The following is a 53,006-nucleotide window of genomic DNA, read 5'->3' on the forward strand; positions in this document are numbered from 1 at the left end:
ATTTTGACTAGCTAAGTTCTTAAAATCATTCTTACGTCCTGAAATAACCCAATCGTCAACGCCTAAAACATTATCGGTCAATTGAACGTAGAGTTTACTTTTGACCTCTTTTTGATATGTGCGCCGGGCACTTTCAATCGAGACAGAAGCTAACGGTACTAAAAAGACTTCGATGAATAGTAATAAGAAGACAAAGAATCCAAATGAGGGATTGAAGACGCCTAAAGCGATAGAACCGAGAATCGTAAGTAAATAAGAAATGACTGAAGGAAAAATAGTTCTTAAATATAAGTTTTGAAGATGGCTGATATCTTCGGATAGGAGTCCCATGATATCGCCTGTCTTATGATGTTCAGTAAAAAATGAAGCGTCGCTTTCCAGTGTTTTGTAGAGTCTCGTGCGCAAATCAGAAGTAACTCGCAAGACCCAATTGTGACTCTTTAAACGTTCGATATATTTGAAAACAGGTCGACCGATACCAAAGGCTCTAGTTAAAAGGATCGGTACATAGATCAGCAAGATGTTGACCGGATGAGTCGCCGCTTTGTCGATCGTATAGCCAGAGGTAAACATCAAGGCGGCAGCACAAAATGAAGTCAAAAAACCCAGAGTCAAAGCAGTGATCAACAAGCCTTTATATTGCTTGATATAAGGTTTGACCCAAGTATCGTGTTTGAAGGTTTTAAAGAAATTCATAGTTGATCACCTCGCATATTTTCAATTAGTTGAGAATAGGCACCGTTATGCTGTTTAAGTTGGTCAGGGGTACCTTGTTCAGCAATTTGACCATTGTCCATAACGATGACGTAGTCCATCTCTTTGATCCAATGCAAACGATGGGTGGCAAAGATGACCAAATGATTTTCGAATAATTTTTCCATTGGCTTCTTGAGGGCGTACTCGGTTTCGATATCTAGATGAGCCGTTGGTTCATCGAAAATTAGAACGTGACGGTCGTCGGCTAGAAAGGCTCTTGCCAACATAATACGCTGTTGTTGACCACCGGATATTCCCCGTCCTCCTTCACCAATCTTTGTTTGATAACCATCAGTGAGAGTGCTAATAAACTCCTCTAAGCCAGCTTTTTGTGCTGCTAGTTTAATCTCATCAAGCGAAGCTTTAGGACGGTAGAAAGCAATATTTTCAGCGATAGAGCCAGAGAACAAGTAAGGTGACTGCGGTAAGAAAGTCAATTGTTGTTGCCAAGGTGCTTGTTTGAAATTAGGGACAGTTTGCTGTTTAATTTCAATCTGGGCCTTGTCTGGTATCAAAAAGCCTCCAATCGTGCGAATCAGAGTAGTTTTACCAGAACCAGATTTGCCGATGACACCGATGCGCTGATAACCAGAGAGTTTCAATTGGTCAATATCAAGGCTGACAGTTTGATTAGAGCCCTTATAAGTGAACTCTAAATTTTGGACTGTGATAGAACTATCTTTGTTCCAGTCGAGTTTGGAGAGTGTTTCTGTGTCTGGAGCAGTAGGACGTTCTAGAATTTCAAAAATTGAATTTAGAGCATTTTTCCCATTTAGAGTAGCGTGGTAGTCATTGGAGAAATCACGCAAAGGTAAGAAGTATTCTGGGGCCAAAATCAGTGTTACTAGAGCGGGAAACAATGGAAAGCTATTGTTGATCAGCCCTAGGCCTAAGAAGACGGCTAAAATAGCGATGCCTAGCGTTGTTAACCAGTCGAGGGCAAATGTTGAAAGGATCGCAATGCGCAAAGTATTCATCGTTCGACGACGATACTCATCGCTAACTGTGTAAATGTTTTTAGCATAGCGCTTACTTAGACCCAGCATTTTTAGAGTTGGTAATCCTCGAAGTGCGTCTAAGAAGTGATTCGATAGGATCGTGTATTGAGCATATTGTGCATCAGCTTTCGACTGCGCTGCCAAGCCTAAGATGATCATAAAGAGGATAACTAAAGGCACGATAATAGTTAGGGTTATTCCTGAGGCGATGTTTTGTGTATAGATATAAATCAGTAGGACTGGAGGAATAATCATCATGTTCATCATTTTGGTGAAGATCAATTTAAAGTAGTTCTCAACTAGATCGATTCCGTCCAAAGAAGACGTCACTAAATTACCAGTACCTTCTTCAGAGATCATTTCAGGACCAGCATCATAAACTTTTTCAAGTAGTTTTGCCCGAATCGTTTCTGAAGTTCTACCGGCATAACTTTCGACGATCTTAGTATTGATCAAGTTAAAGAGATGTCGCAGAATGAAGGCCACTGCAAAGAGGATCATCGGGTAAATGATCGTGTGTAAGGACTTTTGATTCCACGAATTTACTAATGCTTCTGCTAAATACTTACCTTGGAATAAAACAACAAATGCTTGCAAGAGAGTTAATCCTGCAAGCATTAGAAGTAGTTTTTTTGTTCCTGGTAAGCGAAATAAACGCTTATCAATCATTAATATTTCACCGTATTCTCTCTTGGATTTATTCTCTTTGTAAATAGAGAGTATGACCAAATGAAGTAAATGGCCACGATTGGGACTAATATACATGCGACAATTGTCATGATCGTCAAAGTATATTGCGAATTAGCAGCATTTTTAATCAAAATACTGTGGGCAGGGTTTGTAGCAATCATAACTCTTGGGAATAGACCATTGAATAAGAGAACAATGACCATACTGAGTGATAAACCACTACCAACGAAGCTCCAACCTTCTCTATTCTTTAGAACTCCATAGTAGCCCAATAGTGAGAATAAAACAATTAAAGCTGTGATGATTAAAGATGATGCAAATCTCTTAGTAAAGAAGTCAGTTTGCAAAAAGACTAGAACTGCAAAGACTACTTCACCTAAGAAAAGAATTGGATAAAGGATTTTATTCAATTTACGAGCACGGTCGCGCAGTGGACCTTCAACTCTGAGTCTGATGAAGTTTAAGCCGTGTACCAATGAAAGAAGTACGCCAGCAACGCCACCAACGATCGATAGTAAGTTAACAACATCGAAGAACTTAGGGAAGGCATCACCATTAGCATTCATAGGAATACCTTGAACCATACTTAAGAGGATCATGCATAGGAAGAATGGTGGGATGATGCTTCCGGCAAAGAAAGCCCACATCCAAAGATTCTTACCAGATTTTGTTTCTGCATGTTTATGAAATTCAAATGAAACACCACGTAAAATTAAACCAACTAAGACGAGCAAGAAAAGAATGTAATAAGCTGAGAACAATGATGCATACCACATTGGTAACGATGCAAACATTGCACCACCAGCTGTAACTAACCAAGTTTCATTACCGTCCCAATGAGGTCCGATAGTCGACATGATAGCATCTCTTTCTTCTTCATCTTTAGCTAGGAAGCGAGTCGACATGCCGACTCCGAAATCAAATCCTTCCAAGAAAAGGAAGATAGCAAATAGAAGTCCGATTACGATGAACCAAAGTGTACTGAGTGTCATTTTCCAAAGGCCTCCTTTGCAAATGGATCGACGTTTTGCTTGGAGTCAGCCTCTTCATAATAAGGTCCGTGATGAAGAGTTTGTCTGCTGTACCAAACCATAACGCCACCAAGTAAGGTAAAGAGCAATAAGTATACGATATTACTGAATAACAGACTTGCTACAGTTGAAGTTGGAGAAACCGCTTGGGCAATTGTGAATAGTCCGTAAACGATCCATGGGTAACGGCCAAATTCAGTAATGAACCAACCAGCAGAATTACCAATAAATGGAACCCAAATACAAATTCCTAGAACAAGTAGCATCCATCTGTGATTTTCAATCGTATCTTTCTTCTTACGTGAGAAGATCAATCCGACAATTGATACCAACAAGATTAAAGCATCAATACCAGTCATCACTCTGAAACTCCAAAATAGGGTCTTAGGTGGGACGTAGTAATTCATATCTTTGCCGAATTTCTTATCGTATTTAGCATGAAGTTCTTTGTTAATGGTATTCATACCTTTAACAGAACCACTGAGCTTGTGATATGCCAAGATACTTAAGACTCCAGGTACTTCTAGTTGGCCACTAGCTTTATGATCTTTAGCATCGATCAATTCAACTACTGTCCAAGGAGCGGGATCTTTAGTATCTTCATAGATACCTTCAGTAGCAGCAAATTTCATCGGTTGATCCTTGATGATCTGTTGTGTCTGAAAATCTCCGGCAACAGCGGAACAAATAGCAAAGATCAAACTAGCCCAAAGGCCAAAACGTAATGATTTCTTGAAAAATAGATTTTCATTTTTCTTCTTACGAAGTAAACCGTAAGCACTCATTCCCGTTATAACGACCGCAGCAGTCATAAAGGCAGCCAAGATAACGTGTGGAAAGACTCTCCACAATTGAGGATTAGCAACAACGGATCCGAAGTCAGTCAATTGAATACGACCAGTTGTATTGTTGATTTTAAAGCCAGTAGGATGTTGCATAAAACTGTTAGCAGCCAGGATCCAAATTGCTGATAACATAGTACCAATTGAAGTCATCCAAATCATAAAGGCGTGAACACCTGGTTTGAAACGATCCCAAGTGAACATCCAAATACCAATAAAGACAGATTCAATGAAGAATGCAAGTAAGGCTTCAATAGCTAGTGGAGCACCGAATACGTCACCCATAAAACGTGAATATTCGGACCAATTCATACCGAATTGGAATTCTTGAATAATACCAGTAACGATACCAACAGCAAAACTTAGTAGGAAAATTTTCCCCCAGAATTTTGCCATATCTAAGTAAACTTTGTCTTTCTTAACGGCATAGATTGTTTCCATGATAGCAACGAGAAAACCCATTCCGATTGAAAATGGAACAAAGAAGAAGTGGAAGACGGTTGTCATTGCAAATTGAAAACGTGCCAAAGAGACAATGCTTAAACCAACACCTAGCATGGTAATAACCTCCTTAAAACATTAATTTAAACCCATATATACAGATTTATCATATGATTAATTAACTTATTTCGCAACATATTATGCTTGTGAAAATTTTTTAGTAAACAGGAATGTTTTTGAGACCATTTAATCATAAAAATAAATCAGCATTTAACTTCACACTTACAATATAGTCGATTTAAAAAGTTGTGCTTATCAATATTAATAAGAATATTTTACGACAATGTAATCGTATTCAATTAGTGGAAAAATTATTTTATTACGAGGAAAAAAGGGCATACCAGAGAATGGAAATTTCTGGTATGCCCTTTTGGTTATCTAAACGATTTAAAAGTTTACTTTTCTTTAGTGACGACCACGACTTCTTGTCCGACTCAATCCATTTTGGTTTGGTTGTTGATTAGGATTTTGTGGTTGATTGAAGTTTTGATTGTTTTGGTTGAAATTAGGATTATATTGATTTTGATTATTGCCGTTGAATTGATTATTCGCTTGAGGACGAGGGAAGTTATTGTTGTTTTGTCCTCGATTTTGATTCATCGGTTGTTGCATATTTGGATATTGATTCTGATTGTTGTAGCCATTGTAATTTTGGTTATTGAAATTACGATTCATTTGACCGTTATTTGGCATTGGCTGATTGCGGTTATTATTATTGTTGAAATTACCGTTTTGGTTCATTGGTTGACGATTATTGTTGAGCGGTTGATTAAAGTTATTTGGCTGACCAAATTGATTGTACTGATTATTTTGGAATTGATTAGGATTTTGACCTTGGTTAGGATTAAATCCTTGGTTACCATTTTGGTAAGGATTTGGATTGCCATAATTTTGTTGATTAAAGTTATTTGGTTGATTGAATTGAGCTTGTTGGTTGAATCCTTGATTATTTGCCGGATTAGCAAATTGATCTTCTTGAGTTGGTGTTTGATCTTCATCACTGACAGGGTTGATAATCATGTCGATGATTACGATAACTAAGTCGATTGCCCCAATAACTATACCGACCCAAGCCCAAATAGTTAAAAATCCCGCACCAGGCAGGTTGGCATTGAAAATTCCCATCAAACCACCGAGGATGAGAATGATGAAACTAACAATATCAGGGACGATGCTGTAAGTACGATTGGTTAAAATATAAATTGCTGCAGCGATGATGTAAGTGATTGCCATCAAGATTCCCGCAGCACCACCAATAGCACCGGTACCAACTAAGGCCGCAATAAAGCCCTCAAAACCTGATTTAATCATTAAAACAATTGATAGTATAAGTAATAAAATTCCGGCAGAAATTTTTGTTATTCTTACCATAATTAACCTCCAGTTTTACTAACCAATACTATTGTATATCATCCTTTATAAAATGGTTAATAGGACCATATTTATGTCCTACCGCAATTTCATTTTTAATAGCATTGTAAGTAAATGTCTTTGCAATTTTAATAGCCTCAGCCATACTTTTACCCTTAGCCACTTCAGCAACGATACATGATGAGAGTGTGTCACCAGTTCCGTTGATGTGATCAGTCTTGATATAAGGCTTCGAGATCCAGAATGATTGGCCATCTTCTAAGAGAACGTAGTCTTCAACGTTACTAATTGAATCGTCACTATGTTCACCCTTTATCATAATATTTTTTGGACCTAAATTGCGTAATTTATTTGCAGCCTTAACAATTTCTTCTTTATTTTTTAATTCAAGTCCTGATAATTTTTGAGCTTCATAAAAATTAGGAGTAATCAAATCAGCTAATGGGAACAACTTATCAAGCAAAGTTTGGTAGGCTTCCTTCTCAAGCAACATAGCTCCATGCTTTGTAATGATAACTGGGTCGAGAATAAATTTTCCAAAAGGCTTATCTTTTATTTCTTCAGCAACGGTATTAATGATACTGGAATCAGATAACATACCAGTTTTAAAAGCCGAAACTTTAAAGTCATCTTTAATATCTTTAAACTCACTTTTGATAAAACTGATTGGCATGTTAGTACTGTCATGGATCCCGTATGAGTTACCAGCAACAGCGGCGGTCAAAATTGACATTCCATATACGCCACGAGCCATGAAAGTCTTTAGATCGGCTTGTGCACCAGCACTTCCATCCGAATCAGAACCTGCAATTGTTAATACTTGAGTAAATTCGTTCAAAATAGTCACCCACTTAATTAATTATTAATTCCTATCTTAACAGGGATTATGAAAAAAGTGGTTAATTTTTGCAAGCTTTACTTGACCTTGACGCGACGTTAACCTTTAAAATGCACTTTGTTAGGAGAGATATTTATGAATTATACAATTAAAAAATTGGCTAGTTTAGCTGGTATTAGTACACGGACATTACGATATTACGATCAGATCGGCTTGTTGAAACCACAAAAAGTGAATGAAAATAATTATCGTATTTATGATGAAAAAAATGTAAATAAATTACAGCAGATCATGTTTTATCGTGCTTTAGGAATGCCCCTAAAAACCATCAAGCAAATTATGGAAGATCCGGATTTTTCACAATTAACGGCATTGAAAAAGCAACGAGAAATGCTACAGGCTAAACAAACTGAAATCAATAATCTCCTGACAAATATTGATCAAACAATCCAAAATTATCAAGGAGGACCAAAGATGACTGATGAAGAGAAATTTCAGGCCTTTAAAACTCAACAATTGGCCGATAACGAGGCCAAGTATGGTTCAGAAATTAGAGCTAAATATGGAGAAGCAGTCGTGAAACAAAGCAATCAAAAATTTACGGAGATGACTCCAGATGATTTTCAAAAGATGCAACAAACTGAAGCCAAGTTGATCAGTGACTTAATTGAATTGAAGAAGCACCCTAATTTAGATTCAAATCTAGCGAAAGAAGTTTATCAGCTTCATAAACGTTGGCTGGAATTCTCCTGGACCAAATATACGGTCAGTGCACATCGAGGATTAGTTGATATGTATTTAGCTGATAAACGGTTCAGTGATTATTACGATGATAAAGCTCAGACCCCAGTTGCTAAATTATTAAGAGATGTGGTATACCAGTACACAAAATAATTACTGGAGTGATTTTAATGGAGCAGTGGCAAGTTTTAGAAAATGTATCGTTAAGATTAGTTGAACCAGACGATGCGAAAAGTTTGTATTCACAAATAGAAAAGACCCGTCCACAATTGGCTGAGTTTCTGCCATGGGGCGAGGCGATGAAGTCAGTTGGTGATGAAGAAAAATTTCTAATCTATTCTCAAGAGCGGATGAATGAAAAGAAATTTTGGAATGCTAGTATCTTAATTGGTGGCAAAGCTGTCGGAATGATTGACTTGCATAATATAGATTTCGATAATCAGCGAGCAGAAGTCGGCTATTGGTTGGGTAAAGACTATCAAGGTAACGGCGTTATGACGGCGTGCTTAAAGAAGTTGTTAGAGATTGGCTTTTTAGAACTGAAATTGCATAAAATTAAACTGTTGGCTGAGGTTGAAAATACAGCTAGCAATGCAGTTGCCAAGAAGGTTGGTTTTAACTTGGAAGGTTTACTGAAAGATGAAATATTTTCCAATGGCAAATTTCATGATGCAAATCTTTATGCCATCGTGCATTAAAAGTGCTTAGTTCAAAAACCGCACTTAATTCTGAAATAATTAAAAATCCCAGTGGATCAGCTACCGTTAAAGGTCGATCCACTGGGATTTTTTTATCGAAGCAACTACGGGATTTTAGTTAATATTTGAAATAGATTTCTTTTCGACTAAGTCACGATAAAAATTAGCTAACGTGATTTTGTAGTATGGTAAGATCCAAATATAACCGATTCCAAAAGTGATGGCACCAACTATAAGCCAACCTAGAAAACTTAATTGGAGGACGAAGAAGCGCCATTTGTTACCAATCATTAGTTCCTGACTCTTATTGATGTAGTCGGTTAGAGAATAATTATCTGCCAAGCCGCGATCATTGAAGTCTTTGTAAACAAAGTAAGTCTGTGAGTAAGCTAAGCCTTTAACGATTCCCGGTATAATAAGTAATAAACTCCAGAGGAAAGTAAAAATACTGATCAATATGTAGAGTAATGTTAATTTCCACCAGTCAGGATTTCTGAAATAAGTGAAATTACTTTTCAGAGGATCAAATGTAAGTTGTGGATCTTCTAGCCAATCTAACGATCTGAAATTAGCTGAAAGGTTAATTATTAAGAATACTAATGTCACGATGAAGCCGATGATACCTGGCTTTATGACCGAGTCTGTAACAGTTTCAAAGAAATAATTACTACCGTTGAAAAAGTTAGTCCGTACTTGGGAACGGGAAGAGTACATGTTTCCTAAGTAGATGATCAGTGGGATCAAATAAAGCAGGATAGCCTGTTTCCAATGGCCTTTTAGCAGATTTTTGACTTCAAATTTCAATTCAGCTCTAGTTTTATATGTTTTCATGACAACCTCCTCTTTGATATTTTACATTTAGGATACCGTAATGAATTTAAGATAGATATAGATTTTTTTAAATTATAATTGAATTATTATATAATCTGATTAATAACCTGTATTAAAGGAGAGGATCTCATGATTGGATTTATTGGTGCCGGTAGTATTGGTGGAGCCGTTATAACGGGTCTAGTAAAGAATGGCTATAACGCTGACGAAATTATTGTTAAAGGTGGTCGTTCTAATCGAACAGAACTGTTGTATGACCAATTGGGCTTTCAAATGGTCAAGAAGGTCAAACAACTAGCAGATACGGATATTATCTTTATCGCAGTCGGTGCAGACGCTTTGGATAGTGTCTTAAGAGAACTAAAGGAAATTGCTGAAAATAAATTGGTGGTGGCCTTCACAGGCAGTGCGTCAGTAACTCATTTGAAACAAGTTTTAGGCGCAGTAAAAGTTGCCCATGCAATTCCTAATACTCCTGTGAAAGTAGGGGCTGGATTTACAGGAATTACTTATTCAGACGATTTTACTGACGACGACAAGAAGAAAGTTGCTTCGGTACTTGGTTATACGGGACAATTAGTTGAAGTTCCGGAAGATCAACTTGGTATTTTGGGCACAGTTGCTGGTTGTTCACCTGCATTTTTAGATGTCTTCATTGAAGCTTTGAGTGATGCGGGTGTAAAGCATGGCTTGAATCGAAAATTAGCCTATGAAGCTGCAATCGGTATGGCTATCGGTGCTAGTAAGTTAGCTAAACAATCCGATCTCAATGTCTCAGCTTTGAAGGATGAAGTTACTTCTCCAGGTGGTTCAACTATTCGTGGTGTCGCAGCACTCGAAGAATACGGCTTTAGAAACGCTGTAATCAAAGCAGTTGATGCGGCCGAAAATGAATAAAATGCTACAACCTTACATTGCATGATCAAAAAATAAATCAGCTCTGTCCCAAATTCCTTTTTCCGTTATAACTGCTATAAAAAATAGTCATAGTTAATTTGTGGTTATTTTTGTCCACGATTAGAAAATCGGTTAAAATTAAGGAAAATTCAAAAACGTGGGGTATGTGTATTTTGCAAAAGCGAAACGCTTATAAGACGGCAATTTTGGGCATTTTGATTGCCATAATTTTTGTCCAGTCAATGGTGCCATTTTTAGGTTTTATCCCAACCGGTTTCATCAACATAACTATCATTCATATTACAGTTATTGTAGCGGCAATCGTTTTAGGACCAAGGGATGGCGCAATCGTAGGATTGGTCTGGGGTATTGGAACGATGGTTCGTGCGTTCACCAGTCCCACTTCGATTATCGATACAACTGTTTTCACTAATCCAATCGTCGCGGTTTTACCCCGAATTATGGTGGGACTATTAGCGGGATTAATTTACTTGTGGTTTAAGAAGCATACGACCAAAAAGGTTTTGGGAATGGCAGTCGCCTCTGCCGTAGGTTCCTTGACGAATACCATCCTTGTTTTGGGACTGATGCGAGTAATGTATGCCAGTGCGATGGCCCAAGCTTATGCCACTCAAACAGATCTTTTGAATAAAGTTCTGCTCGTAATCGTTGGTACTAATGGAATACCAGAAATGGTCGTTGCTATTATTTTAGCTCCGGCAATTTCAACTGCTATTTTGAAATCTAACAAATTTTTAGACAATTAAGTAGATTTATAGCAAATAAAGTAAAAGTAACAGCATATTTTCAGAAAATTCGGTATTCTATTATGTAGGAGTGTGATTTCAATGCAAAAAACATTAGTCATCAATGCCGGAAGTTCTTCGTTAAAATGGCAGTTGTTTGAAATGCCTGCGGAGACTGTTTTGGCAAGCGGTTTAGTAGAACGGATCAGTATGCCAGGTTCAATTTTTACAATAAAGTATGGCGATCATCAAAAGTATCAAACGACGGTCGATAATTTAGGCCAAGAACAAGCGGCTCAGATGGTATTTGACGAGCTACAACGTTTAGAAATAATCCAAGATTTAGATGAGATCACAGCGGTGGCACATCGTGTGGTAGCTGGTGGACAAGTCTTCAAATCGGCGGTAGAAGTAACGCCAGAAGTTTTGAAACAAATAAAGGCTCTAAGTAATTTCGCTCCCTTGCACAATCCAATGGAGGCTAAGGGAATTGAGACGATGGCCAAGACTTTGCCAAACGTAAAGCAGTATGCCGTTTTTGACAGTCAGTTTTTCACTGATTTACCTGAAAAGAATGCTATCTACAGTTTGCCTTATGAAATTACGCAGAAATATCAGATTCGGCGCTATGGTGAGCATGGAATTTCTCATGGCTATCTCACAGGTAGAGCTTCTGAACTGTTGAAAAAAGATAAGAATCAATTGGATTTAGTAACTATGCATTTAGGTAGTGGAGCCTCACTCGCAGCGGTTAAGAATGGCAAGGCTTTTGATACTTCAATGGGCTTTACACCATTGACTGGCGTGACGATGGGAACACGGGCTGGAGATCTTGATCCAGCTTTAGTTCCATATTTAATGCAGGAATTAAAAGTAACTGATCCTAATGAAATTATGATGTTATTGAATCAAAAGTCAGGATTGTTAGGCGTTTCAGGGATTTCACCTGATATGCGTGAGATAAAAGCTCAAGAAAAAACGAATCCACAGGCCAGACTTGCAATCGAAATCTTTATCAACCGTATCGTTAAGTATGCTGGAAGCTATTTAACCGAATTGCATGGTGCTGATGCGTTAGTCTTTGCCGGTGGTATCGGTGAGCACAATTTAGAATTGCGTCAACAAATTATTGATGAATTATCAATCTTCAATATCAAGCTAGACCCTGAGCTAAATGAAGCTGGTAATGAAGGCTTGATTAGCGGTCCTGACTCAGCAATCAAAGTATTATTGATTCCGACTGATGAAGAATTAGCAATGGTTCGCCAAGTGGCAGCCTTACAATAATTAGATTAAAAGTTTATTTTTAAAAAATTTAATTTTAAATTTGGGTTTAAACACTACTGGATAATTTTGGTGGTGTTTTTTTTATAGATATTTTATGGGCCAAAACATAAATAGGAGTAAGCACATTTAAAATATTGTGAGAAATATATAGAGAAAAAAATCACAAAATAATAGACAAAATTAATATGAGGTTATATAGTAGTCACAGATGGTAGCTACTATCCTTGAGAGGTACAAAAATGGATCGAGAAATTAACTTACTAAATAATTTTGGAATAACAAATAACGAAGCCAAGGTCTATATAACACTGTTACAGATGGACGCATCGACAGGTTATAAGATTAGTAAATTATCAGGGATTCCACGTTCTAAAATTTATAACTTGTTATCTTCATTAGAGGATAAAGGTTTAGTTTTGAAATCTGCTGATGAAACACCACTCTATAAGTCTTTACCTGTGAAAGAATTAATTAGTAAATTGAAGAATGATAGTAAAGAACATATAGATGATATCGAGGTCTCATTAAAAGATTTAGGAACTGTCACAAAACCAGAGTCAATTTGGTTAATTGATTCATATGCGCAGGTGTTTGAAAAAGTTCTTTACCAAATAAACAATGCTGAGAAATCATTATTTGTCCAAATTTATTCAGAGGACTTATCTCCTGAGATTATCAGTGCATTGTCAAATGCGGAAAAGCGGTTACATAAATTTGTGGTTATATTGTTTAGTAATCACAATAGTTATTCATTACCATTTAATCGATTTTATAAGCATCTTTTTGAATCGGATAAAACTTTGGATTATGGCGGCAGGTGGATCAATATTGTAAGTGATGGAAATGAAGTTACTTACGGGAAACTACCTAATAAGGCAACTAATACAGGTGTAGTAACGACAAAAAATAGCTCAATGGTTTTTTTAGCTCAGGAATATGTATTACATGATGCTTATAATTTAAGAACGTTGTCACTTTTGGATGCAGAAGCTAAAAAAGTGTTTGGTAAAGATTTAGAAGGAGTTCGCAATATCTATTTTGATGAAAAATGAGGTAAAACAAGATGCTCTATTTTCTATTAGGTGCGATTATTGTAGTGAATTTTACATATATTTTTATGCTTGGTAAAGATTTATGGAAACATAAAAGTGAAGTTTTAGCCGAACCGGCCAATAATATTTGGACACCAATTTCACAGATATTTATTTATTTTCTTTCAACATTTGGAATTTCAGATTTTGCAATTTCCACTGCTCTATATCCTAAAGCAAAATGGGTTACAATGAAAAAATTGCCAGGAACCTTGAATACACAGTGTGTTATTCCAGTATTTGTTATGTCTTTAGCGTATATTACTAACATATCTGTTGGTATTAAGACATTACTAGTTTGTATTATCTGCCAAGTGATTGGTGCTTATATTGGACCTCGATTTGTTGTTAAGCTTTCTGAAAGAATTATTCGAAATTTTGTTATAGTGGGTCTACTGGTAGCCACTGCTTTAATTCTTGGTGGTAAGTTTGGTTTAATTCCTTCAAATGGAACTGCAACAGAGTTATATGGTTGGAAACTCATTGTGACAGGTGTTCTGATGTTTATTTTCGGAGCATTAAATAATATCGGTATTGGATCATATGCATTAACTATGGCAACTGTATATGCCATGGGGATGAATCCAGTTGCTGCCTTCCCAATAATGATGGGTGGTTGTACTTTCTCAGTATCTATTGGTAGTATGCAATTTATTAAATTAAATGACTATTCAAGAAAAATTACAATGTTTTCTGTTTTTGGTATTATTGGTGTTCTAATTGCCGTCTTTCTAGTTAAGAGTTTAAATACGGCTATTATTCAGTGGGTTGTTGTAGCCGTTTTATTATACTCAGCAATTTCACTTTATTTAGGGAACAAAAATGAGAAGGAAAATGTTGAGGAGGTAAAAGAATGATTTATTTATCAGCAGCAGATATTAAGAAAGTATTCACAATGAGAGACGCAATTGATGCAGATAAAGAAGCATTGAGTTTATATTCATTGGGAAAAGCAAATATTCCTTTGCGAACCAACATTGACATTGCTGAACATAGTGGTCAAAGTTTGTACATGCCTGGTTATGTTAGTGGTGATAAACCAGCTTTAGGTCAAAAAATTGTTTCTGTATATCCCGAAAATATTAGCAAGAAGTTACCAAGTGTTCCAGCAACTATGATTGTATTAGATGCAACAACTGGAATTGTAAATGCTGTTTTGGATGGAACATATTTAACTCAATTAAGAACAGGAGCGGTGCAAGGTCTTGCAACAGAGCTTCTTTCGAATGAGGATTCTAAAACTGCCTTGCTGATAGGTACAGGCGGTCAAGGAATGTCACAACTAGAGGCAATGTTAACTGTAAGAAATCTTACAAGGGTTTATGTTTTTGATATTGATAAGAAGCGATCGGAGTCTTTCTGTGATGAAGCAACAGAAAAGTTTTCAGGGAAATTTACAACAACATTTGAAAGCATTGTCGAAATAAACAGTGTTCTAAAAGAAGTCGATATTATTACTACTGTCACAACTTCTCGTAAGGCAACATTTAACGGTGATATGATCAAAGATGGAGCTCATATTAATGGAGTAGGTGCTTATACCAAAGAAATGCATGAAATTCCAGAAGCTGCCTTAATAAGAGCTAAAGAAATCTTTGTGGATACAAATGATGGTGTATTGGCTGAAGCTGGTGATATTATTACGCCATTAAAAACTGGTGTAATTTCAAAAAATGATATTACTGGGGAACTTGGTCAACTTATAAATGGTGAGGTAACCGGACGTCAAAATAAGAAGGATATTACAATTTTTAAGACCGTTGGAACAGCAGCTCTGGACGTGGTTGTGGCAGATAGGATAGTTCGCTTAGCCTTACAAAAACAAATTGGAATACAGTTAAATTAGCGATTCATTTTTATTAAAATTGTGTTGTGTTATTAGATGTTATAAAATTTCACTTTTTAATTAATAAATGGAATATGGAAGTGTTTGATTTATTAGTTATTAAATTATAAAAGCCTCACTGTTCTGGTATATTCACCAGACTAGTGAGGCTTTTTCATAAAGTAAAAATCTTTTTCAACCGTTATATTAATTTGTAACGCCAACGCGTTCCTTATGAGCAACGATAATTTTGTCGGCAATTGCTCGAGCAACGTTTTCATTTTTAAGAATAGGACCATGCGAATAGCTTCCTATAACGTTTCTGTAACGCATACCTTCTTGCTTTTCATCAGGGTTATTACCATAACCTTCGATCATTTGACCGAATGGCTTGAGCATCTTCTTATCGTCAAAATAAGTCCGACCGCTGTGGTTTTCAAAAGCACGTACAGTTCCCCATTCAGTCTTATATTCGGTATCACCGATCATGCGGCTATCAGCTTTGAAGACCGTATGTAACGGTAATATGTTTAAGCATTGGATAGTTTGACCGCTGCTAGTTTCGTAATATTTGCCAAGAAATTGATAACCGCCGCAGATGCAAAGCATAGGTTTATCTGCTTCGATGTAGTCCTTAATGGTTTGGCGATGTCTTTGAATATCAGTGGCGACTACTGATTGTTCAAAATCTTGACCACCACCGAAGAAGAGAAAGTCATAATCGAAAGCATTAAATTCCATATTCAAGCTAATATTGTCAACTTGGGTTTCGTAACCTTGTTCTTTGAGAAGGAAGCTTAAGATTTTAACATCGCCGCTATCTCCATAGGTATTCATTAAATCTTCATACAAATAAGCAATTTTAATAACTTCAGACATAATTTTTCTCCAATATAATTAGAAATGTTGTAATATAGTTTAACAACGAGGTGATTGAATTGACAAAAGAAATCAATAAAGAGATTTTAGCAGATTTTCGACAGAACTTAAATCAAGATGTAACGAATAATGCTTTGAAAAATTCTGTTGCCCAGGTAGGTATCTACGCTGCGACAGAGAATCCTGAAGCAAAGACGATTTTGAATCCGTCTTTTAATATCACGGTTGACACTGGAAAGGTCTCGAATCAGAAGCATTCGGGACGCTGCTGGTTATTCGCAGCTTTGAATACTTTGCGGACAGAATTTGCCACTAAAAATAATTTAAAAGACTTTGAATTGTCTCAAAACTATCTTTCATTTTGGGATCGATTGGAAAAGAGCAATTATTTTTATCAAGAGATTATTGAGACGGCAAACTTGCCAATTGAAGACCGTAAGGTAAATTCATTATTGACTAGTCCTAATGGTGATGGTGGATTATGGCAAAATGCTGCTAATTTAATTCAAAAGTATGGCGTCGTTCCTAATTATGTGATGCCGGAAACGACAGTTTCTAATAATACGACTGAATTTGATGATACAATAGGCAGATTGTTGCGTAAAAATGCGATTGAATTGCGAAAATTAGTCCAAGATAAAGTCACCGAGTCCAAACTCGATCAGAGGGTTCAGGAAATGTTAGCCGAAGTATACAAGTTATGCGTCTATTCTTTTGGCGTTCCCCCAACTGACTTTGAATTGTCCTTACAAACAGATGATGGCAAGTTGATTGCTGAAGATAAGATTACGCCACTCGAATTTCTCAAACGTTATTTCACTATGAACTTAAATGATTACGCGGACGTAGTTAATTCTCCACAATCCAACAAAAAATACCATCAAGTTTATTCGATCGATACCGAGGACAACATGGTTGGAGGTTTTCAACAGCGCTTTTTGAATTTGCCAATGGAACGTTTGCAAGAGCTTGCAATAGAACAATTAAAGGGCAATAATCCAATTTGGTTCGGCAATGATGTGCTGGCTGATTCTGACCGCAAGAAAGGTTATCTGTTAGGCGATTTGTATCAATATGACCAAGTCTTTGGAATTGACTCTGCAATGACTAAGGCCCAAAGACTAGATTATTTTGAAGGCGAAGTCTCACATGCAATGACGATCACCGGCGTCAATCTCATCAAGGGACAGCCTAACCGCTGGAAGGTTGAAAATTCTTGGGGCGAAGAAAATGGTGTTAAAGGATACTTTGTGATGGATCAAAAATGGTTTGACGAATATGTCTATGACCTTGTGATCAATAAAAAGTATCTGACTAAAGAAGAAGTGGCTGAATATGAACAAGAACCTGTTGTTTTGCCAGCTTGGGATGCTTTAGCTTAGAAAAACAATAAAAATGATATTTATGTATGAAATACCCTCTGATTCAAAAATCAGAGGGTATTTTTAGAAGTTACTTTGAAATTACACTGGCATAGCTGGTTTTCCGTAGAGATATCCTTGTTGGATATTGATGTGGTATCTCTGAGCCAACAGTTGATCTTTGACATCTTCAACGCCTTCCAAGACGGTATCCAGGCAATATTTCTTGGCTTGGGCGGCCCAAAAGGCTAGATAATCTGGAATTTGATCGGCTTGGTTTAAACTGCGCAAGTTTTGCATTGCCAATTTGATTTTATCGACATAGGGCAAGGCAGCTTGAATATTCTCAAAGGTGTTAGAACCAGTTCCTACGTCGTCAATAACTAAAGGTATGTGATTTTGATGCAATTGACGACTGATCTCTTGAAGATGTTCTAAGGAGATAGCTTCGGTCAGTTCAATGTTCAAACCGATTGGAGCAATCTTTTTCTTCAGATGGATTAGTTCTTTGATTGTAGCAGGATCGTCTGCTTGTTGTTGATTTAAATTAAAAGATAGGGTTTTATGATCAGTGAACTTTCTTTTGAGAATTTCAGCAGTCTGTTCAACTAATTTTACTTGCTGTGCAATTGATAACTCCGTAAAATTTTGAGGGAGAGTCCAATTACCATTAGTTTCTTTACGTAGAAGGACTTCATAGCCAAAAATAGAGTTATTTTGATTAATCTGTGGTTGTACAAAAAAGCTATATTTCATAATTTTCCCCTAGTTTAATTAATTATCATGTGTCATTTTAAGACAATTGAAGCCGTATCGCAAAGATACTGCTCTCAAAAATTTTAAAATATAACGGCGTTATGTGAAAGAAAAACTTGCTTGTGACCTAAGGTAATATTGTATAAGAAAATCAAGGAGGTGAATTCTATGTCAGAATATACGACCGGTCAATTGGCAAAAGTAGCTCAAATCTCTGTCAGGACGATTCAATATTATGATAAAAAAGGCCTGTTGAAGCCTAGTCAGCTGAATGACAATGGCAATAGGATTTATAACGATACCGACTTGAATAAATTGAAATTGATTCTGCTTTTAAAAAGTTTAGGGCTACCATTGAAAGCTATTGGCGAAATTTTGAGTGGCGAACATTCGATGACAGTATTGAATCTTTTACTAGAGCAACAATTGAAGTACTTACATGCTCAGACGAAGACCACCAAAAAACAGATCAGAATGATAGAAAAGATTCGGCGTAATTTACCACGAGTCGATCAAATCAAAATTAATGACCTTAATGACGTAGAAAAAGCTATGAATAATAAGAAATCCTTGCGTAGAGTACATATCAACATGGTGGCAATTGGATTATTGATGGATGTAATAGAAATCAGTACTTTGATCTGGGCTATTTTGAAGGGAAATTGGCTACCTTTTATCATTGCGATAGTTATTGCAATTGGCTTGGCTGTTTGGATCACTAGGTATTATTTCCAAAAGGTGAATTATGTCTGTCCTAACTGTAATACCGAATTTAAACCCAAATTTTGGGCAGCCTTTTGGGGAAGACATAATATACGAGCTCGTTATCTGGTCTGTCCCGCTTGTGGTCAAAAGAACTACTGTGTCGAAGTTTATGACGACAATAGTAAATAATGTTATATAATGTTGTCATAGATGAAAGGGAGAGTTGAATGGATACAGTAAAAAGTGAACCAAAAAAGGTTGAGATATCTGCTGCGGAATGGCAAATCATGCGTATAGTTTGGACGTTAGGTAACGTGACCTCCTCGGAAATAATTGCCTTAATGCAAAAGAAACAAACCTGGTCCGATTCAACTATCAAGACTCTGATTACACGTTTGACCAAGAAAAAGTTTCTTAATCGTCAAAAAGAACAGGGCCGTTATATTTATCACGCAACTGTGGAAGAACAAGCAACTATGGATGAATATGCTAATGGATTGTTTGAAAGCTTCTGCGCTCATAAGACCGGCTTTGTTTTGAACGAATTGATTCAAAATTTACAGCTCAGTCGTGACGATATAGAATCGTTACAACAAACTTTGAAGCAAAAACAAACTTCGGCTCCAGAGCATGTAAAATGCGATTGTTTGCCAGATGGTTGTAACGAAATGTGTTAAAATATAGTTCCTTGGCAGGGGCGACATGGCGTTTGATTAATTAATGATCAAACGCTTTTTTTGTTCGGTCTAAGAGTAATTAAAGCAGCCAACTCACTAGTGATTTAAAAAAATATCCTCTGATTCTGTGCAGAGAATCAGAGGATACGCAGTCTTATCAGAAGGTCATCAACATATCAAGATGAGGGATTTCGTCTTCTAAATAAACTTTAGAGATCGGTTTGAAGCCAAAGCTTTCGTAGAAGTTTTGTAAATAAGCTTGAGCTTGAATTTGGATAGGTTGATTTGGGAAACGTTGCTTTATTTCATCGATCGTAGCTTGAACTATCTTTTTACCAAGGCCAGCTTGACGATATTTTTTGACCACTAGAACACGGCCAAAAGTAATGTGGTCAGCTTTAACAATTATTCGAGTGTAAGCTTTCAGTTCATTATTCTCAATTAGACAAACATGCAGATCGTTGTAATCGTCGGCGTCAACTTCTTGATAAGGACAATTTTGTTCGACCACGAAGACGGCCACACGGGCTTTAAGGATGTCGATTAATTCCTTAGGACTAAGTTCATTAGTTTCTTTAACAGTTATCATAGCTGACCTCCAAATTAAGAATTGCTTTTGTTTATCATAGAACTTAGTTGTTGCAAATACAACAATAAATAACGAATACTTCACTAACCAAGCATTGAATTAAGACGCACAATAATATAGGATAAAAGAGTGTGAAACAAGTGTTTCACGAGTGGAGGTATGTCAATGAAACCGGAAGAATTTTATGCAGCCCTAGCCAAACAGGGTATTGAATTAAGTACAACTCAAAAAGAACAGTTTGCTACTTATTTTAATGAATTGGTTGAGACAAATAAGGTGATGAATTTGACTTCGATCACCGATGAAGATCAGGTCTATTTAAAACATTTTTATGATTCGATTGTATTAGGATTCGTTGACGAAAAAATTTTAACCGAGGAGTTAACTCTGTGTGATGTTGGCTCAGGCGCTGGATTTCCTTCGTTGCCTTTGAAGATCATCAATCCGAAGTTGAAAGTTACAATCGTTGATTCTTTGAATAAGCGAATCAAGTTTTTAGATGGTTTAGTGGCTAAACTACACATGGATCAGGTGACCTTGGTTCATGGTCGTGCCGAAGAAGTCGGTAAGAATGCACAATATCGAGAAACTTTCGACGTTGTAACGGCTCGGGCAGTCGCAGCTATGAATGTCTTAACCGAATTTTGTTTACCACTAGTTAAAGTTGGTGGACAATTTGTCGCCATGAAATCGGAAAAAGCTCCGGAAGAATTGCTCACGGCCAAGTTTGCCATCAAGACTTTGGGCGGACAGATCCGACAACAAGAATCGATTGAGTTACCAAATGATGCTGGTTTACGTAATTTTATCTTTGTAGATAAAGTTGAAAAGACACCAAAGAAGTATCCACGCAAACCAGGAACACCTGCTAAAAAACCACTCGTGAATTAATCACTAAGTATAAATTAGTAGTATAAAAATGATAAGATTATAGAGTTATGGCAAAAGCGCCAAGAAGTGATTACCATAGATAAATATTTTGTGAAGTTGTTTTGCAATTTCTAGAGATAGGGGAATAAAATGGCACGAAAAATATCTGTCGCAAATCAAAAAGGTGGTGTCGGAAAAACCACAACCACCATCAATTTGGGAGCATGTTTAACGGACCTGGGTCAAAAAGTCTTGATCATTGATACTGATCCCCAAGGGAATGCAACCAGTGGCCTTGGTATTAAAAAAGCCAATGTTGAAAAAGATGTCTATGATGTTTTGGTCAACGAGTATCCACTCAAAAAGACGATCATTCATACTGGGCATAAAAATCTTGATATTGTTCCAGCAACAATTCAATTGGCCGGAGCAGAGATGGAACTAACTTCAATGATGGCTCGAGAAACTAGATTACGTGCAGGAATTGAAGAAGTTGATGATGAATATGATATTATTCTGATCGACTGCCCACCTTCACTCGGCCAGCTTTCAACCAATGCCTTTACCGCTAGTGACTCCATTATCATCCCTGTTCAAAGTGAGTATTATGCTTTGGAAGGATTAAGCCAATTGCTCAATACGATCCGTTTAGTTCAAAAACATTTCAATACCAACTTGGCTATCGAAGGTGTTTTAATTACCATGCTTGATGTGAGAACTAATTTAGGAGCTCAAGTTGTTGATGAAGTAAAATCGTATTTTGGCGATTCAGTTTACAAAACGATTGTTCCTAGAAATACCCGTTTAGCCGAAGCACCAAGTTATGGTCAACCAATTGTCGATTATGACGGTAAGTCCAAAGGAGCTCAGGCATACCAAGATTTAGCTAAGGAGGTGTTAAAGCGCAATGGCATCAAACAAAAATAAAAAAGGCCTCGGTCGCGGAATTGACGCGATTTTCTCAGAATTTGAGGCAATTGATGAAAATAGTGAAACTGTCGTTGATCTTTCAATCGACGATATTCGTCCCAATCCATATCAACCTAGAAAAACTTTTGATGAACATGCCTTAAACGAACTGGCTCATTCAATCGAACAAAATGGAGTCTTTCAGCCAATTATCGTTCGTGAAAGTGTCAATGGGTTTGAGATCATTGCCGGAGAAAGACGTTTTAGAGCTAGCAAGATTGCTAAGAAAACGACTATTCCAGCCATTGTTCGTCCGTTAAGCGAATCAGGAATGATGGAAATCGCGGTTTTGGAAAACTTGCAACGTGAAGATTTAACACCTTTGGAAGAAGCAGATGCTTACCAAACTTTAATTACTAAGTTGAATCTAACTCAAGAACAAGTTTCACAACGATTAGGTAAGAGTCGTCCTTATATTGCTAATTACTTGCGACTATTGAATCTTCCCGATGCGACAAAGAAATTAGTTCAAAATGGTGAACTTTCAATGGGACAAGCGAGAACTTTACTCAGCTTGAAAGATAAAGATCAGATCGATAAACTTGCTAAACGTGCTGTCAGTGAAGATTTAACAGTTCGTCAACTAGAACAATTAGCCACTGAATCAAAACATGATAGTAAGAAGAAAAAAAAGACCGCCCAAAAATCACCATATATCCGAGCAACTGAGGAAAAGTTGATTGAACGTTTCGATACTACAGTTGCGGTAAAAGAAACTCGCAGTGGTCACGGAAGATTGGAAATTGATTTCACGAATACGGATGATTTAAACCGTATTTTAGACATATTAGGAATCCATTTAGATTAGAGGAATCGTATGTTTAAACTTGGAGATATTATCACCATGAAGAAACCTCACGCTTGTGGGGAAAATCGGTGGGAAGTTATTCGCCTTGGAGCGGATATTAAAGTTAAATGCTTGGGCTGTGGACATATCGTGATGATTCCACGCGCTGAATTCAATAAGAAATTCAAAAAAGTTTTAACACAAGCAGATCAGGTCAAACCTGAAAATGAAGAACATTATTTGAAAAAATCTCAATTAATGCCATCAAATTTTATGAAGAGAAATGAGGAATAACAAATGGCTTTAACTGCCGGAATTGTCGGACTACCTAATGTTGGTAAGTCAACTTTATTTAATGCTATTACAAAGGCCGGTGCCGAAATGGCCAACTATCCATTCGCCACGATCGACCCTAACGTGGGGATGGTTGAAGTACCAGATGCACGTCTAGCTAGAATTGATTCTTTAATCCCAGCCAAAAAATTGATCCATACAACTTTTGAATTTACTGATATCGCCGGAATCGTTAAGGGTGCCAGTAAAGGTGAAGGACTTGGTAACAAGTTCTTGGAAAATATTCGCCAAGTGGATGCTATTGTTCACGTAGTTCGTGCTTTTGACGATGATGATATTACTAGTGTCACAGGTAAAGTTGATCCTTTGGATGATATTGAAACCATCAATTTAGAGTTAGGTTTAGCCGATTTGGATAGCGTTAATAAGCGTTATACTCGTGTTGAAAAAGCAGCTAAGAGTGCCAAGGATAAGGAAGCTCAAGCAGAATTTGCTGTACTTGAGAAAATCAAGCCCGTCCTTGAAAATGGCGGTGCCGTTAGAAGTATCGACTTCAGTGAAGATGAACAAAAGATCGTTAAAGGTTTGTTCTTATTAACATCTAAGCCTGTCTTATATGTAGCTAATATTGCTGAAGATGATATGGCCGATCCTGAAGGTTCTAAGTATTACAAAGTTATTGAAGATTACGCTAAGAAGGAAAATGCTCAAGTAATCGGTGTTTCAGCTAAAACTGAAGAAGAGATTGCTGAACTGGATGACGATGAAAGAAAAGAATTCCTTGAAGCTGAAGGTGTTACAGAGTCAGGTCTTGATAAGCTGATCAAAGCTAGTTACAAGTTGTTAGGCCTTAGAACTTTCTTTACTGCCGGTGGTAAAGAAACTCGTGCTTGGACATTCCACGAAGGGATGAAAGCACCACAAGTTGCCGGAATTATTCACTCTGATTTTGAACGTGGATTCATTCGTGCTGAAGTTATGGCATTTAGTGATCTAGATGAATTAGGTAGTGAAAAAGCCGTTAAAGAAGCTGGTAAATTACGTGTTGAAGGTAAGGATTACGAAGTTCAAGACGGCGATATTATCGAATTCCGCTTTAACGTCTAAAACAGGGGGAGCAAAATGGCTGAGGATTTAAGAGAGAAGAATAAGAAAGCAGCTGAAAAGCAAAAAGTTGTTTCAGCTAAGAATGAAAAAAAAGAAGCAGTAAAAAATGAAATTTATAACGCTGACGCGGATGATTTGCGTAAAAAGTTAAGTAATAAAAATGCCGAATATGTTTTTAAACTCAATAAACATTTACTCGATGATGGCTTTAAGGAAGATGAAGCTAAGGCAGAGATCGACAAGTTATTGCCTGAAATGATCGAAAATCAAATCAAAGGTATTCCCGCTAATCAGCTTTATGGTCCAGTAACTAAGCGAGCTCAAGAGATCGCGCATCCAGTAAAGAAACCTAAGAAGACACCATTCTGGGCTTCATGGATCGATACATCACTCTTGTTCTTTTCATTATTTGTATTATTGTACGGTATCGTTGCATTGACGAATAGCAGTGCCAAAAATGATCCTAACAGCCAGACAGGTATCATTACTTTGATCGTCTTGTCAGCTATGTGGGGTGCTTTGTTGTCATGGTTCAATAACCAAATGAAGAAGCCTAAGTCACAACGTCCAGGCTGGGGTATTACAATTGGATATTTAGTAGTTGGATTAGTTTTCATGTTCGTCTTCTTAGCAGCTATGACGGCTGTGCCAACATCAATTAACCCACCTCTAAATGCTATTGGTTACTTTATTGCCGCTGCCGTTGCATTTGGTGGTCGTTTCTTGTTCCGTAGTACAACTGGATATAAGGAACGTTCATTCTTCTAAGATGGATAGTAAACAAAGTTTAATTTTGAATTAACTAAAAATGAGGCCATGAGATAGGCTTCTAAAAAGGCGCTGTATCAGAACTTTTCGGTTCTGATACAGCGCCTTTTTGATATAATTATTGCATTAATTCAAAGGGGATTTTTTTAATGAATAAAGCTAGGGTTGAAGCATTTACAGATGCAATTTTGGCAATAATATTAACAATTATGATTTTAGAGTTTAAAGTCCCAGACTCTACAAAATTATCGGCTATTATTCCGCAACTGCCATATGTTGTTTCGTATATGGTAGGATATTTCTTCATTGGAACAGCCTGGTACAATCATCACTATATGTTTTCTAAAACCAAAGTCGTTACGCAGAGGATATTTTGGGCTAATATGTCATGGATGTTTGCGACTTCCTTCTTACCAGTAGCAACGGCCTGGATCGGTGAACATTTAAATGCCCGAGGTCCACAAATTTTTTACGCTATTATTTACTCACTTTGGTCATTGGCTTATGCCTTACTATCGTATTATTTGGTCAAAGACAATCAAAAAGCCGGCCATTCAGAAGTTGCCAAAAGTATTGAAAGTATGAAAATTTATCAAATTTTGACGTCATGGAAATGGTCGCTCGGTTTTTATGTAGCCTTAGTTCTAACACTTATTTTTATGCCAGCACTTCAACTCTTGTTAGTTACTTTGCAGATAATTTTTATTGGTTCACGGTTTAACTCCGATAGTGACAAGTTGTTCAATGAGTAAAGAGTGTAGGTGTGATTTTTGGAGCTATTCATCAAATTGCACACTCAAGAGTGGTAGGATTCAGGATCGAAGCTAGTTGAGCTAGTATTTAATGATGCAATTTCGGCTCTTTCTGCGCTGGTCAGTTCAAAAGCAAAAATATTTCAATTATCTTTCATACGCTCTGGATTTACGGAACGGGGAATTGCCAGATAATTCTTAAGTTTATCTTTTGAAAAAATGTCCATGTCGTACGTCTTCTTCTAGGATATTTTCGATAATTGCTTGTATTTTAATCCTTGGAAAAGAAGACAGTACTGTAGTTGCTTAAAAAAGTTCAGATAAATTTATACTAAATTCGATGATTGAAGTCGAATTGTTCAATCAAGTTAATTGACCGGTATGAAAAAAACAATTATATTTCAACCGTAATTTGCTTGCATTGGAGGTAAAATTTATGAAATTATTGATAATTGGAGCAAATGGAAAAGTTGCCAGACTGATCGAAGATAAAATCGTTACTGACGACCAATATAAAGATATTGATTTGACTTTGTTGTTACGAAATAAGAGTCGTCTAAGCAAATATGAAAAAGAAAAACAAGTTACCCTCATTGAAGGCGACACGTCGGATACAGAACTGCTGACGACTTTGATGAACGATGCCGATATGGTTTACGTGGCGTTTGCGGATGATTTTGATGATGCGACGAATAATATTATTGATGCGGCTAAAGATGCTCGTTTGACCTGCATTATCTCTTCAAGTTCGATCGGTTTGTTGAATGAAGAGCCTAATCCAGACTTTGCCAAATGGAATCAATCTATGTTGGGAAAAATTTTGCCAGGATTACGTGCTGCCAGAGATCGTTATGAAAAATCGGGATTAAACTATGTGATTATGCGATTTGCCTGGTTAAATGACCTCGATGAAGTTAAATATGAAATAACAGACCAAACTGAAAAATTTGCTGGAACTGGTGTTTCTAGAAAGAGTGTTGCCGACGCTATCTTAAAAGTTATCAAAGACCCCGGAGCATACAAGAATGAAATCATTGGTATCAGCGACCCAAGTACAAAGAATGTGAAGTCCTACGACGTTCATTTCTAATAAATCAAAAACGCAATTGATAGATTCCATTATTTGGAATTTTCAATTGCGTTTTTTTGTCGTCAACAGGTTGCTTTAAATTAAACTAATTTAGTTTTTTGAGAATCAAGATTAAATCAATTTTTCAAATTCCAGATAGCAATTTTTTGAATTAATTCCACGGGGATAGCCGCAATATCTTTCTCAAAATGGAGAGTCGTTTTCCCACTCAGATAAGGTGCAATCTCCTTTTCAAAATGCTTGATAGGTTTATTGGTTGGATAGAAACCGATCTGTTTATGATTAATGCCGAAGAAGCAGATTTGTTTTGGCTGGAAATATCCTACTAGGCCATATGATAGTTTCACTTGTGCCTCGGGTAGGGCTTCTGAAATAATTTGGTGCATGGCTTGAGCTAGCTGTTGATCTTTTGGGTTGGTTAGGGTCTTTAAATATTCATCCATTTACTTAACCCGGAAGAATTGCACTAATCCGTATAATCCATAACCACCAGCAGCGGCCTGAAGAATAGTCATGATTGTGCCAACTTTTTTGATCGAAAGATTGCTATCAAAGTGTAACTCGAATTGCACGAACGCAATAACTGCTATGGAAAATACCATAATTAGGATAAATTTCATTCTTTTTTTTATATATTCCATTTATTCTCGCTTTCTCAGTCCCATTAGTAATCTACTAACATCTTATTGTATAATACTAACTAGTTGTAGACTTGTAAATATATGTTCTCTTGAGAGGTTTATTAAATGAAAATCTTAGTAGTTGATGATGATAAGGAAATCGTAGAATTACTTAGTATTTATATCAAAAATGAGGGATATGAAGCAATTGCGGCTAATTCCGGTCAAGAAGCTTTATACCAGTTGGCAGCCCACAGTGATATTGCTTTGATGGTCTTAGATATTATGATGCCTGGAATCGATGGTATTGAAGTCGTCAAGCGTGTCAGAAAAGACTCCCAAATTCCTATTATTATCGTTTCAGCCAAGACCACTGATATGGATAAGATCCAAGGCTTGATCACAGGAGCTGATGATTATGTAACTAAGCCCTTCAATCCATTGGAGATTATGGCTAGAATCCGTTCTCTTTTGCGTCGTAGTTCTCAACAGACGGCCAAAAATGTTCCTGATAAGTTGGAAGTAGGGCCTATCACGATCTATAAAGATTCCCATGAAGTCGTGACTGACTCTGGTCATAAAGTTCAATTGACGGCTTTGGAATTTGGCGTGATTTATTTACTCGCTAGTCATCCCAACCGAGTCTTTTCAGCTGACGAAATCTTTGAACGGGTCTGGAAACAAGAGAGTGTTGTTTCAGCGAAGACGGTCATGGTCCACGTCAGTCACTTGAGAGACAAATTAGAAGAAGCTACCAACGGTGAGAAAGTTATTGAAACTGTTTGGGGTGTAGGCTATAAAGTGGAGGTTTGATTTTGAGTAAACGGATCAAACTGAATTTAGGAGAAAAAGGTGTCCTCCTTGTCGAAGGAATAGGCACCTTTCTTTTATTTCAGATAATAAACGTAATTTTAATCGGTAGTGTTGGAACCAAAAGTTTTATTAATAATTTAGAGACTAATTGGCAGAGTTTGGCCAGTGGAAAATTATGGGCGGTTATTGTAGTGCTCGTCATTGAAGTCTTAGTTACGGGTTTAATTGTGACAAATTCGTATCAAAAGATGGAATTCAAGCATATTCAAACGATTTTAACGAAGACTGCACAGGATAATTTGACTAAAGAAATTGACTTAAAAGTGAACCCTAGTTTGCAAAAAACGGTCGATAGTTTTAATCTAATAATCTCTAATATGAATCGCCGGGCCGAGGAACAACGTCAGTCAGAAGCAAGTAAAGATGAGCTGATTACCAACGTTAGTCACGATATTAGAACACCTTTGACTTCGGTGATCGGTTATTTAGGTTTGATTGAAAGCAAAACTTACAATGATTTGGGTCAAATTTTGAAGTACACCCATATTGCTTATAAAAAGTCTCAAGAGATGCAAAATTTAGTTAATTCGCTTTTCGAGTATGCCAATGTTCAACATGCTACCAGTCAATTGAATATGACAACTTTTGATATGGCCCAAATGCTCGACCAATTGTCAGCTGATTTTGAATTGGAAGCTAATAAACGTGGTATGGAAATCATGGTCAACGCCACTCCTGATAAGATCATCATGAAAGGTGATACTGAAAAGTTGGGTCGGGTCTTCAATAATTTGATCATGAATGCCTTGAAGTATGGTAAAGGTGCAACGCATATTTGGCTAACTGCCGAACAAAAAGACAAAGAAGTTATCGTCACAGTAGCTAATAATGGCCAGAAGATTCCAGAGGACTCCTTGAAGCATGTGTTTGATCGTTTCTATCGAGTGGAAGATTCGCGTTCAAAGAAAACTGGCGGGACTGGCTTAGGCTTAGCAATTGCACAGAGTATGGTGCAGTTGCATGGTGGAAAGATCATCGTAACTTCGGATGATAAGAAGACATCGTTTATCAGTCATTTTCCGACGATGTAATTTTAAAGATTGATTTGTGAGGTTTAATAAATGAGGAATTTCGTTAAGAAATTAATGTTGGTGATGTCTCTAGTAATTCTGACTTTACCGACTTTTGCATCAACCGTTCAAGCTGATGAAACAACGCAGACGTTTGATTTGGCTGCAACAGCAGGGATGGCTTTTGATGAGCATTCTGGACAAATCGTCTATAAGAAAAATGCTGATGAACCATTGGCGATAGGTTCAATTACCAAGATAATTACTTTATACTTAGTCACTAAAGCAATTAAAGAGGGTAAATTCACTGAACAAGATCAGCTACAACCGACTGCTGCTCAAGCTGAGATGACACAAAAGGATGAATTGACTAATGTGCGCTTAGATGCTGATAAAAAGTACAGTGTCAAAGATCTGTATGATGCTGCCTGGATCGTTTCGTCTAATTCGGCAGCCATGATGTTAGCTGATAAAGTAGCTGGCAGTCAGGCAAAATTTGTCAAACTGATGCGACAAACTGTCAAAGATTGGGGCATTAAAGACGCCAAACTCTACAATGTTTCCGGCTTGAATAATTCGGATCTAGAGCCTGGGATGTATCTAGGAACGAAGTCAGATGAGAACAAGCTGACAGCTAACGATATTGGGGTGATTGTTAAGCATGTTTTAGACCAATATCCCGAGATTCTAAAAACGACCTCGCAGGCAAAGTTGTCTTTCCCAGTTGATAATGAAACTAAGACTTATGAATCTTTGAATTTATTATTGAAAGGTAACCGTGATTATCAGGAAGGTTATGAATTCGATGGCTTGAAAACGGGAACGACCGAGGCTGCTGGAGAATCGTTCGTCGGTACATTGCCAATCAAGAATACGCGAATCGTGACTATTGTTTTGAATGCTCAAGGTGAAAAAGATGATCGTGATAAACGTTTTCGTAGTACGCAAAAATTAGTTCAATATTTGAATGATAACTTCGATGTTCCAGAGGTTATTCAAAAGAATCAAAGCGTCACAGTTAATAATAAAAAGTATAAAACCTATGAAGCAGTTTATATGTGGCTGCCAAAAAATTATAATGTTTCAGATTTACGTTATAATGTAAGCAGTGACGATTTAGGTTTTACTGCAATCCATAATAAAAAGACGGTAAAATTGGTTGCCGCTAACACTGATAGTGGTTATCTTCCGTTCAAAAAGGCAGATGTTAAAAAAGTAATTCAAAAGAAGACGAGCCAAAAGAATTGGTGGGATCAAATCATAGAATTTTTTAAACATCTATTTTAGGAGCGTGTAAAAATGAGTTTAAAAATCAAGAATGCTTTAGATATCTTGAAGAAACACGATTTATTGGTTTCTAGTTCAGTTAATGATGAGAATTTAGAAGTGACGAAGATTAGTTACAATTCTAAACAAGATCAGACCAATGGCATTTTCTTCTGCAAAGGAAATAAATTTAAAGCTGAATACTTAGACCAGGCAATCGATAACGGTGCCAAGATTTATGTTTCAGAGAAAGAATATAGTAAAGATATTGACCGGATCATCGTCAAGAGTGCTTCTAAAGCTTTGTCACTATTGAGTGCAGAGTTTTACGGCAATCCTCAAAATGATTTGTTCATCGTAGCTTTTACTGGTACCAAGGGCAAGACAACCACGTCTTACTTCCTATATGACATTTTGAAGAACGCTTTTCCAAAGCAAGTTGGGCTCTTCTCAACAGTTGACCGGATCGTGGGACCAAAGCCAGAAGATGAATTTAAGTCAGACTTAACGACACCCGAGTCTTTGGAATTGTTCCATGACATGAGAACTTGTGTCGACAATGGTTTGAAGTATTTGGTAATGGAAGTATCTTCACAAGCTTATAAGAAGAATCGAGTTTACGGATTGCAATTCGATATCGGTGGATTCTTGAATATCACACCTGATCATATCGGACCTAACGAACATCCTACGTACGCTGATTACTTGAATTGTAAGAAACAATTGATGATCAACTCTAAAGTTAATATTATCAATCGTCAAACGAATGATTATGATACAGTTTATGCCGCTGCTAAACAGACGAGTGACGACAAGGATATTTATCGTTTTGCTAAAAATGAGGTCGGTGATACTGACTTCTCGATTCGGAATAAAGAATCGAATTTAAATGATTCAGTCTTTACTTTCACAGCCGAAAGCGACAAGGCGGAAGATTTACAAGATCACAGTGAATATACATATCAATTGGGTCTCGTCGGTGATTTTAACGAATTGAATGCCGGTGCTGCCATTATTGCTGCTAAGAAAATGGGCGTCAAAAATGAGATAATTGCTGATAGTTTAAAGACAGCTTTTGTTCCAGGCAGAATGGAGCATATCAATACTAAGTCGCACGGTACGATTTTTGTCGACTACGCTCACAATTACGCCAGTATGAATGCTTTGTTGAGTTTTCTCAAGCGTGAATATCCAAATTCAAAGATTAAAGTAGTGGTTGGAAGTCCTGGTGATAAAGGAGTTTCCAGACGTGAAGGCTTTGCTAAAGTCTTGAGTGAATTAGCTGATTCAGCTATCTTAACAACTGATGATCCTGGATTTGAAGATCCAGCTGCCATCTGCAAACAAATCGACGAAAAAATCGATCACACTAGAGTGGAAGTGAAAACTATCCTTGACCGTGAAACAGCGATTAAAGAAATGATCAGCTCTAGTTCTGATGGAGACATCGTTGTCCTAGCTGCTAAAGGTAATGACGCTTACCAAAAGACTAAAGGTGAAGACGTACCATATCCTAGTGACCCAGTTGTCGCTAAGAAAATTTTAAAAGATATTGAGGGATAAAGAGTTATGAAAAAATTCTTTACAGTATTGGGTGGCATGGGAAGCTTAGCCACAGAAAGTTATGTGCATTTGTTAAATGAACGGACACCAACTAACAAAGATCAAGATTATTTAGATTACATCTTGGTCAATCATTCAACAGTTCCTGATCGAACAGCCCATATCTTAGATCACAATCAACCAAGCTTTTTACCTCCACTAGTGGAAGATATCAAACAACAAAGCTTGTTACATCCAGAATTTATGGTTTTGATCTGCAATACTGCTCATTATTACTATAAAGAATTGCAAGCTGCCACCGATATACCTTTGATTCATATGCCTCATATGGCTGTCAGCGTGATGAAACAGAAATATCCAACGGCTAAAAAAATCGGTTTGATTGCTACTAAAGGAACGATTGCTGACCATATCTACGAAAATGAGATCAAAGACGCTGGCTTTAACTACAGCTTAGGTGATCAAGCTGTACAAGACGAAGTTGAGAGTTTGATCTACGATGACATAAAAGTTAAAGGTCAAGTCAACGCTGAGAAATATCATGATATTTTGCGGATTATGCATGATAAATTTGGTTGTGATGTGATTGTTTTAGGGTGTACGGAATTATCTTTAGCGCAAGAAAAAGCCGCTGACCATCCATACAATGTGATCGACGGCCAAAGTATCATCGTCGATAAGTCGATTGAATTTGCTGAAAAAATTCGGCGTGGTGAGAAAATCGATTTTACTAAGATTTATTAATGTTTCATGAGAAACATTGCGGGGGCAACCTCAGATCCGATATAATTTGAAGTGTATAAGGAGGTACTTCCACATGTTTAAGAGATTATCTATCTTCACGATTATCTTATCAGGGGTTTTGTTAGCTGGATGTTCCCAACAGTCAGCAAGTACGCAATCGGCAACAAGTTCCGATACAACGTCAACAAAAAGTAGTGCCAAGAAAACTCCTGCTAAATCTGCTCAAACAAAATCAGCAGACAACGAGAGCGGTTCTAATTCCAATTCAAACAACAATGATTCTGACACAGTAACAAATAAATCAACCAATAGTCAGGATACTAACGCTGATAATCAAACTAACGGAAATAGTACTAATAATAATTCCAACAGTGATTCAACTAGTCAAACTAACCAAAGTCAACAGACGCAAGTTAATATTACGACGCCAGATCAAGCGGTTGAGTATTTGGCTGATAAGTTGAGTGCTACTTACGATAAGGCCAGCACACAGTACGTTTCTAATGGTAAAGTTACTTGGGACAATGTGTCTGGATATCAAATCAATATTTACAGTAAGAATTCTGATACACCAGTGGGCAGCTATTTAGTTCCTGCCAATGGTCAGTATTTCCAGATTTGGTAATGGTGGATAACTTGCCTTTACTCGAATAATTAGTTATATTTTTAGGAGGTCGGTTCAAAACTTCAATGTTTTGTTCGACCTCTATTTTTGTTTTTAAAATATTGTTTGGTTGGAATGATGAAGGATTGTGGTGGTTCACTGCCGGCTTCCGTTCGGCTCTGAGGGGTCTGGAACGCCATGGGCATCGCTTTGAACCAATTGAAGTGCACAATTGTTTTAAAGTCGAGCCTTGTTCTAAGTGTGCTTCGCCCACTAAGAACAATTTCATGGCTGAGACCCCTCAGAGCTCTCACTACAGCCTAGAGGGTTAAAACATGCTTGGATATCCCTCAAGTGAACAGATTCAAGAGCTAAAATAAGTTCAAGGGCAAAAGATAAAAGTCAAAAACTTAGGTTCTTAAGGAAACAAATGCTTTTAAGAATTTATGATTGTATAGAATTAATGTGCTCATTATATGTATGTAAACATTAGTGTGTTTATAGAAGTGTGCAATTTGAGTGTGTAAATAGTAGTTTAATATCTTTTGTCTTTAAGTACCAAGGTTTTCAGCTTCCACTCCAACCAAGCAAAATAAGGAATGTAGGATTCCTATATATATCACAAAAAAATAAAATGCACAGAATCCCTAGTCAGGAGCGGAAGTTCTGGGGGATATCAGTGGTGAAATTTTACTTAATTGGCGTCCTTTGCCAATTTAGTAAAAGGTCGAGCTTGAAGACAAGCGGTTTTCTTGGCTCCAAGTCGGCCCACCACGTTCCATATCCCCCAGAACTGGAGCGGATGACGGCAGTGAACTAATACAACTGCAACGACAAAACAGCAAAAAATTGTTAATAATAATAGAGGATTATAAATGTATAAAAAAAGAGTTTGGGTATTGGCCTTGGTTATGTTGCTGATACTGTTAGGGGGATGTAGTAGTAAAAAGCCTTCTTCTCAAAAGTTGATTACTACCACTGTTAATACTTATATCGAACCAATCAAAAGTGTGGTCGGGGATAAATATCAAGTGGAGTCGATTATCAAATCGGTCAATGTTGACCCACACAGCTTTTCACCATCTAGCAATGATGCTAAGGCCATCGCTGATTCCAGATTGATCGTTGCCAGTGGCTTAGGATATGACGATTGGGTCAGTAAAATTGTTACGGCTAATAGTCAGGATAAAAATCTAATTAATTTTTCTAAAGATGTCTTGAAGAAAAAAGATGGCGAAAATGAACATGTTTGGTTTGGGGTTCAAAATGTTCAAAAGCTCAGTCACTCGATTTATCTGCACATGGCAAAGGTAGATCCCAAAAACAAAGCTTACTATCAAGCTAACTTTAAGAAATATGACTTAAAATTAGCTAAGTTAGTAAATAGAGAGCAAGCTTTGAAGAAATATACTAACGGTAAAAAGGCTTATGTTACGGAACCTTTACCTTACTATCTGCTCAAGGATCTAGGTGTGAAAGTCGCCAATCCTCACTTTGCCAAAGCTATTGAAGATGATACTGATCCGTCGATCGAAGATGTTCAAGCTATGGAAAATGGTTTAAAAAATCATCAGGTCAGTTTTTTGGTCGTCAATAAACAAGTCACTAGCGGTATCATTACTAAGATGACCGGTTTGGCTAAGAAATATCATGTCCCCATTATTTATTTTACGGAAACATTGCCAAGTGATTTAGGGTATTATGATTGGATGGACGGAAATATTACGCAAATTGAAAGGATAGTGAAGAAATAATCGTGATTGAAGCAAAGAATTTAAGCAAGAGCTTTGGTAAGCAATTAGTTTTCAAAGATCTGAATTTTACTATCAATGATGGTGATTTCATCAGTTTAATCGGACCAAATGGTTCAGGTAAAACAACTTTGGTGAAAATCATGATGGGTCTGGAACAAAAAACTAGTGGTGAGTTAAAGATCGATAAGCAAACGATTGGTTATGTGCCGCAATTTCGCAATATCGACCTCGACTATCCTTTGAATATCGAACAATTTGTCCGTTTGAATTTAAAATTTACAATGAGTCCTAAAAAGCGTCGTCAGGATAACAAAATGATCAATCGCATCTTAGAAAAGACTAAGCTGACTGATTTGAAAGATCGACCATTAGGATTGGCTTCTGGTGGTGAAAAGCAAAAAGCCTATTTGGCTCAAGCTTTATTGAATGATCCGAAAATCTTGATTTTGGATGAGTCAACGGCCAGTTTGGATGTTGAAGTAAAAATGCAACTGATGGATCTAGTTGAGGAACTCAATCACAAATATAATCTAACTGTAATCTTCATTACTCACGATTATGAATTGACGAAGAAGTATACTAGTCGGGCACTGTTCTTTAAGAATAAGACGATTCAAGAAGTCAATGTGAATGATGTATCTGAAGAAATGTTTGAGATGGGAGGTTAGGTCGTGTTTGGATATGAGTTTATGCGTGAAGCCTTTATTGCTAGTACTTTTATCGCTATAACGGCAGGATTAGTAGGAGTTTTCGTAGTTTCAAGAAACATGTCGTTTCTGTCTCATACTTTGTCAGAGATTGGTTTTGCGGGAGCTTCATTTGGTATTTTAATTGGAATTTCACCCTTAGCAGGAATGATTTTATTTACGTTGGTGAGTTCGATTGCTGTTGGTAGTTTGAGCACTGAATCATCACGAAGAGAAGCGTCGATTAGCGCTATATCATCGTTATTTATCGGTTTAGGTATCTTATTTTTATCGTTGTCTTCGGAATCGAGCAGTTATGCCACTAATATCTTATTCGGTAGCATCGTCGGGATAAGTTTCAAGGAAGTTAATCAATTGATGATTTTGGCGTTATTCGTTATTTTGGTCTTTATTATTTTCTATAAGCCACTTTCATTTGATTCATTTGACCATATCGGAGCCCGTGCGGCCGGTTTAAAGACTAGATTACTCTCGATAGCCTTTCTAGTTACTTTGGCTCTTAGCGTCAGTATTGGAGCTCAAATTGTAGGTTCATTGTTGGTTTTCGTGTTATTGACTTTACCAGGTGCCACTGCTAAATACGTTGTCCACACTGTTCCTAAGCTGATCATGGTTTCAGTCGGTTTATCGCTAGCTGGTGTCTGGCTAGGACTTTATTTAGCTTTTGTAACCAATTGGCCAGTTACTTTCTTTATTTCAGCTTTTGAAGTTATCGCCTATTTCTTAGGACTAAGCTATAAAAATTGGAAATTAAACCATTAAGGAAATTATTTTATGATAAAAGAATTGTGGAACAAATATAGAGATACGATTCCTTATTTATTCTTTGGAGTCTTAACAACTTTAGTAAATATCGTCAGCTTTGACGTTTTATGGCATTTCTTAGGTTGGAACTATCAATTTGCCAATGCTTTGGCATACTTAATTTCAGTTATTTTTGCTTATGTGACGAACAAACTGTGGGTCTTTAATTCACATACCAATACTTGGAAAGCTTTCTGGAAAGAAATGGGGTCCTTTTTCCTATTCCGAGCAGCTTCGTGGGTTATTGATCAAGGAACGATGACAATTGGTGTCTCGCTCTTACATGGTAACGGCCTGGTGGTTAAAATTATCGCCAATGTTGTCGTGATCGTCTTAAACTACATTTTCAGTAAGTTCATTATTTTTAGAAAAAGAGATTAAAAACAACAATTACCCTCTGACTCCAAGTAAGGAATCAGAGGGTAATTTATTTTGTTGAAAAGTTTGATTTAATGTTGTTCAGCTTTGATAATCCGCTGATCGCGCCGAATAACTTCGAAGAGTCCAAAGAGTAGCAGCAGCAATATCACCGCTATGATTACCGCTTTAGTATTGCCGAAGATCAATTCATCTCCACCAAAGGCATAGAGAAAGGAAACTGGTAGCTAACCAATCAGAATGCAGATCGCCCGATTTTTCCAAGACATGTGCATTTCGATGGCAGCGTAGTTGACCAAAAGAGTTGGTAACATCGGGATAGCGTAACCGATACTGATACCGATTCGTGGATGTCGCATATTTTTAAGGCGGGTAGATAGTCTGTCTGAAGAGATCTTGTGAGGGAAACGCTCGAGGATAAAGAGTGCTAAGAGATTGCCTAGAAAGATTCCAGAAACGTTGATGAAAAATCCTAACCAGCGTCCAAAACAGACGCCAGAAAGAACCGCTACAGCAGCAATGGGAACCCCAGGAATTGCCGAGCCGATTGCCAAAACAGCCATGAATAAAACGGCGTTATGGCGACCTTGATCACGCAACAGGTCAATCACGTCTTCACGGTCAATCGTGTAAGAGAAGAAAGTCTCAATTACAGAACGATAATTATTCCAGAGAATCCAGACTAAGCCAATTAAGCTGATTATGCCTAAGCCGATCAGCAGCACTTTATGCCATAATTTCATTACCTTTCCCCCTCAGTAAGTATATGGCTTCAACTTAGCATACTTACTAATAAAAGTAACCAAAAAATTCTCAAAGCAAACGGCTGCTTTGAGAATTTTTTTACTCTTGTAGTTCACGAATTGCTAAAGCAAAATCACCTAAAGTGGCAGATCCATTATTTTTAATACTTGGCATCGTGATATATTTTTCTAATTCAGGAACTTCGACATAGTCATTCAATAAATCTTTGAATTGAGCTCTAACTTTGACTAAGAAAGGTTCACTGACAACACCGCCACCAAAGACAATCTTGTCTGGACGAAGGATCAAGGTTGCTTGAATAGCTGCTTGAGCAACGTAATAAGCCATAATATCCCAGACATGATCAGTCAAAGGCACGTCTTTACCAGGTTTTCCTAGTCGAGCATCAAAAGTTGGTCCAGCAACTAGACCTTCAAGACAATCTCCGTGGAATGGGCAAATACCTTTGAAATTAAGATCGTCAGGGTGACGCTTCAAGAAAGTGTGACCCATTTCAGGATGTCCCATATTACCGATAAATTTACCATCAGCAATGGCACCGGCACCAACGCCAGTTCCGATAGTATAGTAAACTAACGAATCGATTTTTTCATTGGATAACGTTGACATAACGTACTCGCCATAAGCGGAGCCATTAACGTCAGTCGTCCAAAACATAGGAATGTCAAAGTTTTCTTTCATCTTGCCGATGAAGTCAGTATCTTTCCAGCCTGGTTTTGGTGTTGAAGTAATATAGCCATATTTGGGCGAATTTTTTCTGAGTTCAATTGGTCCAAATGAAGCAATTCCTAAAGCTTCAATATCAAATTTTTTAAAATAGTCGACTGTCTTTTGTAAAGTTTCTTCTGGCGTCGTAGTAGGGAAATGAATGCTATCCTTGATCCGATAATCTTCATCACCTACAGCACAAACAAATTTAGTTCCACCTGCTTCAATACTTCCTACTAGCATAATTAAATTTCTCCTCAAAAATAAAGTAATCGTTTTCACCGACTTACATTACTATTAAATTTTTTTCTCGTCAAATTAACTTTTAAAAAAACACATTAAAATAACTTTGAGATGTAATGTTGCAAAATTAAAGGTGTGACAAAAAATCCAGTTATACGAGTCATGTATAACTGGGATTTTTGCTTATTTGAGAATTGATAGTACGCGATCTTTTTTAGTAGATTGTATGTTTAGCGTCATTTTTAAAATCATTGAATGGTTTAATGGTGATCTCACGGTCATGTTGTTCAAGATTCAAAAATTTATCATCTTGTAGATCATCTTTGATGAATTGATAGATATTGTCGTCACGAAAACCAATTTTTGTAGCGTCCTCAGGCGTGTTGCCATAATAACAAGTCTTGATATTGCTCCAAATAATGGCTCCTAAACACATTGGACAAGGGTAAGCGTTGGTATAGAGTTCACAGCCAGATAAGTCGTGCGTACCTAATTTTTTACAAGCTTTACGAATTGTATAAATTTCCCCATGTGCTGTAGGGTCATCATCTAATAACACGTGATTACGTCCCTTGGCAATGATCTCGCCATTTTTAACGATCACGGTACCAAATGGTCCACCATCATGGGAAGTAACATTCTTTTGAGCCTCATTGGCAGCTAATTCCATAAATTTTTTTGCATATGCCATTATTTAAACATCTCCTAATACATTATTGTAGTTCAAACTTTCTTGTGACAAAAATGCCAAAAAAAACCTAAGAGAGCTAAGTTGCTTCCCTTAGGTTGTAATTAATAAATTTTAGTATCACGAATTTCCTTGAGAATCTTTAAGGAACCATCTTTGTAACTTAAGAATCCATAAACGGCGACACCGATAAGTCCACAAATGATGATGACAACTGAAGCACTGACTTTTGTCGCTTGAGGGATGACTTTGACAACCAAGAAATCAGCTAGAGCTACGACAACTAGCATGATCAAACTATCGAAGAAAATCTTCAATAGTTTCTTGCCGAGGACTTTGTCAACAATCTGGAACTCTTTGTTGATCAATCTGAAAGCAAAGTGACTCATGACCATAAAGGCAATGGTTGAAGCGGCTAATGGTCCGTAAACTCCTAACATTAAAGTTAATGGTAATTGCAAAATAATTTTTAGAAGGTAAGCAAGAACGAGATAGACCATCGATTTTTTGACGTGATGAGAAACTTGCAAGATATTTTCCAAAATCATGAATAGACAATAGAAGAAAGCTTCAAAACACGAAACAATCAAAACTTTCGAACCGAGAATACTTTGGTTATAAAAAACAAAGACTGTCCAGAGTTGGCGGCTAATAGCCATCATACCAAAAGTTGCTGGTAGGATAATGAACAACGTAAATTGAACGATATTGCGCATTAATTTTTGAATTTGTTCTTCGCCAACTTTTCGACTGATCATAGCGGATAAAGCTGGGATAACGGAAGCAGAAACGGAAACAGCTAGAGATACTAGAACCATGATCAGCTTGTTAGCTTGGAAACCAAACATTGCGTAGAGATCATCAATGGTTCTTTGACTGGCATGAAGGATTAATTCATAGATCCAAGTGAAAGTTGTTTGATCGAAGAGCTGCAAAACAGTCATGATCGTATCAACTAATAAGAAAGGAATGGCTGAACGTAACATGGAACTGAAGTTGATTTCAGGTGCAATTTCATCTGAAGTTACATTAGCAGTATCTTTGATATCTGTAACGGTGACAGAACGGCGAACTTTTATTCTGATCCAAAGTAAGAATAGGTAAGCCAGCGTTGCACCGATGAACGAAGCTAGTGTCGATTGATTAACGGCTGACATATAATTGCCTTTTTGCAAAACCATGATTGTATAAGTGGCATAAAGCATATAGGCAACTCGTGCAATTTGTTCGATGACTTGAGAAAAGGCCGAATAGGAGATGAAAGCATAACCTTGAATATATCCACGTAGGATTCCCAAAGCGGGGATGATCAACATGGCGATACTCAAGTACTTAATTGGCGTTACCACTCTCATATCGCCAGCAGCCAAGACAATGGCTACGTACTTAGCACCAAAGAACATGATCAAGGCCAGGACAATACCTACGAGTGACATGTAAATTGTGTATTTTTTAAAGAGTTTTTCACTCTGATCATAACGTCCTAAAGCATTATGTGCAGCGACTTCTTTGGAAATAGCAGAAGGGATACCAGCGGTGGCGATAATCAAGAAAAGATTGTAGATATTGTAAACTTTTCCGTATAAAGCATTAGCTGCCCCTACAGCTACTGGTCCAATCCAAATATTCCAAGGAATGATGTAGACAACTGAAAGTACTCGTGAGAGGATTCCACTAATTGAGATCCAGAGTGAACTTTTAAGTAATGAATCTTTTTTCATTTTGTTTTCCATTCTAATTTAAATTACGAATTTAGTGATAGAAGATGACCGTGCAAACTAGTGCGATCAAGGCAGGCAGTCCTTGTAGATAAAGAATCTTCTTAGTGGCCGTGAAAGCACCATAGACTGCGACGACGATGATGTAACTCATCATTAAGATCAAAATTATTTTTAACGTCGTACCGGTGAAGAATAAGATCATCAAAAGGATTACGACGCCAAGCATACCGTTATAAATTCCCTGATTGGCTAAAGCAGTCTGAGCTTCTTTAGTTTTCACAAAACCAAGTGGCATCTCAAAGGCGTTGGCTTGCATGTCAGGTTTACCAAACATCTCTAGAGCAGCAATACCAACATGTTCAACCGCCACTAGAGCGACTAAAAATAAAGTTAAAATTTGCATCATAGACTTCTTTCCATTAAAAGTATAAGTACCATATTAAACTGTTTTGAATTGTTGTACAAATTGTAATTAAAATAAAAAAGAAGAATCTTATTACGATTCTTCAGGTTTTATCATAACAAATTTTTCAGCAAATTTGCCCTTTTGATTGATTTTAGCTTGGCGCAGACTGTCCATTTCTTCATAAGTAATGGAGGCATCATCCAAAATAGCACGAATGACTTCTTCTAAGTCCCCTAATTCTTCGACTAAATTGGCTCGTGTATCAGCCCTTTGAACTTCTTGAGCTTCTTCGGCGATCTTTGTTCTCAAGGCCTTTCGGTAGTCCTCATTTGAGAGGGTGTCAAATTTGGTCTCGTCAGAAATGATCTCAGGTATTTTGTCCCGAACTAACTTTTTCATAAAAACTCCCCTTTAACACTTAGTAGTGAAATCTTACCATGAAGCGACCAATGTGCCAAATGATGACTGAAAGCAGGTTAATTGCTAACTTTATAATTATCATGATATGATTTGTTTGAATAAATTTATAAAAAGTGTTGATAACTATGAAACTATCGAGTGTGGTTGCTACAGAAATATATGGCGGGCTTCTATTATTGGTAATGACGGGTATAATTATTGCATTGATTTTGAATAATTTTATTCGTAGAAGAATGGTTCTAGCCTGCAAAAAGACTTTGCAAAATAAAGAAAAAGTTTTAAAAGTTTCAGTCAATGATGAAACTGCAGCTTATTTGAATCGTCATCGTAATGAGGATTTGTATCGGATCGATGAATTGATCACCAAAAGGCATGACATTATTAAATATAAGTTGTGCTTGAAGAAACGTAGTTTCGATTTTTATTTGAAAAAACAAAAATTATTAAATTATAAAGTTATAGCAATAAAGATATATTAATGACTTGTCAAAACGACGACAGGTCATTTTTATTTCACAAACTTTAATTGACTAACCAAAAAAAATCGGCTACCATGTTTATAAATTTTACCCATTAATAGGTGAAAACAAAATCTTAGGAGGAATATCATGTCGGCATGGGATACAAAATTTGATAAAAAGGGATTCACTTTTGATGATGTTTTATTAATACCAGCAGAGAGTCACGTTTTACCAAATGAAGTAGATTTATCAGTTCAATTAGCTAAAAATATTAAACTAAACACACCAATTTTAAGTGCAAGTATGGATACCGTGACAGAAGCTCCAATGGCTATTGCGATGGCACGTCAAGGTGGCTTGGGTGTTATTCATAAGAATATGAGTATTGAACAACAAGCTGACGAGGTTTCAAAAGTTAAGCGTTCAGAAAACGGCGTTATAATTGACCCAATTTATTTGACAGCAGATGATCCTGTTATTGAAGCAGAAAAATTGATGAGTACTTATCGCATCAGTGGTGTTCCAATCGTTACTAGTAAAGAAGAACTGAAACTAGTTGGTATCATTACTAACCGTGATCTTCGTTTTATCAATGATTATTCAGTCAAAATTGGTACCGTTATGACGAGTGAAGAATTGATCACCGCACCAGTTGGTACATCACTTAAAGAAGCTGAACAAATTCTCCAAGAACATCGAATTGAAAAATTGCCTTTGATTGACGAAGCTGGCCGTTTAGGTGGTTTGGTAACAATTAAAGATATTGAAAAAGTTAAAGAATTTCCTAATGCAGCTAAGGATAAATATGGTCGTTTACTAGTTGCTGCGGCTGTAGGTGTTACAAGTGATACCTTTGAACGGGCTGAAGCCTTGCTAGCTGCTGGAGCAGATGCTATCATCATTGATACTGCTCATGGTCATTCCGCTGGCGTGCTTAGAAAGATTGCTCAAATTAGAGATAAGTTCCCTGATGCAACTTTGATTGCCGGAAACGTTGCTACAGGAGAAGGTACTAGAGCTTTATATGATGCTGGTGTCGATGTTGTAAAAGTTGGTATCGGACCTGGTTCAATTTGTACAACTAGAATCGTTGCCGGTGTTGGTGTTCCTCAATTGACAGCTGTTTATGATGCCGCTAGTGTCGCTCATGAATATGGAAAGACGATCATCGCTGATGGTGGTATCAAATATTCAGGTGATATTGTGAAGGCTTTAGCTGGTGGTGGTAACGCCGTTATGCTTGGTTCAATGTTAGCTGGTACCGATGAGGCACCTGGTGAATTTGAAATTTATCAAGGTCGCCGTTTTAAGACTTACCGTGGTATGGGTAGTTTGGCAGCAATGTCACATGGCTCATCAGACCGTTACTTCCAAAGTGGTGTCAATGAAGCTAACAAGTTGGTTCCTGAAGGAATTGAAGGTCGCGTGGCTGCTAAAGGTGCTGTCGGCGATGTAATTTATCAACTACTGGGCGGATTGCGTTCAGGTATGGGGTATGTTGGCGCTCATAATTTGACTGAATTGCAAGATGCTCAATTCATTCAAATTTCAAATGCAGGTTTGAGAGAATCACACCCACATGACGTTACAATTACCAAAGAAGCTCCTAATTATTCAGTTAAATAATAGCAAAAAATAATCCCAGTGGATCAACCATCATGAATAGTTGATCCACTGGGATTTTTGTTTGAAAGGAAGTATTTTCTTTACTTTTCATTGCTATGTCGATAGCCGTAGAAAAAGTAGATTATTAAGCCGATGACAGTCCAGCCAAGGTACATTTTACAAGTAAAGGCCTGCAATTGTGTCATTAAGTAGAGGCAAGCCACAAATGATACTAGTGGAAAAATTGGATAGAAAGGAACCCGAAAAGCTGGCTTTAATTCACGGGTATTTTTACTATGACGTAAGAAGATAACGCCAATGGAAGTGACAGCAAATGCCAGTAATGTTCCGATATTAACTAGTTCAGTGATTTTATCAATCGGTACTACCGCCGCAACTGTAGCCGCAATCAAACCAACTAAGAAAGTACTGCGAGTGGGGACACCCGCTTTACTAAGATTCTTGAACTGTTTAGGTAATAAGCCATCGCGACTGAGTGAGAAAATCAAACGGGTTCCGCCATAAACAACGACTAGTAAAACAGTTGTCATTCCCATGATAGCGCCTAGAGAAACAATACCTGAGACCCAATTTAGATTGAGCAGATTTAAGGCATGGGAAACCGGGTCAGCCACATTTAGTTCTTTATAATTCACTGCGCCCACTAATACTAATGAAACTAGACTGTACAACACTGCGACGATCAAAAGCGAGGCAATGATACCAATAGGCATATTCTTCTTAGGATCTTTAACTTCTTCACTAGCTGACGAGACGACATCAAAGCCTAAGAAAGCGTAGAAAGCTACAGCCGCTCCTCGTCCGATCCCGCCAACACCAAAAGGTAAGAAAGGATTGTAGTTCTTAGGTTTGACGTAGAAAATTGTGACAGCAACGAATAGCAAGATGACGAATATTTTTACGTAAACCATGATCGTATTGATTTTCATCGATTCATTCAAGCCTTGTAGTAATAGAATAGTTGCTATCAAAACGATGATAAAGGCAATGATGTCAAAACGACCACCTGAGTTTCCAGCAGTTCCAGGCGCTGATTGCAGAGCTTTAGGCAGATTTATTCCAAATCCGCTTAAGAGATTTCGAAAATAGGCCGACCAACTGACAGCTGTGGAGGAGGCCGCAAATAAATATTCCGAGATCAGTGACCAGCCAACGATCCAAGCAATTAGTTCGCCATAGACTGAGTAGGAATATGTATAAGCACTACCAGCTAGGGGAATCGTGGATGAGAATTCAGAGTAGCAAAAAGCCGCGCCAATACAAACCAAAGCTGCTAGCAAGTAAGTTAAAATTACCCCCGGGCCGGCGTAGTTAGCAGCAATGATACCAGGGGTGATGAAGATACCTGATCCGACGATCACCCCGACACCCATGATGATTAGGTCTTTGGCAGTTAAAGTTCTTTGGAGACTAGTTTGTTCATGAAGTAAATCATTCACAATATCTTTCTTTCGAAATAAAGATGGCATAGGCGGACACTCCTTTTTGTCTAATTTAATTAAAACAAATTTAATAGGATAGATTCAAGTACTCGCATTTATAAATATAGTGATAGTATCATATTAACTATAAGAATTAAGGAGTGATCAGAATGGAATTTAACTTTGACAAGATAAATGACCGTCGGAATGTTAATTCAGTGAAGTGGCTTGTTCCTGAAGATGTCTTACCAATGTGGGTAGCAGATATGGATATTCAAACGGCCCCAGATATTATTGAGGCAATGCATAGAGATGTCGATCGAGGAATCTTTGGTTATCAATATGTTCCGAAGGAATATTACCAAGCGGTTGCCAGTTGGTATCAGACAGAACACAATTTTACTCCTGATTTAGATTGGTTGGTTTTTTGTAACGGCGTTATGCCAACGCTTGGTTCATTAATCAGACATTTAACTGATGTCGGCGATAATATCTTGATTCAAGAACCAAATTATAATTCTTTTTTTAAAACAATCGAAAATAACGGTCGCCATATTTTGAACAGTGAGCTAGATTATCGCTCCGGAAAATACAATATCGATTGGAAAGATCTTCAAGAAAAAATGCTCGATCCAAAAACTAGTTTAATGATCGTCTGCAATCCTCATAATCCTAGTGGTAAGATCTGGGAACGTTCAACTTTGACCAAAATTGGGAAGATGGCTAAGAAGTACCATGTACTGATTATTTCTGATGAAATTCATGGCGATATAACGGCACCTGGACATCACTATGTACCTTTTGCTTCTCTAGATAGTGAAGTGACTGACAATAGCATCTCGTTAGTTTCCCCAAGTAAGACTTTCAATTTAGCGGTCTTGCACGCAGCTACGATGATCATTCCCGATGAAAACTTGCGTCAACGAGCTACAGTAGCTGTTAGTAGCGATGGTCTCAATGAGCCTGGAGTTCTAGCAATCGATGGTTCAATTGCGGCCTATACTAAAGGACATGAGTGGCTGCATGAATTATTGAAGTATCTTCAAAATAATCGTGAATATGTTGAAGAATTCGTCAAAGAAAAACTTACCGAAATACGACTAATACACTCAGATGCCACGTACTTAGCCTGGTTAGATTGCAGTAAGATTACCGATGATTCGGAAGAATTAAATCAATTCCTATTAGACCATGTCGGGCTTTTGTTGGCTGAAGGTACTAAGTATCGCGGTAATGGTCGATATTTCTTACGAATGAATTTAGCTACACCAAAATGTAATATTGTGGACGGACTAGAGCGTTTAGAGAAGGGGGTCGCACTATATCAAGCTGAGAAGAAGTAATGATTATTGCAACACCACAAACGTTTTAACAATTTAAACGTAAATATCCCCTGATTCGATAGGTAGAATCAGGGGATATTTTTACTTAATTAAGACCATAATGATAGGAACGACAATCAAACTTAATAGAGTCGTCTCCGTGACCATGATTGCAGCATAGTCAGAATCGGCATGGTAAAGCTTGGCTACTACCGGTGCGTTAGTCATGACCGGCATTGCTGCTTGAACAATAAAGACTTGTTTCATCAAAGGATTAGCAGGGATAAATAGGAACAATGCGGCCATTAACAAAGGTGCACATAAGAAGCGGCCAAAGAGGATAGCCAAATTGTCTTTGTGAAAGGAAATATTTTTCAAACCAGCATTGTAAATTGAAATACCGATGAAAATCATTGAAAGTGGAATCGTCAAGCCACCTAAATATTGAAAGTCAGACATCAGAAAACTTGGTAGCTGAATATGCATTATGACTAGGATCAAACCGACGATAAAGCCCATTAGTGGTGGTGAGAAAACTTTTTTCAGCGTAGTTTTCAATTTGAAGTGGCCTTTGATCTCACCATCCATTTGAATCAAATAGGTACCAAGTGTCCAAAAGAAGGTCGTATTAGCCATGTAATAGACTAAGACATAAGGAAGACTTTTCTCACCGAAGAGAGCCATGTTGACGGGCAAACCAACGAAGACGGTATTGGAATTAAAGAACATCGAAGCGAAAAGACCTTTATGCTTCGGATCGATTTTTAAAACTTTGATTAGTAGAATCGAGATAAAAATCAGGATGGTCATTGATAAAACGGGAACGCCTAAGTCGGGCAATAACTTTATTAATTTTTCTGCAGTGAAATCTTTCGTGATTGTTGAAATCATATAAGCAGGTAGGGCAACTTGAGTGACAAGTTTTGCAATCAAACGAGTTGAGTTTTCAGAAAACCATCCTAAAGCGCTCAAACCATAACCGACGGCAATTAAACCAATGATAATTAAGATTCCTTGAATACTGGAGAAGAATACACTCATAAAAAAACATCCTTTGTGATTTAGTCTACTTATTATCAATGTTACTCTTTTTTGAAAAAATTGAAAAACCTCTGATTGTGAAGTGCTTTTAAGATTGGACAGTACCACTTTAAATTGTGTATGGGTTCAAATACTTGAAAAATGAAAGCGCTGACTTAGAATAGATGTGTAATCAAAAATTCAGTTTTCAAAATAATTAGGAGAAATTATTATGGCTTATAAAACAATCAATCCTTACAATAATGAATTAATTAAAACTTATCCAGATGCCACAGAAGCAGACATTTCGAAGGCACTCGCTGTTGGAGATAAACTTTATAAAACTTGGCGTGATCAACCAGTAGCAACTCGAGCACCGATCCTACATAAAGTCGCTAACCTCTTGAGAAAAAATGAAGATCAGTTGGCTAAAATTGCTACGACCGATATGGGTAAACTTTACACCGAATCAAAAGGTGAAGTCGAGCTCTGTGCAATTATTGCGGACTACTATGCAGACAATGGCGCTGATATGTTGAAACCAACTCCATTAACTAGTCGCAATACCGGTGATGCGGAGATTTTGCACCAGTCGAGCGGCGTCTTGATGATGGTTGAACCTTGGAACTTCCCATACTATCAAATCATGCGCGTTTTCGCTCCTAACTTTATGGTCGGTAATCCAATGATCTTAAAACATGCTTCTAACACCCCAGGATCTGCCGAAGCTTTTGCCAAAATCGTTTCAGAAGCGGGAGCACCAGAAGGTAGTTTGACTAATTTATTTGCCAGCTATGATCAAGTCGCTGAAATCATTGCTGATCCACGGATTCAAGGTGTGGCTTTGACGGGTTCCAACCGTGGTGGTCAATCAGTTGCCGAAACAGCTGGTAAAAACTTGAAGAAAAATTCGATGGAATTGGGTGGTTCAGATGCCTTTGTCGTCTTATCTGATGCTGATGTGGACCAGGCAGTAGATTTAGCTTGGCGGGTAAGAATCTATAATGCGGGCCAAGTATGTACTTCCGCAAAGCGTTTCATCGTAGCTGACAATTTGTATGATGAATTTTTAGAAAAATTAAAAGCTAACTTTGCTAAATTAGTTCCTGGCGACCCCATGGATTCTAAGACTACAATTGCACCAATGAATTCCAAGCGAGCTAAAGAAAAGCTTCAAGGTCAAATTGATAAAGCTGTTGCCGGTGGAGCTAAAGTAGCGTTTGGCAATCAGCCAATTGATTTGCCCGGACAATTTATCCAACCAACAATTTTGACTGACATAACACCTGACAATCCAGAATTTTACGAAGAGATGTTTGGACCTGTAGCCCAAGTCTTCAAGGTAAGTTCAGATCAAGCTGCAATTGACTTAGCGAATGATTCCAAATTTGGTCTAGGTGGGATCGTGGTTTCAAATGATCCCCAGCGTGGAAAAGCAGTTGCCGAAAAGATTGAGACAGGGATGGTCTTCGTTAACTCATTCTTAGTTTCTATGCCAGAATTACCATTTGGTGGAGTTAAAGGTTCAGGTTACGGCCGTGAATTGAGTCAGTTGGGGTTGACAGCCTTCACTAATGAAAAATTAGTTGTGACAGCTCAACAGCCTGACTGGAACAATCCTGCTGGTGGTCTAGCAGTTTTCAAATAAATTGAAAAGAAGTTCGTCTGAAAGCGGCTTCGAGTTATAATTAAAGTAATAAATGTAATGGGAGATGTGCTTATGGACGAAACAAAAAAGTTTATTAAAGATGATTTTCAAGAAGTTTTACTAGATCGTCATTCATATCGAAAGTTTCAAAAAGATGTCGTTATTCCCCGCTCAGAAATTACCGAAATGTTAAAAGAAACCATTACGGCACCATCAGCCTGCAATTTGCAATCATGGCATTTTGTAGTTTGTGACACTGCAGAGGCTAAAGCTAAGGCCAGAGCAATCATGATGCCATTCAACTATCCACAACTAGATACCGCTTCCGCCGTAATTTTTGTATTGGGTGATACACAATCACATTACAAGTATCGTGATGTTTGGAATAAAGCTTGTGAGAATGGTCAGATTACACCTGAAGAACGTGACAAAGTCTTCAAGAGCTTTTTACCACTATATGAGAATGCTGACCGCAGTTTCTTGGAAAAGGATGCAACGATCGATGGCAGCATGGCCGCAATGCAACTACTATTAATTGCTAGAGCTCACGGTTATGAAGCTAACCCAATGTCAGGATATTATTTTGATAAAGTTGCTACAGCCTTTAATTTGGACAGCGAGCGTTATATTCCGATCACTGCCGTAGCGATCGGTAAACCAGATGGAGAATATACTAAATCAGTCCGTTATGACGTTAATGATGTAACTGACTTTCTTTAAAAATAGAAATTTTTTTAAATTCATAAGAATAGCCTCTGATCCCAAGATGTGGAATCAGAGGCTATTCGATTTTCTTTAAAATATTATTTTAATCATTCTCTTCTTTAATTCCCCTGACGACAGGTTGTTTGTCTCTTTCTTTTACAAAGAAAATGACCGTCATAACGACCAAGAAAACTACACCAACTAGTAAGGAAACAGTTGTTTCAGGATTTAAGAACATGAAAATCAAAATAATGAAAAGAGAAATAATTGCAAGGTAATTGCTGATAGGGTAAAGCGGCATTTTGAAAGGATGATCTTTCATCTTATCTTGATTCAATTTGCGAAAACGTAATTCGCTGAAAAGAATCACAAACCAAGGAACCATACCAGGTAGAACACTGGAACTATATACAATAACAAAAACATCGCTTGATGTATGCAAGAAAACTGGTAAAGCATAGTTCAAAATTAATCCGAGCAATATTCCAGTTGAAATGGCTAGAACAGGGATGTAAGGCACGTTGTGTTTTGATAATTTCAAAAATGATTTTGGTAAATGTTTTTCAAGCCCAAGTGTATAGAGCATTCGACTTGAACTAAAGATACCAGAGTTACAGCCGGACATGGCAGCTGTCAACATAACGAAATTGATGATTTCTGCTGCAAAAGTAATACCAACTTTTGCAAAAGTTTCAACGAAAGGAGAACCGATCGTACCCAATTTATTCCAAGGATAAATTGAAACAATTACAAAGATTGCGCCAATATAGAAAATTAGAATTCTGCCAACGATTGAACGGATAGCCCGAACAATATTTTCTTGTGGGTTTTCAGCTTCCCCAGCAGTGATACCGATAACTTCGATTCCTTGATAGGAAGCAACTACAATTGAAAGCGCGAAAATAAACCCTTTGATGCCACCAGTAAAGAAACCGCCATTTTTCCAGAGATTACTAATTCCCACTGGATGTCCGCCATTGCCGACACCAAAGAAAATTACGAATAAACCTAGAATAATCATCATAATAATCGTCAACACTTTAATTAAGGCAAACCAAAATTCTAGTTCGCCATATGCTTTAACAGAAGTTAAATTGGCTAAACAGAGTGTAACAACGACAACAACACCAGCAATCCATTTTGGCATTGTAGGGAACCAGAAAGCTAAATATGTTCCTACTGCGATAACTTCAGAGATACCAACTACTAAATATTGGAAAACATTGCTCCAAGCAGTCAAGTAACCAACGACTGGATGGATGTATTCGGTGGCGTATTTGGCAAAAGAACCAGTTGAGGGATCAACATAAAGCATTTCCCCTAAGGCCCGCATTACCATATACAGAATTAAGCCTGCGAGTGCGTAGGCTAAAAGGACCGAAGGACCGGTCCACTTAATGGTCGAGGCTGATCCCATAAATAGGCCGACGCCAATGGTTCCACCTAAAGCGATCATTTGCATTTGTCTTGAAGATAAGCTACGACTCAGTTTTTCTTTAGCCATAATAAATTCCACCTTTGTGTTTACGAATCATGAACAAGTGTATCTTGAACATGGACTATATGATACCTCACAATCATGAAAATGTCATATATTTTTTTCTTTTTACTGAAAAAATTTTCAGACAATTTATCGGATTATTATTTAAATTAAAATAGCTTGTATTGTGATTCAATATAAATATGTTTATATATATTTACAAAGTCCCTTTTTAAATAGATAATAAGTGTTGGATGTAAAAGGGACTTTTTATCTGAATTAATATTGCAGAAAAATTGCAGGTATTTTGCCTATTACTACGACAACATTTACTTAATTCGATCGAAAGTTATTGAGGATAAAATTATGGACATTAATATTTTTATTGAACGTAGAAAGTTGCTTAAAATGTCACAAGTCAAGCTGTGTAAGGGTATTTGTACTCAGTCTACTTTGAGTAAGTTTGAAAATAACGGTAGAGTACCTTCTTTGAACATTCTTAATAAGTTGTGCGAACGTTTAGGACTATCAGTTGACGATTTGTATAGAAATTCGAATAACTCGACGACTCATATGCGTACCGTTTTGGATAAAGTCGAAAAAGAATTTATGATGGAGAATTATTCCGATGTTTCAGCAATGTTGCAAGAAATAGATTCCGAAGTCATTAATAATGATATGTTAAAAATGCAATATTACTATCAAAAAGGTTTTTTTAATGTTTTAACTAAAGGCAAGTTTGAAGATGCTTTTTATAACTTTTCGCGAATATTGGATGAATTGGATGAAATCCATAAAACGATTTATACTTTTTTAGCCTATACAGGATTGGGAGTTTTATACTCTCGAGAGAATAAAATGCAAGAAGCGGAATTTTTCTTCCAGAAGGTTTTTGAGTTTATTAAAATTCACGAAAATGAAAAATATCAAAAAGCAAATGTAAATATGTATTTACGTGTCTTAACGATTGTCTTTTTCACCGCAGATTTTTACATTCAAAAAGGAATGTTTGACGAAGGTGAAAGATTAGTTGATCGAGGCATCCGTCTTTGTTCTGAGCAACATATCACATACTATCTTGCCCGCTTGAAATATTTATCGGCTAAGATTGCTATCGGTAAGAATAAATCGAATGAAGTTGTTGACGGATTGCTGATTGAAGCCTTGGCTTTTGCAAAAATCAATCACAATGAACCTGTAGAATTACGGATCAATGCTTTGAGAAAACAGTATGAAGATAGTTTAAACAAAGAAGAAGAGTGACGTTGTCTCTGATTTGGATTATTAGAAAAACAGTATTTT

The 53,006-nt window shown here is 37.2% G+C and carries 56 protein-coding genes (1 of these 56 only partly in view); 35 read left to right on the forward strand and 21 right to left on the reverse strand.

The genetic code is table 11. From position 1 onward, the window contains the following. From cydC to thiD, 6 genes are all read right to left on the reverse strand, one after another. Positions 1 to 696: the 5' end (the start) of a thiol reductant ABC exporter subunit CydC gene (cydC, locus tag ACG72T_RS10005; protein WP_395266070.1), read on the reverse strand. The gene continues 1,044 nt to the left of window position 1, outside the view; 696 of the gene's 1,740 nt are visible here — the first part of the coding sequence; the start codon lies at positions 694 to 696; its stop codon lies beyond the left edge, outside the window. After that, the gene (gene cydD / locus ACG72T_RS10010; RefSeq protein ID WP_395266071.1) at positions 693 to 2,423 is read right to left on the reverse strand and encodes a thiol reductant ABC exporter subunit CydD; all 1,731 of its coding nucleotides are present in this window, start codon (positions 2,421 to 2,423) and stop codon (positions 693 to 695) included. The genes cydC and cydD overlap by 4 nt, the downstream gene beginning before the upstream one ends. Continuing rightward, positions 2,423 to 3,436 (reverse strand): cytochrome d ubiquinol oxidase subunit II, encoded by a 1,014-nt coding sequence (gene cydB / locus ACG72T_RS10015; RefSeq protein WP_395266072.1) that lies wholly within the window; start codon positions 3,434 to 3,436, stop codon positions 2,423 to 2,425. Before cydB ends, cydD begins: the two co-directional genes overlap by 1 nt. Further along, complete coding sequence (locus tag ACG72T_RS10020) at positions 3,433 to 4,875, reverse strand: cytochrome ubiquinol oxidase subunit I (protein WP_395266073.1); 1,443 nt, start codon at positions 4,873 to 4,875, stop codon at positions 3,433 to 3,435. The genes cydB and ACG72T_RS10020 overlap by 4 nt, the downstream gene beginning before the upstream one ends. 348 nt (positions 4,876 to 5,223) lie before the next feature. After that, positions 5,224 to 6,189, reverse strand: coding sequence for a hypothetical protein (locus tag ACG72T_RS10025; protein ID WP_395266074.1), 966 nt, complete (start codon positions 6,187 to 6,189; stop codon positions 5,224 to 5,226). A 28-nt stretch (positions 6,190 to 6,217) separates the two neighbouring features. Continuing rightward, entirely contained in the window at positions 6,218 to 7,030 is an 813-nt protein-coding gene (gene thiD, locus ACG72T_RS10030; RefSeq protein ID WP_395266127.1) for a bifunctional hydroxymethylpyrimidine kinase/phosphomethylpyrimidine kinase, read from the reverse strand. Between the two features lie 132 nt (positions 7,031 to 7,162). Here thiD and ACG72T_RS10035 point away from each other — a divergent pair, with 132 nt between their 5' ends. After that, complete coding sequence (locus ACG72T_RS10035) at positions 7,163 to 7,921, forward strand: MerR family transcriptional regulator (protein ID WP_395266075.1); 759 nt, start codon at positions 7,163 to 7,165, stop codon at positions 7,919 to 7,921. A gap of 17 nt (positions 7,922 to 7,938) precedes the next feature. Further along, on the forward strand, positions 7,939 to 8,466 hold the full coding sequence (locus ACG72T_RS10040) for a GNAT family N-acetyltransferase (RefSeq protein WP_395266076.1): 528 nt from the start codon (positions 7,939 to 7,941) through the stop codon (positions 8,464 to 8,466). A 114-nt stretch (positions 8,467 to 8,580) separates the two neighbouring features. On the opposite strand, the gene ACG72T_RS10045 is transcribed toward ACG72T_RS10040, so the two are convergent. Next, positions 8,581 to 9,297, reverse strand: a complete 717-nt coding sequence (locus ACG72T_RS10045) for a DUF975 family protein (RefSeq protein ID WP_395266077.1) — start codon at positions 9,295 to 9,297, stop codon at positions 8,581 to 8,583. Between the two features lie 129 nt (positions 9,298 to 9,426). On the opposite strand from ACG72T_RS10045, the gene proC reads away from it, so the two are divergent. The 6 genes from proC to ACG72T_RS10075 all read left to right on the forward strand — a co-directional run bounded on the left by proC (position 9,427) and on the right by ACG72T_RS10075 (position 15,164). Continuing rightward, positions 9,427 to 10,194, forward strand: coding sequence for a pyrroline-5-carboxylate reductase (gene proC / locus ACG72T_RS10050; RefSeq protein WP_395266078.1), 768 nt, complete (start codon positions 9,427 to 9,429; stop codon positions 10,192 to 10,194). 164 nt (positions 10,195 to 10,358) lie between these two features. Next, positions 10,359 to 10,961, forward strand: a complete 603-nt coding sequence (locus tag ACG72T_RS10055) for an ECF transporter S component (protein WP_395266079.1) — start codon at positions 10,359 to 10,361, stop codon at positions 10,959 to 10,961. A gap of 81 nt (positions 10,962 to 11,042) precedes the next feature. Beyond that, a complete protein-coding gene (locus ACG72T_RS10060) occupies positions 11,043 to 12,227 on the forward strand; it encodes an acetate/propionate family kinase (RefSeq protein WP_395266080.1) in 1,185 nt (394 codons plus the stop codon). A 239-nt stretch (positions 12,228 to 12,466) separates the two neighbouring features. Continuing rightward, entirely contained in the window at positions 12,467 to 13,279 is an 813-nt protein-coding gene (locus ACG72T_RS10065) for a TrmB family transcriptional regulator (RefSeq protein ID WP_395266081.1), read from the forward strand. 11 nt (positions 13,280 to 13,290) lie between these two features. Further along, entirely contained in the window at positions 13,291 to 14,175 is an 885-nt protein-coding gene (locus tag ACG72T_RS10070) for a sulfite exporter TauE/SafE family protein (RefSeq protein ID WP_395266082.1), read from the forward strand. Continuing rightward, positions 14,172 to 15,164 (forward strand): ornithine cyclodeaminase family protein, encoded by a 993-nt coding sequence (locus ACG72T_RS10075; protein ID WP_395266083.1) that lies wholly within the window; start codon positions 14,172 to 14,174, stop codon positions 15,162 to 15,164. Before ACG72T_RS10070 ends, ACG72T_RS10075 begins: the two co-directional genes overlap by 4 nt. Positions 15,165 to 15,350: 186 nt before the next feature. On the opposite strand, the gene ACG72T_RS10080 is transcribed toward ACG72T_RS10075, so the two are convergent. After that, positions 15,351 to 16,022, reverse strand: a complete 672-nt coding sequence (locus ACG72T_RS10080; protein ID WP_395266084.1) for a type 1 glutamine amidotransferase — start codon at positions 16,020 to 16,022, stop codon at positions 15,351 to 15,353. 50 nt (positions 16,023 to 16,072) lie between these two features. Between ACG72T_RS10080 and ACG72T_RS10085 the strand changes: the two genes are divergently transcribed. Continuing rightward, positions 16,073 to 17,404, forward strand: coding sequence for a C1 family peptidase (locus tag ACG72T_RS10085; protein WP_395266085.1), 1,332 nt, complete (start codon positions 16,073 to 16,075; stop codon positions 17,402 to 17,404). 81 nt (positions 17,405 to 17,485) lie between these two features. Here ACG72T_RS10085 and ACG72T_RS10090 read toward each other — a convergent pair whose 3' ends face one another. After that, the gene (locus ACG72T_RS10090; RefSeq protein WP_395266086.1) at positions 17,486 to 18,139 is read right to left on the reverse strand and encodes an EAL domain-containing protein; all 654 of its coding nucleotides are present in this window, start codon (positions 18,137 to 18,139) and stop codon (positions 17,486 to 17,488) included. 168 nt (positions 18,140 to 18,307) lie between these two features. On the opposite strand from ACG72T_RS10090, the gene ACG72T_RS10095 reads away from it, so the two are divergent. Further along, the gene (locus tag ACG72T_RS10095; protein WP_395266087.1) at positions 18,308 to 19,033 is read left to right on the forward strand and encodes a MerR family transcriptional regulator; all 726 of its coding nucleotides are present in this window, start codon (positions 18,308 to 18,310) and stop codon (positions 19,031 to 19,033) included. Positions 19,034 to 19,071: 38 nt separating this feature from the next. Further along, positions 19,072 to 19,521: a CopY/TcrY family copper transport repressor gene (locus ACG72T_RS10100; protein ID WP_395266088.1), complete on the forward strand. Its 450-nt coding sequence runs from the start codon at positions 19,072 to 19,074 to the stop codon at positions 19,519 to 19,521. A gap of 157 nt (positions 19,522 to 19,678) precedes the next feature. Here the strand turns inward: ACG72T_RS10100 and ACG72T_RS10105 are convergent, their stop codons facing one another. Next, positions 19,679 to 20,110: a GNAT family N-acetyltransferase gene (locus ACG72T_RS10105; RefSeq protein ID WP_395266089.1), complete on the reverse strand. Its 432-nt coding sequence runs from the start codon at positions 20,108 to 20,110 to the stop codon at positions 19,679 to 19,681. Between the two features lie 165 nt (positions 20,111 to 20,275). On the opposite strand from ACG72T_RS10105, the gene rsmG reads away from it, so the two are divergent. The 8 genes from rsmG (at position 20,276) to ACG72T_RS10145 (ending at position 26,747) form a co-directional block, all read left to right on the forward strand. Further along, entirely contained in the window at positions 20,276 to 21,001 is a 726-nt protein-coding gene (gene rsmG, locus ACG72T_RS10110; protein WP_395266090.1) for a 16S rRNA (guanine(527)-N(7))-methyltransferase RsmG, read from the forward strand. Positions 21,002 to 21,130: 129 nt separating this feature from the next. Next, positions 21,131 to 21,907 (forward strand): ParA family protein, encoded by a 777-nt coding sequence (locus ACG72T_RS10115; RefSeq protein WP_395266091.1) that lies wholly within the window; start codon positions 21,131 to 21,133, stop codon positions 21,905 to 21,907. Then, entirely contained in the window at positions 21,888 to 22,757 is an 870-nt protein-coding gene (locus tag ACG72T_RS10120) for a ParB/RepB/Spo0J family partition protein (protein ID WP_395266092.1), read from the forward strand. The genes ACG72T_RS10115 and ACG72T_RS10120 overlap by 20 nt, the downstream gene beginning before the upstream one ends. A 9-nt stretch (positions 22,758 to 22,766) precedes the next feature. Then, a complete protein-coding gene (locus ACG72T_RS10125; RefSeq protein WP_395266093.1) occupies positions 22,767 to 23,030 on the forward strand; it encodes a DUF951 domain-containing protein in 264 nt (87 codons plus the stop codon). Positions 23,031 to 23,033: 3 nt separating this feature from the next. Continuing rightward, positions 23,034 to 24,137 carry a redox-regulated ATPase YchF gene (ychF, locus tag ACG72T_RS10130; RefSeq protein WP_395266094.1) on the forward strand — a complete coding sequence of 368 codons (1,104 nt, stop codon included), beginning with the start codon at positions 23,034 to 23,036 and terminating at the stop codon, positions 24,135 to 24,137. 15 nt (positions 24,138 to 24,152) lie between these two features. Continuing rightward, positions 24,153 to 24,905 (forward strand): DUF1129 family protein, encoded by a 753-nt coding sequence (locus ACG72T_RS10135; RefSeq protein WP_395266096.1) that lies wholly within the window; start codon positions 24,153 to 24,155, stop codon positions 24,903 to 24,905. 149 nt (positions 24,906 to 25,054) lie between these two features. Next, positions 25,055 to 25,657, forward strand: coding sequence for a TMEM175 family protein (locus ACG72T_RS10140; RefSeq protein ID WP_395266097.1), 603 nt, complete (start codon positions 25,055 to 25,057; stop codon positions 25,655 to 25,657). Between the two features lie 436 nt (positions 25,658 to 26,093). Continuing rightward, complete coding sequence (locus ACG72T_RS10145) at positions 26,094 to 26,747, forward strand: NAD(P)H-binding protein (protein WP_395266098.1); 654 nt, start codon at positions 26,094 to 26,096, stop codon at positions 26,745 to 26,747. Positions 26,748 to 26,863: 116 nt separating this feature from the next. Here the strand turns inward: ACG72T_RS10145 and ACG72T_RS10150 are convergent, their stop codons facing one another. Beyond that, a complete protein-coding gene (locus tag ACG72T_RS10150) occupies positions 26,864 to 27,190 on the reverse strand; it encodes an iron chaperone (protein WP_395266099.1) in 327 nt (108 codons plus the stop codon). Next, positions 27,191 to 27,349, reverse strand: a complete 159-nt coding sequence (locus tag ACG72T_RS10155) for a hypothetical protein (RefSeq protein WP_395266100.1) — start codon at positions 27,347 to 27,349, stop codon at positions 27,191 to 27,193. It lies immediately after the preceding gene. A gap of 144 nt (positions 27,350 to 27,493) precedes the next feature. Here ACG72T_RS10155 and ACG72T_RS10160 point away from each other — a divergent pair, with 144 nt between their 5' ends. The 10 genes from ACG72T_RS10160 to ACG72T_RS10205 all read left to right on the forward strand — a co-directional run bounded on the left by ACG72T_RS10160 (position 27,494) and on the right by ACG72T_RS10205 (position 37,073). Then, complete coding sequence (locus tag ACG72T_RS10160; RefSeq protein ID WP_395266101.1) at positions 27,494 to 28,180, forward strand: response regulator transcription factor; 687 nt, start codon at positions 27,494 to 27,496, stop codon at positions 28,178 to 28,180. Positions 28,181 to 28,182: 2 nt separating this feature from the next. Further along, positions 28,183 to 29,271, forward strand: a complete 1,089-nt coding sequence (locus ACG72T_RS10165) for a sensor histidine kinase (protein ID WP_395266102.1) — start codon at positions 28,183 to 28,185, stop codon at positions 29,269 to 29,271. Positions 29,272 to 29,301: 30 nt separating this feature from the next. After that, positions 29,302 to 30,537, forward strand: a complete 1,236-nt coding sequence (locus ACG72T_RS10170) for a D-alanyl-D-alanine carboxypeptidase family protein (protein WP_395266103.1) — start codon at positions 29,302 to 29,304, stop codon at positions 30,535 to 30,537. 12 nt (positions 30,538 to 30,549) lie between these two features. Further along, on the forward strand, positions 30,550 to 32,079 hold the full coding sequence (locus ACG72T_RS10175; RefSeq protein WP_395266104.1) for a UDP-N-acetylmuramoyl-L-alanyl-D-glutamate--2,6-diaminopimelate ligase: 1,530 nt from the start codon (positions 30,550 to 30,552) through the stop codon (positions 32,077 to 32,079). A 6-nt stretch (positions 32,080 to 32,085) separates the two neighbouring features. Beyond that, positions 32,086 to 32,823, forward strand: a complete 738-nt coding sequence (locus tag ACG72T_RS10180; protein ID WP_395266105.1) for an aspartate/glutamate racemase family protein — start codon at positions 32,086 to 32,088, stop codon at positions 32,821 to 32,823. 73 nt (positions 32,824 to 32,896) lie between these two features. After that, positions 32,897 to 33,448 carry a hypothetical protein gene (locus ACG72T_RS10185; RefSeq protein ID WP_395266106.1) on the forward strand — a complete coding sequence of 184 codons (552 nt, stop codon included), beginning with the start codon at positions 32,897 to 32,899 and terminating at the stop codon, positions 33,446 to 33,448. 854 nt (positions 33,449 to 34,302) lie between these two features. After that, positions 34,303 to 35,181 (forward strand): metal ABC transporter solute-binding protein, Zn/Mn family, encoded by an 879-nt coding sequence (locus tag ACG72T_RS10190; RefSeq protein ID WP_395266107.1) that lies wholly within the window; start codon positions 34,303 to 34,305, stop codon positions 35,179 to 35,181. Positions 35,182 to 35,183: 2 nt separating this feature from the next. Beyond that, positions 35,184 to 35,849 carry a metal ABC transporter ATP-binding protein gene (locus ACG72T_RS10195; RefSeq protein WP_395266108.1) on the forward strand — a complete coding sequence of 222 codons (666 nt, stop codon included), beginning with the start codon at positions 35,184 to 35,186 and terminating at the stop codon, positions 35,847 to 35,849. Positions 35,850 to 35,870: 21 nt separating this feature from the next. Next, entirely contained in the window at positions 35,871 to 36,650 is a 780-nt protein-coding gene (locus ACG72T_RS10200) for a metal ABC transporter permease (RefSeq protein WP_395266128.1), read from the forward strand. A gap of 12 nt (positions 36,651 to 36,662) precedes the next feature. Further along, positions 36,663 to 37,073 (forward strand): GtrA family protein, encoded by a 411-nt coding sequence (locus ACG72T_RS10205; RefSeq protein ID WP_395266109.1) that lies wholly within the window; start codon positions 36,663 to 36,665, stop codon positions 37,071 to 37,073. A gap of 224 nt (positions 37,074 to 37,297) precedes the next feature. On the opposite strand, the gene ACG72T_RS10210 is transcribed toward ACG72T_RS10205, so the two are convergent. From ACG72T_RS10210 to ACG72T_RS10235, 6 genes are all read right to left on the reverse strand, one after another. After that, on the reverse strand, positions 37,298 to 37,813 hold the full coding sequence (locus tag ACG72T_RS10210) for a VTT domain-containing protein (RefSeq protein ID WP_395266110.1): 516 nt from the start codon (positions 37,811 to 37,813) through the stop codon (positions 37,298 to 37,300). A 100-nt stretch (positions 37,814 to 37,913) separates the two neighbouring features. After that, positions 37,914 to 38,786: a fructokinase ScrK gene (gene scrK, locus ACG72T_RS10215; RefSeq protein ID WP_395266111.1), complete on the reverse strand. Its 873-nt coding sequence runs from the start codon at positions 38,784 to 38,786 to the stop codon at positions 37,914 to 37,916. A gap of 214 nt (positions 38,787 to 39,000) precedes the next feature. Next, positions 39,001 to 39,477, reverse strand: a complete 477-nt coding sequence (locus ACG72T_RS10220; RefSeq protein WP_395266112.1) for a nucleoside deaminase — start codon at positions 39,475 to 39,477, stop codon at positions 39,001 to 39,003. Between the two features lie 101 nt (positions 39,478 to 39,578). Further along, positions 39,579 to 41,195, reverse strand: coding sequence for a polysaccharide biosynthesis C-terminal domain-containing protein (locus ACG72T_RS10225; RefSeq protein WP_395266113.1), 1,617 nt, complete (start codon positions 41,193 to 41,195; stop codon positions 39,579 to 39,581). A 31-nt stretch (positions 41,196 to 41,226) separates the two neighbouring features. Beyond that, a complete protein-coding gene (locus ACG72T_RS10230; protein ID WP_395266129.1) occupies positions 41,227 to 41,598 on the reverse strand; it encodes a DUF1304 domain-containing protein in 372 nt (123 codons plus the stop codon). 93 nt (positions 41,599 to 41,691) lie between these two features. Continuing rightward, positions 41,692 to 42,000 carry a nucleoside triphosphate pyrophosphohydrolase gene (locus ACG72T_RS10235; RefSeq protein WP_395266115.1) on the reverse strand — a complete coding sequence of 103 codons (309 nt, stop codon included), beginning with the start codon at positions 41,998 to 42,000 and terminating at the stop codon, positions 41,692 to 41,694. 203 nt (positions 42,001 to 42,203) lie between these two features. On the opposite strand from ACG72T_RS10235, the gene ACG72T_RS10240 reads away from it, so the two are divergent. Both ACG72T_RS10240 and guaB read left to right on the forward strand, forming a co-directional pair. Further along, positions 42,204 to 42,500, forward strand: a complete 297-nt coding sequence (locus tag ACG72T_RS10240) for a hypothetical protein (RefSeq protein WP_395266116.1) — start codon at positions 42,204 to 42,206, stop codon at positions 42,498 to 42,500. Positions 42,501 to 42,629: 129 nt separating this feature from the next. Continuing rightward, positions 42,630 to 44,108: an IMP dehydrogenase gene (gene guaB, locus ACG72T_RS10245; protein ID WP_395266117.1), complete on the forward strand. Its 1,479-nt coding sequence runs from the start codon at positions 42,630 to 42,632 to the stop codon at positions 44,106 to 44,108. An 80-nt stretch (positions 44,109 to 44,188) separates the two neighbouring features. Here the strand turns inward: guaB and ACG72T_RS10250 are convergent, their stop codons facing one another. Beyond that, the gene (locus tag ACG72T_RS10250) at positions 44,189 to 45,577 is read right to left on the reverse strand and encodes an amino acid permease (protein ID WP_395266118.1); all 1,389 of its coding nucleotides are present in this window, start codon (positions 45,575 to 45,577) and stop codon (positions 44,189 to 44,191) included. A gap of 122 nt (positions 45,578 to 45,699) precedes the next feature. Between ACG72T_RS10250 and ACG72T_RS10255 the strand changes: the two genes are divergently transcribed. Continuing rightward, on the forward strand, positions 45,700 to 46,872 hold the full coding sequence (locus tag ACG72T_RS10255; protein ID WP_395266119.1) for a MalY/PatB family protein: 1,173 nt from the start codon (positions 45,700 to 45,702) through the stop codon (positions 46,870 to 46,872). An 81-nt stretch (positions 46,873 to 46,953) separates the two neighbouring features. Here ACG72T_RS10255 and ACG72T_RS10260 read toward each other — a convergent pair whose 3' ends face one another. Beyond that, on the reverse strand, positions 46,954 to 47,892 hold the full coding sequence (locus tag ACG72T_RS10260) for an AEC family transporter (protein WP_395266120.1): 939 nt from the start codon (positions 47,890 to 47,892) through the stop codon (positions 46,954 to 46,956). Between the two features lie 211 nt (positions 47,893 to 48,103). Here ACG72T_RS10260 and ACG72T_RS10265 point away from each other — a divergent pair, with 211 nt between their 5' ends. Further along, a complete protein-coding gene (locus tag ACG72T_RS10265) occupies positions 48,104 to 49,519 on the forward strand; it encodes an NAD-dependent succinate-semialdehyde dehydrogenase (RefSeq protein WP_395266121.1) in 1,416 nt (471 codons plus the stop codon). Positions 49,520 to 49,591: 72 nt separating this feature from the next. Further along, on the forward strand, positions 49,592 to 50,239 hold the full coding sequence (locus tag ACG72T_RS10270) for a nitroreductase family protein (RefSeq protein WP_395266122.1): 648 nt from the start codon (positions 49,592 to 49,594) through the stop codon (positions 50,237 to 50,239). An 88-nt stretch (positions 50,240 to 50,327) separates the two neighbouring features. On the opposite strand, the gene ACG72T_RS10275 is transcribed toward ACG72T_RS10270, so the two are convergent. After that, positions 50,328 to 51,728 (reverse strand): amino acid permease, encoded by a 1,401-nt coding sequence (locus ACG72T_RS10275; RefSeq protein WP_395266124.1) that lies wholly within the window; start codon positions 51,726 to 51,728, stop codon positions 50,328 to 50,330. Positions 51,729 to 52,070: 342 nt separating this feature from the next. Between ACG72T_RS10275 and ACG72T_RS10280 the strand changes: the two genes are divergently transcribed. After that, positions 52,071 to 52,967, forward strand: a complete 897-nt coding sequence (locus ACG72T_RS10280; protein ID WP_395266125.1) for a helix-turn-helix domain-containing protein — start codon at positions 52,071 to 52,073, stop codon at positions 52,965 to 52,967. The last annotated feature ends 39 nt before the right edge of the window (positions 52,968 to 53,006 follow it).

Source organism: Companilactobacillus sp. FL22-1 (genome assembly GCF_043951805.1).
In the GTDB taxonomy this organism is placed as follows: Bacteria; Bacillota; Bacilli; order Lactobacillales; family Lactobacillaceae; genus Companilactobacillus.

What these genes read in the sequence shown, in the direction of transcription:
- ACG72T_RS10280 (WP_395266125.1), top strand. Translation starts at nt 52,071, where the DNA reads ATGGACATTAATATTTTTATTGAACGTAGAAAGTTGCTTAAAATGTCA.
- ACG72T_RS10240 (WP_395266116.1), top strand. Translation starts at nt 42,204, where the DNA reads ATGACGGGTATAATTATTGCATTGATTTTGAATAATTTTATTCGTAGA.
- ACG72T_RS10260 (WP_395266120.1), bottom strand. Translation starts at nt 47,892, where the DNA reads ATGAGTGTATTCTTCTCCAGTATTCAAGGAATCTTAATTATCATTGGT.
- ACG72T_RS10120 (WP_395266092.1), top strand. Translation starts at nt 21,888, where the DNA reads ATGGCATCAAACAAAAATAAAAAAGGCCTCGGTCGCGGAATTGACGCG.
- ACG72T_RS10270 (WP_395266122.1), top strand. Translation starts at nt 49,592, where the DNA reads ATGGACGAAACAAAAAAGTTTATTAAAGATGATTTTCAAGAAGTTTTA.
- ychF (WP_395266094.1), top strand. Translation starts at nt 23,034, where the DNA reads ATGGCTTTAACTGCCGGAATTGTCGGACTACCTAATGTTGGTAAGTCA.
- ACG72T_RS10100 (WP_395266088.1), top strand. Translation starts at nt 19,072, where the DNA reads ATGGATACAGTAAAAAGTGAACCAAAAAAGGTTGAGATATCTGCTGCG.
- ACG72T_RS10055 (WP_395266079.1), top strand. Translation starts at nt 10,359, where the DNA reads ATGTGTATTTTGCAAAAGCGAAACGCTTATAAGACGGCAATTTTGGGC.
- ACG72T_RS10065 (WP_395266081.1), top strand. Translation starts at nt 12,467, where the DNA reads ATGGATCGAGAAATTAACTTACTAAATAATTTTGGAATAACAAATAAC.
- ACG72T_RS10190 (WP_395266107.1), top strand. Translation starts at nt 34,303, where the DNA reads ATGTATAAAAAAAGAGTTTGGGTATTGGCCTTGGTTATGTTGCTGATA.
- ACG72T_RS10170 (WP_395266103.1), top strand. Translation starts at nt 29,302, where the DNA reads ATGAGGAATTTCGTTAAGAAATTAATGTTGGTGATGTCTCTAGTAATT.
- ACG72T_RS10135 (WP_395266096.1), top strand. Translation starts at nt 24,153, where the DNA reads ATGGCTGAGGATTTAAGAGAGAAGAATAAGAAAGCAGCTGAAAAGCAA.
- ACG72T_RS10230 (WP_395266129.1), bottom strand. Translation starts at nt 41,598, where the DNA reads ATGCAAATTTTAACTTTATTTTTAGTCGCTCTAGTGGCGGTTGAACAT.
- proC (WP_395266078.1), top strand. Translation starts at nt 9,427, where the DNA reads ATGATTGGATTTATTGGTGCCGGTAGTATTGGTGGAGCCGTTATAACG.
- ACG72T_RS10140 (WP_395266097.1), top strand. Translation starts at nt 25,055, where the DNA reads ATGAATAAAGCTAGGGTTGAAGCATTTACAGATGCAATTTTGGCAATA.
- ACG72T_RS10265 (WP_395266121.1), top strand. Translation starts at nt 48,104, where the DNA reads ATGGCTTATAAAACAATCAATCCTTACAATAATGAATTAATTAAAACT.
- ACG72T_RS10105 (WP_395266089.1), bottom strand. Translation starts at nt 20,110, where the DNA reads ATGATAACTGTTAAAGAAACTAATGAACTTAGTCCTAAGGAATTAATC.
- ACG72T_RS10115 (WP_395266091.1), top strand. Translation starts at nt 21,131, where the DNA reads ATGGCACGAAAAATATCTGTCGCAAATCAAAAAGGTGGTGTCGGAAAA.
- ACG72T_RS10255 (WP_395266119.1), top strand. Translation starts at nt 45,700, where the DNA reads ATGGAATTTAACTTTGACAAGATAAATGACCGTCGGAATGTTAATTCA.
- ACG72T_RS10235 (WP_395266115.1), bottom strand. Translation starts at nt 42,000, where the DNA reads ATGAAAAAGTTAGTTCGGGACAAAATACCTGAGATCATTTCTGACGAG.
- ACG72T_RS10185 (WP_395266106.1), top strand. Translation starts at nt 32,897, where the DNA reads ATGTTTAAGAGATTATCTATCTTCACGATTATCTTATCAGGGGTTTTG.
- ACG72T_RS10080 (WP_395266084.1), bottom strand. Translation starts at nt 16,022, where the DNA reads ATGTCTGAAGTTATTAAAATTGCTTATTTGTATGAAGATTTAATGAAT.
- ACG72T_RS10160 (WP_395266101.1), top strand. Translation starts at nt 27,494, where the DNA reads ATGAAAATCTTAGTAGTTGATGATGATAAGGAAATCGTAGAATTACTT.
- ACG72T_RS10150 (WP_395266099.1), bottom strand. Translation starts at nt 27,190, where the DNA reads ATGGATGAATATTTAAAGACCCTAACCAACCCAAAAGATCAACAGCTA.
- ACG72T_RS10225 (WP_395266113.1), bottom strand. Translation starts at nt 41,195, where the DNA reads ATGAAAAAAGATTCATTACTTAAAAGTTCACTCTGGATCTCAATTAGT.
- ACG72T_RS10040 (WP_395266076.1), top strand. Translation starts at nt 7,939, where the DNA reads ATGGAGCAGTGGCAAGTTTTAGAAAATGTATCGTTAAGATTAGTTGAA.
- ACG72T_RS10220 (WP_395266112.1), bottom strand. Translation starts at nt 39,477, where the DNA reads ATGGCATATGCAAAAAAATTTATGGAATTAGCTGCCAATGAGGCTCAA.
- ACG72T_RS10275 (WP_395266124.1), bottom strand. Translation starts at nt 51,728, where the DNA reads ATGGCTAAAGAAAAACTGAGTCGTAGCTTATCTTCAAGACAAATGCAA.
- ACG72T_RS10180 (WP_395266105.1), top strand. Translation starts at nt 32,086, where the DNA reads ATGAAAAAATTCTTTACAGTATTGGGTGGCATGGGAAGCTTAGCCACA.
- ACG72T_RS10155 (WP_395266100.1), bottom strand. Translation starts at nt 27,349, where the DNA reads ATGGTATTTTCCATAGCAGTTATTGCGTTCGTGCAATTCGAGTTACAC.
- ACG72T_RS10020 (WP_395266073.1), bottom strand. Translation starts at nt 4,875, where the DNA reads ATGCTAGGTGTTGGTTTAAGCATTGTCTCTTTGGCACGTTTTCAATTT.
- cydB (WP_395266072.1), bottom strand. Translation starts at nt 3,436, where the DNA reads ATGACACTCAGTACACTTTGGTTCATCGTAATCGGACTTCTATTTGCT.
- ACG72T_RS10075 (WP_395266083.1), top strand. Translation starts at nt 14,172, where the DNA reads ATGATTTATTTATCAGCAGCAGATATTAAGAAAGTATTCACAATGAGA.
- ACG72T_RS10070 (WP_395266082.1), top strand. Translation starts at nt 13,291, where the DNA reads ATGCTCTATTTTCTATTAGGTGCGATTATTGTAGTGAATTTTACATAT.
- rsmG (WP_395266090.1), top strand. Translation starts at nt 20,276, where the DNA reads ATGAAACCGGAAGAATTTTATGCAGCCCTAGCCAAACAGGGTATTGAA.
- scrK (WP_395266111.1), bottom strand. Translation starts at nt 38,786, where the DNA reads ATGCTAGTAGGAAGTATTGAAGCAGGTGGAACTAAATTTGTTTGTGCT.
- ACG72T_RS10200 (WP_395266128.1), top strand. Translation starts at nt 35,871, where the DNA reads ATGCGTGAAGCCTTTATTGCTAGTACTTTTATCGCTATAACGGCAGGA.
- ACG72T_RS10145 (WP_395266098.1), top strand. Translation starts at nt 26,094, where the DNA reads ATGAAATTATTGATAATTGGAGCAAATGGAAAAGTTGCCAGACTGATC.
- ACG72T_RS10090 (WP_395266086.1), bottom strand. Translation starts at nt 18,139, where the DNA reads ATGAAATATAGCTTTTTTGTACAACCACAGATTAATCAAAATAACTCT.
- ACG72T_RS10035 (WP_395266075.1), top strand. Translation starts at nt 7,163, where the DNA reads ATGAATTATACAATTAAAAAATTGGCTAGTTTAGCTGGTATTAGTACA.
- ACG72T_RS10025 (WP_395266074.1), bottom strand. Translation starts at nt 6,189, where the DNA reads ATGGTAAGAATAACAAAAATTTCTGCCGGAATTTTATTACTTATACTA.
- ACG72T_RS10125 (WP_395266093.1), top strand. Translation starts at nt 22,767, where the DNA reads ATGTTTAAACTTGGAGATATTATCACCATGAAGAAACCTCACGCTTGT.
- ACG72T_RS10060 (WP_395266080.1), top strand. Translation starts at nt 11,043, where the DNA reads ATGCAAAAAACATTAGTCATCAATGCCGGAAGTTCTTCGTTAAAATGG.
- ACG72T_RS10045 (WP_395266077.1), bottom strand. Translation starts at nt 9,297, where the DNA reads ATGAAAACATATAAAACTAGAGCTGAATTGAAATTTGAAGTCAAAAAT.
- ACG72T_RS10250 (WP_395266118.1), bottom strand. Translation starts at nt 45,577, where the DNA reads ATGCCATCTTTATTTCGAAAGAAAGATATTGTGAATGATTTACTTCAT.
- cydD (WP_395266071.1), bottom strand. Translation starts at nt 2,423, where the DNA reads ATGATTGATAAGCGTTTATTTCGCTTACCAGGAACAAAAAAACTACTT.
- guaB (WP_395266117.1), top strand. Translation starts at nt 42,630, where the DNA reads ATGTCGGCATGGGATACAAAATTTGATAAAAAGGGATTCACTTTTGAT.
- ACG72T_RS10205 (WP_395266109.1), top strand. Translation starts at nt 36,663, where the DNA reads ATGATAAAAGAATTGTGGAACAAATATAGAGATACGATTCCTTATTTA.
- ACG72T_RS10175 (WP_395266104.1), top strand. Translation starts at nt 30,550, where the DNA reads ATGAGTTTAAAAATCAAGAATGCTTTAGATATCTTGAAGAAACACGAT.
- ACG72T_RS10095 (WP_395266087.1), top strand. Translation starts at nt 18,308, where the DNA reads ATGTCAGAATATACGACCGGTCAATTGGCAAAAGTAGCTCAAATCTCT.
- ACG72T_RS10210 (WP_395266110.1), bottom strand. Translation starts at nt 37,813, where the DNA reads ATGAAATTATGGCATAAAGTGCTGCTGATCGGCTTAGGCATAATCAGC.